The organism is Xenorhabdus vietnamensis (assembly GCF_002127535.1).
GTDB classification, from domain to species: Bacteria; Pseudomonadota; Gammaproteobacteria; order Enterobacterales; family Enterobacteriaceae; genus Xenorhabdus; species Xenorhabdus vietnamensis.
The window spans coordinates 115,344-156,365 of the sequence record NZ_MUBJ01000010.1; the positions used below are offsets into that span (position 1 = coordinate 115,344).

Consider the following 41,022-nt stretch of genomic DNA (forward strand, 5'->3'; position numbering starts at 1 on the left):
TCATGAGAACGACGCATACCACGTTTAGAACGAGTTGGTTTATTCTGTTGTACGGCCATTGACCTTACTCCTTAAGTACTTTTCTTTAAGCTGGCTAATACGGCAAATGGGTTTGGTTTTTCTGCTTCAGGAGGCAGTTCACCAAACACCATATCCGCGTCGGACACTTCACAGTGTTCAGAATCATGTACCGGAACCACCGGCAGAGATAGAATTATTTCATCTTCAATCATTGCCAGCAAATCTATTTCGCCAAATTCGTTAACGTCTATTGGCTCATACTCTTCCGGTAATGCCTCAGCCTGTTCATCATTGACGACCGGGCTAAAACAATACGTTGTGTGAACATGATGACTGAAATTACTGCCACAACGCTGGCAGGCAAGCGTAACATCCACATCGGAATGCCCTTTTACAACTGCCAGACGCTGATTATCAATTTCAAATGATAATGAGCTATCTACATCACCATCCACACTGACCACTGTTCCCGCAATACGAGAAACTTGCCCAGCAGAATAACTACCATGGTAGTCCAATCTCTTCTGGGCTGCTCGAAGTGCATCGATGGTCAGGGGTAATTTTACCTTTTGCATAAGGCGCGCATATTATCTTTGTAATGAGACATAGTCAAAGAAAAAGGCCACACATATGCGCCTTTCCGTCAAATATTCGCTTATTAAGCGGCGTATAGTTTAAAATGACTGCGAATATTTCTCTACGTATTTTATGGAAAAATGATGCTTCCGATTGTTTTATCGTCAACTTCTGTATATCGCCGCCTATTATTGGAAAAATTGGGATTACCTTTTATCTGTGCATCCCCCAATATTGATGAAAGCCCACTAGAAAATGAAAGTCCAAAACAATTGGTAACACGGCTATCGCATGCAAAAGCCAGTGCATTAAAATGGGAATATCCCAAGCACCTAATTATAGCGTCAGATCAGGTTTGTATTTTAGATAGCAAAATTACAGGCAAACCACATAATTTTGAAAATGCTTTGCTACAACTAAGAACAGCCAGTGGGAAATGTGTTACTTTTTATACTGGCATTACGTTACTCAATAGTAAAACAGGGATCGTTGATACGCGTTGTGAGCTATTCCGCGTCTATTTCAGAAACCTTACAGATACAGAAATTATCTATTATTTAAACAAAGAAAAGCCCTACAATTGTGCGGGTAGTTTCAAAAGTGAAGGCTTAGGGATTACGTTATTTGAAAAGCTTGATGGCAAAGATCCGAACACACTTATCGGCTTACCATTAATAACTTTGACTGAAATGCTTATCCGTCAGGGGATAAATCCACTGACGGTATATTCTTAATGATTATTAAGTCGTAGTGTTTTTAAACACTTCCGCAAGCTATCATCCATTGGAGCTTCGAAACGCAACGTTTCTCCCGTGGATGGATGGGTAAATTTTAATGAGCTGGCATGCAAGAACAATCGGTTAAGCCCTGTTTCTGCAAGCTGCGCATCAAATTCTCTATCACCATAACGATCATCAAATGCAATAGGGTGACCAGCATGTAAAGTATGCACACGGATCTGGTGGGTTCGCCCTGTTACTGGGCTAGCTCGTACCAATGTCGCAAACACATATCGTTCTTCAATTTTGAAACGTGTTTCAGATGGCTTGCCTTCTTTACTGACTTTAACCACCCTTTCTCCGCTTTGCAGGATATTTTTCAACAAAGGTGCTTCTATTACTTTATTATGGGACTGCCATTGCCCACGCACTAGTGCCAGATAGTCTTTCTGCATCTGCTTCAAGCGTAATTGCTCATGTAATACCCGCAATGCAGAACGCTTTTTTGCAATCAACAGAATACCCGATGTATCGCGATCGAGCCTATGTACCAATTCAAGGAAGCGTGCTTCAGGACGCAAGGCTCGTAATCCTTCTATCACGCCAAAACTCAAGCCACTGCCGCCATGTACCGCAATCCCCGAAGGTTTGTTTATGACTAAAATATGGTCATCCTCATACAAAATACATTCTGCCAAGGCTGCAACCTTATCCAGCTTGGCAGATACAGGGGGGTCTTGCCTTTCTGCTACTCTAACTGGTGGAATTCTGATGACATCACCTGCTGTCAATTTATATTCAGGCTTAATTCTTCCTTTGTTGACTCGAACTTCACCTTTACGCAAGATCCGATAGATCATGCTCTTAGGTACACCTTTTAAGCGAGCCAGCAAAAAGTTATCAATTCGCTGACCGGCCTCATCGTCATCAATAGTGACAAACTGTACAACTTGATTATTTGTTTTCATGAACAAGATTCTAATAATCCAACAAACAGAGCGCTACTCATTTTTAAATATGTCTAAATAATATCCATTTTTTCTACTTCATTATTTCAAGAGTCTTAGGATAAAGACTAAAGATTAACAACTTATCACTATTTCCTAATAAAAAACCCGCAAAGCGATAAAGTCACCTTGCTATCAACCCAATAGCAATGGAATAATGCTTTCTGGCCACAGTTTACTAAACTATGAATGGTAAGATTGAAATTGTTTGTTATCTGTTTGATCGAACAAAAACGCAGCAAATGCATAAGACGTAATGTTTAATCAAATAATTTATGGGCTGCGGGTGGCAGCTTACTGGATTGGGCAAAATCTGTATCTAATTTATTACAGCATCCCAATAGTGTACTGAGTTTAAATGAAATTCAGACTCATCGACAAATAGGCGCCTCTATACAAACGATAGCCGTGAGGCTGACGGTTTTGTAAAAGACACGAGGCCATCGGTAGCCAGTATTTCTCCCCTTTTTTACTCGCAGCTCTATATTAATGTAAAATAATGAGTAAGTTAGAATGAAAAGAATGTTAATAAACGCAACCCAGCAGGAAGAGTTGCGTGTTGCCCTTGTTGATGGGCAACGTCTTTATGATTTGGATATTGAAAGTCCGGGACACGAGCAGAAAAAGGCAAATATATATAAAGGTAAAATTACTCGAATTGAACCTAGCCTAGAAGCCGCTTTTGTTGATTACGGTGCAGAACGTCATGGTTTCCTGCCCATTAAAGAAATTGCTCGCGAATATTTCCCAAGTAATTATCACTCACATGGTCGCCCTAACATTAAGGATATCCTTAAAGAAGGTCAGGAAGTCATCGTCCAGGTTGATAAAGAGGAACGAGGCAACAAAGGCGCTGCTTTGACAACTTTTATCAGCTTGGCTGGCAGCTACCTAGTTCTTATGCCAAATAACCCAAGAGCAGGTGGCATTTCTCGTCGTATTGAGGGAGATGACCGCATCGAATTAAAAGAAGCGCTCTCTTCTCTTGAGGTTCCAGAAGGCATGGGGCTTATTGTTCGTACCGCAGGCGTAGGCAAATCTGCCGAAGCTTTACAAGGAGATTTAAACTTCCGCCTGAGACATTGGGAAGCAATCAAAAAAGCAGCAGACAACCATTCCGCTCCATTTCTGATTCATCAGGAAAGCAATGTTATCGTACGTGCATTTCGTGATTATCTGCGCCCAGACATTGGGGAAATCTTAATTGATAATCCTAAAATTCTTGATTTAGCACGCCAGCACATCACAGCACTGGGACGTCCTGATTTTGCCAGTAAAATCAAGTTGTACAGTGGTGAAGTCCCTCTATTCAGCCATTATCAAATAGAGTCGCAAATTGAATCCGCCTTCCAGCGTGAAGTTCGGTTACCTTCCGGCGGCTCAGTAGTCATTGATACTACCGAAGCCTTGACAGCCATAGATATCAACTCATCCCGTTCAACTCGTGGTGGCGATATCGAAGAAACAGCATTTAATACCAACTTGGAAGCCGCTGATGAAATTGCACGCCAATTACGTCTGCGTGACCTCGGTGGTCTTATTGTTATCGATTTCATTGACATGACTCCGGTGCGCCACCAACGTGAAGTTGAGAACCGATTGCGTGATGCTGTACGCCAAGATCGCGCCCGTATTCAAATCGGTCGAATTTCCCGCTTTGGCTTATTGGAGATGTCACGTCAGCGTTTAAGCCCATCTCTTGGTGAATCCAGCCACCATGTCTGCCCTCGTTGTAGTGGTACCGGAACAATTCGAGATAATGAATCACTGTCTCTCTCTATTCTCCGCTTAATCGAAGAAGAAGCGCTGAAAGAAAATACACATCAGGTTCATGCCATTGTTCCTGTGCAGATTGCTTCCTACTTACTGAATGAAAAACGCAAGGCAGTCAGCGCCATTGAACATCGTCAAGGCGGTGTTGGGGTTGTCATTGTTCCAAACGATCAAATGCAAACCCCGCATTTTTCTGTTTTACGTGTACGTAAAGGCGAAGAAATTTCAACTTTGAGCTATTTGCTTCCACAGTTGCATGAAGTGGAAATGACAAATGTTCAGGATGATGGCCCGCATGAACGCAAACGTCCAGAGCAACCTGCTATTTCAACTTTTGATCTGCCAGCAGAAACAACTGCATCGGCAACAGCAAAAGAAAAAACAAAAGAGAAAAAAGCTGTAGTCAATAATCAGAAACAAACTGAAAAACCAAGCTTGTTCAGTCGATTCTTAAGCGCCCTGAAAAAAATGTTCAGTGGTGAAGAAGAAAAACAGCCCCAGGAAAAGAACAAAAAATATTCTGGTAATGATAATCGCCGTTCATCAGATCGTCGCAACTCACGTCGTCAGAATCAACGTCGCGAACGTAATGAAAATGAAGTGCGCAATAACCGTGAGCGTGATGAACAGCGCAAGGGCCGTAATGCCCAGCAGAAAAATAATGTTCAAGATAACGCTGTAATAGATAATGAAGCTCGTGAAGCGCAACAGCAGCAACGCCGGGAACAACGAGCTGAACGTCAGCGTCGTCGTCAAGAAGAAAAACGTCAGCAACAATTGGAAGCTAACGCTCAGCAGGCAACAAATCAATCCGATATCGTCGAAGAAGAAGTTGAAGAGCGGCAACCAGTCATGCCTCGCCGTCAACGCCGCCAGCTTGAACAAAAAGTACGTATTACTGACGAAGCAAAACAAGAAACTAATGTTGCTACCTTACCAATCGTGATACCGGAACCTGTTTCAGCAAACAGCAACAAAGAGACAAAAGCGTCTGTGCCAGCCGTTATTGACTCGAATGCTGAAGCCGCTAACCAACCTGAAATGTCACAAAATACGGTTGCACAAGATGCAGATTCACAAAATTCAGCATCACAAGGCTCAGTTTTACAAGCTGTTGTACCACAAAACAATGATCAGCAAGACAACACAATGCCACGTCGCTCCCGCCGTTCCCCACGCCACTTGCGTGTCAGCGGTCAACGTCGCCGTCGCTACCGTGATGAACGTAATCTAACTCAATCACCAGTTCCATTGAAAATGGCGGTAGTATCTCCAGAATTGGCATCAGGCAAAGTGTGGGTTCATTATCCTGTTACACCTATAGCCACTGCTGAATCTGAAATTGCAGCTTCTGTCAATGTAATTATCGAAACGGTTGAAGAAGAAACAGCGCCAGTGCAACAGGAAAAAGTTATTCTGATGCCTTCAATCGCAGAATCAGCATCAAATGCAGTAGTGCCTCACATTGAAGTAACTGAGCAGAAAGTAGCTGAGCAACAGGGAAGCACCAATCATGATAATGCTAAATCTACTACCAATGACGTTACTCCCATCGTAACGCCAGTAGAGCTGGAATCAGCAAGGTCTAAGGTTTCGGAATCAGAAAACGTGGAGCCTGTCATCAAACATGATGAAAAACATCAGTCAAAAGTTTCAGGTGATGCAGAAACATATATCCTAGTATCACATGATTCTGAAGAAATACGCCACACTGCAGATCCTATTATTGTGACGTCTCCTATAGCCGAACAGGAACATCATGAAGAACAACCAGCTGTCGCAACGGAAATATGCTCTAAGACAGAGGAAGTTAAAACGGAAGAGACAAAAGTTGTTGAGTCTTCGATTATCGTGGAAAAAAATTATCACGCTTACTCCCCAATGACGAAGGCGCCAGCACCAGATATAGTGACCAAACCTGTTATTATTATCACTGAATGGCAACGCCCTCCTTATCCATATAAAGGCAAAGGCGGTGCAGGTGGACATTCAGCAACAAACGTTGCAACTTCTGCCATGTTTAAACCACAGTCATTCGAATAATTAGATGTTGTGATTGATTGTAAATCCAAGTGGCTCCCCGTATCGGGAGCCATTTTTTTATCTTATCCATTACAAAAAATTAATTAGTTTCATTTCATTCAATCGTCGATTCCCATAAACTTGGATAGTTATCATTATCATGTAAGATAATTAATTCTATGGAGAACTTCCCGTCTATGAAACCTTGGCTGATTTTTGGTGCTGGAAAAGGCGTTGGACGCCATTTGGTCACTATTGCACTAAAGCAAAACCGCCCTGTCACCGCTTTAATTCGTAATGCACAACAAGCAGTGGAACTAAGTGCATTAGGCGTTAACGTAATACATGGCGATGCTTGTGACAGAAAAAGCATAGAAAAAGCGATTGTGCATGCGGAAGAAAATATTGTTGTTTTCTCAACCATTGGGGGAGGAAATGCTGATCATCATGGGAACATTGCAATAATAGATGCATTGGAACAAGCTCAAATTTCACGCATGTTATTAGTGACATCCATTGGATGTGGCGAAAGTTGGCAGACATTGTCCGCACGGGCTAAATCACTGTTCGGGCAATCAGTCAGACACAAATCATTGGCTGAAAGTTACCTGCAAACCAGCGCTCTGGATTTTACAATCATCCGTCCTGGAGGCCTTACAGATAAATCAGGAACTGGACATTGCAAACGTTACCAAGAAGAAATCCATGGCATGGTAAGCCGAGAGGATGTAGCAAAGCAATTGGCACAAATGGCTGAAGATGAACAAACTTACTACCAAATTTATGCCTTAGTTGATCCAGAACTCAAACCTCACTGGAACTAAATTTTACTGACATAAAAAGATCACCAAGCCATCAGACGTGGTGATCTTTTGAATAACGACATTTTGAACAACTAAAACTTACTTAACACCACCATCCATCGCTTTAAGTTTTTTAGATAATTCACGACGCTCTTTAGATAGCTCGGCATTTTTGATGATATATTCATCAACACGCTCTTCATAATCACTGCGCATATGAGCAATAATTCCCTGAATATCTTCAATCGACATTCCCGGCTTTATGTAATCACTCAGATTATCGAGCAGAAGTACACGTTTTTGGTTATCTCGAACCTTTTTCTCATTGTCTACAATTTCGCGCTGTAATTTGTTTTTGCGACGAAATATACGCACAAACTCCAGTACATTGTGGAATGTTGGTTTATTTGTGTTGTCCATTTTTCATACCTTTTCAATCAGACCGATAATTTCTTATTGCTAACTATACCCTATGAATTTCAAGTTGCAGAGCGACGGCAAAGGCACAAATCCCCGGGAGCATAGACAATTTAATGTTTATAGCTACAGTGACCGTGGAAAGTAAGCGCAGCCAACAAAGCTGCAACTTGAAGACGACGGATATACACAATACAATTTCAAACAACACATAGACAAGCCAGTTTCGACAATTTAATTTTCCTTGAACACACAGGCAAACTGAAAATAATGCATTTGGTAACCCCTTCTGCGCAACTTCAAGGGATTTTACCTATAGTCCGGCTTGCTCACGTAACATGACATACTCTTGTGGTGTTGGACGTGTTTTTATGATTTCTACCATCCACCCCGTTTTATTAGAAAATTTTCTCATTCAAAATATGGAGCATACAAGATTGAGATTACATACTGAAATGTGTTGAATCAATAACCAACGAAAACAACATAGCATACTATCATGGACGCAATTCACCACAACCTTTATTGCCCCATAGCATAGCCATTCACACTCAATCATTCAGATTCAGCATAATATGGTTTACCATGTCATTTAGTACTATTGAGAATCATCATTTTTGATACGTATTTCGTAAATAAATTTGGTGCCCCCCTTGGCCTAGATTCAACCAGACAATTAATATACCTAGCGATAAAATCAGATAAATGTGACACCAATAGAAATATAATATTTTAATTATTAATACCTAAATTGGCGATAACGGAGAGTACACAATCTTGAATACCAGTAAAGAAAACCAAAGTTTCTATTTTCATGACTATGAAACTTTTGGTAAGCATCCGGCCCTCGATCGTCCCGCACAATTTGCTGGAATTCGCACTGACAGTGATTTCAATATCATTGAAGAGCCTTTAGTGGTGTATTGTGCTCCTGCTGACGATTATCTTCCCGAGCCTGAAGCTGTCATGATCACAGGAATTACACCACAATTGGCATTGACAAAAGGTGTCAATGAAGCTGAATTTGCCCGGCAAATCCATGAAGCATTCAGTAAACCCAATACATGTATTCTTGGATTTAATAATATTCGTTTCGACGATGAGGTCAGCCGTAATATCTTCTATCGTAATTTTTACGATCCTTATGCTTATAGCTGGCAAAAAGGTAATTCCCGATGGGATTTACTCGATGTATTACGCGCCTGCTATGCCCTGCGTCCGGAAGGTATTGTCTGGCCGGAAAATGAGGATGGATTGCCTAGCTTCAAATTGGAACATCTGACAAAAGCCAACGGAATTGAGCATACTCATGCCCATGATGCCATGTCCGATGTTTATGCCACTATCGCAATGGCAAAACTGGTGAAAAAAAACCAACCTAAATTGTTCGATTACTTTTTCCAATTAAGAAATAAACAGAAAGTCAGCAATCAGATTGATATCCCACAAATGAAACCTCTGGTTCATGTATCAGGCATGTTCGGAACTCTACGCAGCAATATTAGTCTGATCGCCCCTTTAGCATGGCATCCAAATAACCGTAATGCAGTCATCATGTGCGATCTGGCAGGTGATATCTCTCCACTTCTGGAACTCAGCGCAAATGAATTACGCGAACGTCTGTATACACGACGGGATGAATTACAGCCAGATCAAAGCCCGGTGCCAATTAAATTAGTGCATATCAATAAATGCCCAATTATTGCACCAGAAAATACCTTACGGCCACAAGATGCAGAACGAGTAGGATTAGACCGCAAACAATGTGAGAAAAATCTGGCTATCTTGCGCGCCAACTCACAAATCAGAGAGAAAGTCGTTGAATTGTTTTCTCATCCAGAAATATTTCCAGAGTCTGATAATGTCGATACTAAACTATACAGCGGCTTTTTCAGTGATGCCGACAAAACTGCAATGGAAATTATCAGAGAAACTCCGCCCCAAAACTTACCGGCCTTGGATTTAACGTTCCAAGATACACGTATTAAACCGTTGTTATTCCGCTATCGTGCAAGAAATTATCCAGCAACACTGGATTATGACGAGCAACAACGCTGGCTACGTCATCGTCAAGATACGTTAACACAGGAAAATATCAGCCAATATCTTGCAACTATTGAAGGATTTTTTGTTGAATATCAGTCTGATGAAGAAAAATGCCGTCAGTTAAAAGCACTGGTTGATTATGTAGTTCAAATCGCTGGATAAAACTTCTATATAAATTCTCTATGCCCAATGGCTTTCGAGTTGTGTCTGAACGATAAAGAAAATATTTATTTAAAAAAGAAAAAGACAAAACATTATGTGTGTCTTTTTCTTTTTTCATTCCATCATAAAGATAAGCTAATCATGTTGATGTTCAGTAACTTGGCAACCGCATTCTCTCCCCCAATTTTTCAACTTGGAGGTTTTACCAATCCCCGGATTTAAAGTATTAGTTGGATCAGTTAATTGATAGAAACGCTTAAGCAGTGGTTTAGCTTTATATAAGTGACCAACGTTATGTTCGGCAGGATATTCCGCGCCTCGTTGATTCAAAATTTCCAACATTCTTGTTTTCAATGCATGAACATCTATACCTTTTTTAACAATATAGTCCTGATGGAATACATGACACATAAAATGTCCATAATATAGCCGATGAACTAACGCTTCATTGATTTCGGCGGGCAAAGTTTCAAACCATTCACGATCATTACGGCGCAAAGCGATATCCAATGCCAAAATATCTTCTACTTCATTACTGTGAACAGCTTGGTAACGAATAGCTGCCCCTGCGGCTGCAAAACGATGTAAGAATGCTTTCGCCCCCTCTTCTGGGGAACAAGCAAAATACTCGCCATCAGCTTGTTTAAAATAATTTTCCAGCCACTCACTCGCCTCTTTTATACCTTCACCCGACATTTTCAGCATCAAGTGATGCTCGAAGCGGTTTCGATATTCTTTCAGGCGAATGGGTAAATGAGAGGGTAACAAACGGCTCAGCCCCTGCATAACACGATCTGTCAGATGTGATGGCAAAAATGGCACTTTGCCTAATGTAGCATCAACTCGTCCTTTCAAGTTGAAAAACATTGGCATTTTATCTGTGCCCAGTTTATCAATCATAACGAAGGTGTCTTTCCCATATATTTCTGCAATATCAAATATATCCCGATGCATGTATTCCCCAGCGACTGGCAAGTACTGAAAATTAGATAAAATATAACGCCGCAATTCTGTCAATACTTCCGGTTGGTTGGTGCCGATATAAAAAACCTGCGAAGTTGACTCTGCCGGAAAAGTATCAAGACGAACCGCAAAAACAATTAATTTCCCTGCACAACCCGAGGCTTCAAATAACCTGCGCTCATCAGCATTAAACCTTGATGGCGTATCTGCATTTATATCTCGGACGCGCTGTGAATATTCATGATCAGAACCAGCACTGCCACCATGCTGGATATCTTCAGCGCGGTAACTTTGCTCTTCCAAACAAATCAAAATATCTTCGGGTTGATCACCCAAGGATATTCCCAAATGGTTAATTAGTTCAGCCTCTCCTTTTTCATTAACTCGGCCATAAAGCGCCATTTCAGTGTAAGCTGGCCCACGTTGAACTAAAGAACCCCCTGAATTATTACAAATTCCACCAACAACGGATGCACCAATACAAGACGAACCAATAACTGAGTGTGGTTCACGTCCCAATGGTTTCAATACCTTCTCTAAATGCCATAATGTACTGCCGGGGAATGCAATGACTTGATTCGTTGACTGAAGAATCTGAATTTTATCCATTCGTAAAGTGCTGATAATGACAATATCGCGATCATAATCATTGCCACTCGGTGTGGATCCTTCCGTTAACCCAGTATTGGCTGCCTGCATCAAAATAATTTTGTCGGCTTCAACACAGGCTTTGAATACTTTCCACTGTTCCAATAATGATTCAGGAAATACAACTGCAAGGGCATTTCCTTGTCCAGAACGAAAACCTTTGCGGTAACGTTCCGTTTTTCTGGGTTCAGTAAGAATATGAGAGAGTCCAACAATATTTGTGAGAGTGGCGATTAATCGCTGATTTTGAGGATTTTTAGCATCATTCATAATAATTCTCTTACCTTATTATTAGAGCCGGACAAACCAGATCTTAATGAAATCAGGCATGGCTAATTTGCTATTTATTATATGATGTCTTTTGATGATATTTGTGTAATTTATACTCTTTTTTTCATTTCAAATAAGAAACAGCACCCCAAGGTACTGTTTCAGAAGGAAAATACTTATCTATTTTTCAATTTCAAACCACTGCTTTTTAGCAACAACCGAATCGTTCTCTGACTATGATTCAGTAAATTGTGGCATTGGTTGACGGAAGCTACGAGTCAGGAAAAACATGTAAAGAAGACCAATGCTCCCCCAAATCAAACCTAATTCCATAGAGTTTACTTCCAAATTCATCCACAAGACACCCACTGTCGCAGCACCAAGAAGTGGTAAGATCAAGAAGTTCAAGGTGTCTTTCAATGTATTATTACGGCGTTCACGAATATAGAATTGAGAAATCACCGATAAGTTCACAAACGTAAATGCAACCAATGCACCAAAATTAATCAGAGCCGTTGCAGTCACCAGATTCAACCAACCTGCGGATAAAGCAATAATGCCAACCAATATCACGTTGATTGATGGAGTACGCCATTTAGGGTGAACATAAGCAAATACTTTTTCAGGCAATACACCATCACGCCCCATTACATAGAGTAGACGAGATACACCTGCGTGTGCTGCCATACCAGAAGCCATCACGGTTACACAGGAAAACACCAAAATAATTGATTGAAATAGTGCCCCTGCAACATACAGCATAATTTCTGGTTGAGATTCATTAGGGTTTTTAAACTGAGAAATATCAGGGAAATAGAGCTGTAAGAAATAAGACACTGCAATGAAGATAACACCACCAATTAATGCGGTCAGGAAAATAGCTTTTGGAATAACCTTTTCTGCATTAGGTGTTTCTTCAGATAAAGAGCTAATACCATCAAACCCGAGGAAAGAGAAACAAAGTATCGTCGCTCCAGTTATCATTGGAATCAATTTTGCTTCTTCCGACGTAAACGGTCGCATACTGAGCAAAGTGCCAGCACCTTCTCCGTTATGTACGCCAGACATTAAGAAACCGACAAATGCCACCATGACAGCAATTTGCACAACCACAATCAGGCCATTAAGGTTCGCTACAACATTAATGCCACTCAGGTTGAACACTGTCATCAATACAGCCAAACCAACCACAAAGATCCAAGGATCAATGCCTGGGAAAATGGCTTGAAGATAAATTTTTGCCAGCAGGATATTGATCATCGGCATAAGCAGATAATCCAGTAAAGACGACCAACCTACCATAAACCCAAGATGGGGATTCATTGATTTTTGTACGTATGTGTAGGCGGAACCTGCTGATGGAAAACGTTTTACTAATTTTCCATAACTTAAAGCTGTAAATAAAATTGCGGTCAGTGCGATAGCATAAGATGTCGCAACATGTCCATCCGTCAGTTTAGAAACTATGCCAAAAGTATCAAAGATAGTCATTGGCTGCATGTATGCAAGACCCATCATAACTACTTGAAACAAAGTCAATGTTCTTCTCAATTGAACGCGATTGCTGGCACTGGCTTGGTTAGTGCCGAGAGGGATTGAATTATGCGACATGAGCGAAACCTCCCATAACTTCGATTTGGGTACTGATACAACTACTTAATCGATAGTTACTGGGTAGACTTCGCATCTGTCTATAGACAGAAAAGAAAGAAGAATTAGAGGATGGTGAACTGACAGAGGGCCATGCCCCGTAGTCATCGTTGCAGCAACGAGCGCCAATTGGCACAAGTGCAAAAGAGAATAGTTGCTCCATATTTGCATTCCTCAGTACAGCAACCCAGTTTCAATTATGGTTGCTTATGGTCAGTATCGATCCGGAACAGAATCCGGCCTCTTGGTGTTGTAAAAAATAACTCAAAGCAAAAAAAATAACTGGTGCATATTTACGCACCAGTTATTTTTAGTGCACGCATTTTGCACTTCAAGTCCAGAAATAGCAAGCGCCATGACACTAAAAATTCATTATTTTTTACGACACTACAAGGCCTTATAAAATAAGCTCTTACTGAGTTTGTGCTCAAGCCTAACGCCTTCATATCCGTTGATTGGCCTTTGGTTGTTTTTTAGCACAGAGGAGAACTATTTACCATTTAATTATGCGTATTTTTATAGCAAAAAATCATCCTATCATCGAAAAATTGATAACGGGATGACTCTATATCATGTCTAAATGTTATGCATATGACTAATATTAATAAAAAACAAAATATTAATTAAAAGTCATAATTAATGCCGATATTGTAACGGCGACCATCTAAGACTGCTCCGTGGATTTCTTGAGTAACACGTTTATCAAAGAGGTTGTAAACGCCTCCCATTAAGCGGAGGTTTTTTGTCAGGTTATAAGACATCCCAAAATCGACAAAGGCGTAAGAAGGTGTACCATTTTGCTTATTTTTACGATATTGGTAATCTTTTGTTTTCCCTCTGAAATTAGTACGAACCCACGTATCCATCTCTGGTAATGGTTGCCAATTCAAAGTTGCATTCGCCATATGTGTCGGCATTTTATTTAATGGCAATCCTTTGAATTTCCCACTCTTTTGCTCAGATTCGGAATAAGTGTAGTTTGCCAATAATGACCAGTTTTCTACAATATTCCATTGCACTGTAGTCTCAATTCCCCGTAGATTAGCTTTATCTACATTGATTCTTTCATTAATAAAATCATAATTTAACCCACCAATTGGTGAACATATTGTTGGAGGAGTAGCTTTGTTATCACATTTAGTAAATTCAGTGATTTTATTTTTGAAGTCTGTATTAAAAACAGTAATACCAATATTAAAGTTTTCTTGGTTATTCCAAATTACGCCAATTTCTTCACTAACACTTTTTTCTGGTTTTAAGTTGGGGTTTCCTAAAATCATTCCATTTAGCTCACCACCTCCTGTTACCTGCCCCCAATTAGGCGAAACTTGGCGCAAATTAGGCGAACGATAACCAGTAGATACACCACCTTTGATTGTCCAATATTCATCAACATGCCATACACCATACAAACGAGGAGTCCAATTTGCTCCGAAGTTTTCGTCTTTATCTAATCGAATTCCTCCCGTTAGAGCAAAATCATTAGTCATTTGCCATTCATCTTCCGCAAATAGAGCCCAACTCCAACGGGTTAACTTATTTATATCTTTTGCTGAAGGCAATTGGTTACTAGTACTGTCTTTCAACATTTCATAACGGTACTGTCCACCTACACTTAGTGTATGATCACCCAACGTTAATACAGTCTGGTTATTAAATACTGTGTCATCATATTTCATTTTACGTTCTGGATTATGAGATTCATCTCGCTGGATATAAGAAGTCATTAAGCCAAAATCATAAACACCTGTATGAGTAATTGAATAATTATTACGCTTATAGCGACTTATATCATCTGATTTACGGCTCTTACCAGCCGTTGCGTCACGATCTTGTTCATAACGTCCAATTTCAAAGTCGAAACTATTTTGTTCATCAGGCGTTAAAGAGAAAGTCGCTGCACCGTTACGCATTTCTTGTTCTCTAAATCCACCATTAAATTTATCTTCGTTACGGTGAGAAAACAGTCCATTAACTTTTAATCCCAACAATCCATCAATCAATGGCCCTGCTGCATAAGCGCTGGTTTGATAGCTGTTACCAGAATTTTTACTCTCGGTCAGAGTAGTATCTGCACGCAAGCTGACATGCCACTCTTTCTGTACCTTACGGGTAATAATATTGATTACTCCCCCCATAGCATCCGAGCCATAAAGGGAGGACATTGGGCCACGTACAATTTCCACTCGCTCAATGGACGCCAATGGAGGTAGCCATCCCTGTTCAATACCTGAGCCATCACTATTTGGACGAGTGCTACGTGTATCCATACGCTTACCGTCAACTAAGATCATGGTATATTGTGATGACATACCACGAATACTGATATCACTGCTACTACCACCACCAGTAACAACCACGCCCGGCACATCTTTTAATGCATCCGTTACATCACGGTAGGCTTTAGTTTCCAGTTGCTCACGGCTGACAACTGAAATAGAAGCTGGTGCATCTTCAATCTTTTGCTGGAATCCCGCCGCTGTAGTGACAATAATTTTATCTTCACTATTATTAGCAGCCAAAACAGTGCTGGATGAAATCGCAGCAATAATACTTAGTACAATTTTTTTCTTTGCAAAAACAGCCATTCCCGATTCTCCAAAAGGTAGAATAGAATTATTTAAATTAATATGGGTAACCAACACGCGTCCATAGTCAGGGATAATTAATTACCCCTGTCAGTGTTATATTTATTAGATTAATTACACTTTATTTTTATTAAAGCGATTTATAACTTTTATTATTCTAACTTACTAATTCTGTCACTAAACCATCAATTAATACTTGTGGTACTCCCTGAGAACAATGTTCAATTCGGCCTTTGATACCATAAACTTCTGCCAAACTACCCGGAGTAATAACTTGTTCAGGTGTACCTTCGGAAATTAATTTACCTTTCTTTAGCATTAATACATGGTCACCATGACGCAATGCGATATTAATATCGTGAACAACAACAATCGTAATAATATTACGACGACGCGTTTCACGTGCAACTAAATCCATTACATGATATTGGTAATTTAAATCCAAAGCACTTAATGGTTCATCTAATAATAATAATGTCGGACGGCGGATTAATGATTGAGCCAACCCAACCAACTGTTTCTGACCACCAGATAGTTGGTCCAGATAACTAAGCGCCAAATGCTCAATACCAAGTTGGCGTAGCAGTTCCATGACTTCTTGTTCACATTGGCTACTACTCACACTACCTGATGCTCGTTGAGCAACGATGACCGATTCCAATACATGAAGATGCACACCCGCCGGTAATGATTGAGGTAAATAAACCACCTTTTGAGCGCGTTGGGCAAAATTCATCTTCATCAGATCCTGCCCATCCAACAGCAGTTCACCGCTGGCTTTATTCAATCCCGCCAGCGAACGTAGAAGTGTGGATTTACCACAACCATTCGGCCCTAATAATACGGTAATTTGACCACGCGGCAATACATTGAAGTCTAGATTGTTAATTACCGGATGCTTCGGATACCCTGTCGTCAATCGATTAATTTTCAATCCCTGACTCATACATTCCCCCTATGGCGTAAAACAATGCTCAGGAAGAAAGGCACACCGACCAACGATGTTACGATCCCAACCGGTATGATAACGCCCGGAATCAGGTTTTTAGAGGCGATGGAAGCCATTGATAAAACCAATGCACCAATCAACGCACTCGCAGGCAGGAAAAAACGGTGATCTTCGCCAAACATCATTCTGGCGATATGAGGAGCAACCAATCCAATAAAAGCAATTGGGCCAACAAATGCAACTGCCAATGCTGTCAGGATACTGATACGTAACAATGTTCCCAAACGAAGGCGGCTGATATTGATACCAAAGCTGATCGCGCGATCTTCTCCCAGACGCAACGCGGTCAACTTCCAAGAATTACTCATTGATATAGGCATCATGACTGAGAAAACTAACATCATAACACCCAATTTTTCCCATGTTGCTCTGCCTAAGCTACCCATTGTCCAAAAAACCAACCCTTGTAAGGTATCTTCCGTAGCGATAAATTGCATCATTGAAACTAACGCATTGAAGGTAAACACCATCGCAATTCCGAACAATACAACGCCGGAGGTTGCAACTCTTGTCCAACGGGTAATACCATCAAGCATCAGGGCAGCCAATAATGCGAAGAGAAAAGCATTTGCGGAAATAAACCACTGATCTGGGATTCCCGGAATACCAATTCCAAGCACAATGGCCAATGCCGCACCAAAAGAAGCGGCATTGGAAACCCCCAAAGTAAATGGACTAGCTAGTGGGTTATTCAGGATTGTCTGCATTTCAGCGCCAGCCAATCCAAGCGATAGGCCGATCACTACCGCCATCAGGGTATAGGGTAATCGAATATCCCAAACAATCACCCGTGTTGCTGCGTTAACACTTTCTGGTGAAACCAGTGTTTGCCAGAGGGTTTGCAGTGATAACCCTGATGGTCCCATTGTAAAATCCAATACAACAGAGGTGCCAATCACCAAAACGATGAATAATATCCATGCAATACGTCGGCGCAGGATAAGACGATAATGTTCTTTTATATCGCAATCATTTAATTGCTGTTTCACCATTGGCATAGGCTCGGTAGTGACACTCATTTTTTATTACCTATTACTGCTTATTTCTCACTGACCCAATATGTTCCTACTGGCTCAATAGCCAAGAATTTATCATGAAGCTCTTGCAACGTATGTTGCGGATCTAAGTCGGCAAATTTTTCAGGGTAGAACCATTTAGCAAAAACCTGAGTAACAACAACGTTGTAAGGAGAGTTGTAATAGTGATGCCAGATAGCATGACTACGCCCTTCCTTTACAGCAGTTAGGTTATTGATGCCTGTACGTTCAGTAATTGTTTTCAGACCAGCACGGGCAATATCGGCAGAAGTCTTGGCACCCATTCGAATCCCCTCACCTTTCTCATCTGGATCTTGTGCGCCACTTGCGATGTATATATAAGGGTCTTCAGCAATGACTTTTTCCAGATTCATTGTACCCAATGGAGAAGGCAGTACTTCTTTAGCAATATTCTTGCCTCCAGCCAAATCAATGAAATTCCCCATATTGCCATTACCTGCCGTACCACAGCAATCTTCACTGGAGCCTGCTCTTAGTTCGATAAATACTGAAGGTTTTTCAGCATCTGGTATGCGAGAAGTAATATCGGTTACCAGTTTTTGATTTTTTTCGTAAAAATCAGCGTAAGCATTAGCCTGTTCTTCACGATGCAGAATTTTACCCAGCATACGAATGCTAGGTAATGTATTTTTCAAAGGATCATTGCGGAAATCGACAAAAACAACAGGTACACCTGCTTTTTCCAACTGTTTCACCAATTCACTGTTTTTCCCAGGACCATGCCCAGACAGGCCAAAAATAGCGACATCAGGGTTGAGTGTAAGCACTTTTTCAGAGCTGACACTATCAGCGCTAGTATTACCAATCAGGGGAATATTATCGATTTCAGGAAATTTAGCTTTATAAATAGCGTAAGTTTGTGGGTCCAGTTTGCGGAAATCACCTTGCCAACCAGCGATACGAGCCAGAGGTTTATCCCCTTCCAATATTGCAACAGAATGGAATAGGCGACCTTCTCCCAACAAGATACGATTGACTGTCTCAGGCACCTCAACAGTACGTCCAGCAACATCAGTGACTGTTTCAGCCCAAGATGCAAAACTTGCCATCATGGCAGAACCTGCCATTAGACTGATACTCATACTTTTCACGACTGCTCGAAATACAAACTTCACTTTAGTTAGCCTCTTCATACAACAATTGTGGCGCTAACAATAAAGCAAATAAGAATACTTATCAATGCGATTAAAGCTGTATATCCGAAATTTACTCTCCATATTTTTCCCTAATCGCATGAAAAATAAAAACTGCCAATTCCATCACAGAACAGGCAGTTTTTTTGTAAAAAAAATCAATAATATTTTAATCAAAAAGCATCAATTTTGTGATGTTTGTTAACAAATTATTCCTTATCAGTATATTTGAATACTGGAAATTCCATCTCATTGTACTTAACAAAACGAGTCTTCTTTTTCAGCTTGAAACTAAACCAAATGAGCAGGAATAACGGGAGGCCAATGTAAGTTGCCGTCACTCCGTACCAATCGATCTTATCTTGTAAAAACGCCTGATAATTTTGGCCCAAGGTGATAACCAAACATAAAATAAAGGCAAAAATAGGCCCGATAGGGAAGAAACCTGAACGATATGGCAGAGCATTCACATCAAGGCCTTGAGCAACATAGCCTTTACGAAAGCGATAATGGCTGATTGCAATTCCGAGCCACGCAATAAATCCAGTCATGCCTGAAGTATTCAATAACCACATATAAACGGTCTGATTGCCAAACATGGAACTGAGAAAACATAATCCTGCCACCACAGTCGTGGCATAAAGTGCATTACGTGGAACACCACTTTTAGACAGATGACTAAAAATTTTTGGTGCCTTACCTTCTTTTGCCAACGTGAATAGCATACGGGTAGAAGCATACATTCCCGAATTTCCCGCAGACAATACAGCGGTCAATATCACTGCATTCATTATCGCAGCCGCTGACAATAAGCCAGCATTTTCAAACACTAGAGTAAATGGGCTAACACTGATATCTTTCACGCCATTGCGCAATAAACTAGGATCAGTATAAGGAATAATCAGGCTGATGATTAAAATAGCAAGCACATAAAACAATAAGATACGCCAGAATACCTTACGTACAGCACGAGGGATATTTTTCGCTGGATCTTTCGATTCTCCTGCGGTAATGCCTATTAGTTCTGTCCCTTGAAAAGAGAAGCCGACAATCATCGCCACCCCAATCATGGCTGAAAAACCACCCGCAAAAGGTGCGTCAGCAATCACCCAATTATTCCAACCTGCACCTTCGGCACCTTTCAGGATGCCAACGATCATTAAAATACCGACAACGATGAACACAACAATAGTGGAGACTTTAATCAAGGAGAACCAATATTCTGCTTCACCAAATCCTTTGACGGAAATGAAGTTCAACAGGAAAACCAAACTAAGGAACAATGCGCTCCATACCCAGCCAGGAACATCATTAAACCAATATCCCATAACCAATTGCGCCGCTACAAGGTCAACCGCAATTGTCACTGCCCAGTTATACCAGTAGTTCCATCCCAATGCGAAGCCAAAACCTTCGTCAACATATTTGGAACCATAAGTTGAAAACGATCCCGAAACAGGCATGTATGCTGCTAATTCGCCCAAACTGGTCATCAAAAAGTAGACCATTAAACCAATTAATGCATAGGAAAGTAAGGCACCCGCAGGACCAGCCTGAGAAATTGTTGCGCCAGAAGCAACAAATAATCCCGTGCCAATTGATCCACCGATGGCAATCATTGCCATGTGTCGTGCTTTTAATTCACGGCGCAGGGTTTTTGGAGCCTGATCCCGTGGCATACATTCTTCTCGAGACATTCTGTTCCTATATTATTTAAAAAAATTTAAGGCGGGATTGTAACAAATCCTCGTCGCCAGAATAGCGGCGATTCGTGGTTATAAGATACCTTCATAATCCATAGCCAATTATTAGCTACACGATTATGTCCTCAATATTAGTTACAATAACTCAATAGCTTTCGTAACGCATTGGACATGTGTTTCTGGCGATGGTAAATCAGGTACAAGGTGCGATTGAGACTCAGCCCAGGGATGACCAGTTCAGATAATGTGCCATTTTTCAGTTGCTCTTGAACGACTCGCCGTGAAAGGCAGCTGATCCCCATCCCATACTGGACGGCATGTTTGATGGCTTCCGAATTACCCAATTCCATTGCGATATTGAACCTGGGCATTTGTGAGAACAAAAGATGATCCAAAACTTCCCGTGTTCCTGAACCTTTTTCTCTCAATATCCAAGGCGCTTTAATTAGTTCCTCCACAGTCAGATCACGTTGCAATAACGGGCTTTTAGGCGATGAAAAAACAATCAACTCATCTTCCATCCATGGTTGTGTGATCAATTCAGGATCATGACACAACCCTTCAATCAATCCCAAATCAACACGAAATTCAACAACTGCCTTTATCACATCTTCAGTATTGTTGATATTCAATTCCAATGGTGTCTCAGGATAATCCTGACGATATCTCGCCAGCATTTCAGGCAACATATAATTGCCAATCGTGCTACTGGCTGCTAACCGCAATGCTCCCAATTCAAGTTTGAAAAGCTGCTCTATTTCACCAACCTGTTCAAGTAATGCCAATGCCTTAGGATAGAGTAAACGCCCATGTTCATTGGTAACCAGACGTTTTCCGACTCTATCAAACAGTTGTACTCCCAACTGACCTTCAAGATCTGTTAGTGAAGCACTAACCGCAGATTGCGATAATGCTAACTGCTGAGAAGCCTGTGTTGTTGAACCACTTTTCAGAACTTCTGCAAAAATCTCCAGTTGTCTCAGAGTGATACGCATATGGCCTCACGAGAAGCAAAATAAAAGATAGAAAGGTAGTCTTGATTTTAGACAGTATTACGCAACTTAACAAAAAGTACCCTTAATTAACCTATTTTAATGGTTATATATATAAAAATTATCAATTTTATTGATTTAAAAATCTTCTATATGCTTATTCCCAAAATGAATAAGTAATAGAGCCGTCGCTTATGTCTAAAAATCCAATTAGGCCTGAAAATCAAGTAGGGAAATTTATCGAAACTCACCAACATGCTGCATTAAAATTAATTCCCGGTGTAATATTGACGACAGCACTGACGGCACTCGCTATCTATATTGGTACTATTCCTTGGTTTATAAATATGGGATTGGGTGTCCTGACACTTGCCATCCTGTTGGGGATCATTATCGGCAATACAGTCTATCCTTTCTTAAAACCCACCTGTGATAATGGCACCCATTTTTCCAAACACTACCTTCTGCGAGCAGGTATCATTTTTTATGGGTTCCGCCTAACTTTCCAACAAATCACAGATGTTGGTACAACTGGAATATTGATTGATGTCATCATTCTTTCTTCAACATTTTTTATGGCATTGTGGATTGGGCACACTTTTTTGCGACTGGATAGCCAAACTGTGATCCTAATTGGCGCAGGAAGCAGTATCTGTGGAGCCGCGGCGATTATGGCAACAGAACCTGTTGTTAAAGCACCAGCCAGCAAAGTTGCTGTAGCCGTCTCTACAGTAGTCATTTTTGGCACACTCGCAATCTTTATTTATCCGTGGTTTTATCAACTCAATGCCCATTATCAATGGATTAATTTCTCTCTGGAAACATTTGGCATCTTTTCTGGCTCAACTGTTCATGAAGTAGCCCAAGTTGTCGCTATTGGGCATACATTAGGAAGCGATGCAGAAAATGCCGCCGTTATCAGTAAAATGATCCGTGTTATGCTATTGGCTCCTTTTCTATTGCTGCTTTCCGGCTACCTCAGTCGCATTGAAGCTAAAAATTTCAATGGCCATCAAGAAAAACCGTCAATCACTATTCCATGGTTTGCTGTGTTTTTTGTTGTCACTGCGGGTTTTAATTCTTTCCATTTATTACCTGAATCCCTTGTTAATCACATCATTACCGCTGATACCATTATGCTGGCAATGGCAATGGTTGCTTTAGGGCTAACCACCCATATCAGTGCCATTCGTCAAGCTGGAATTAAACCTATTTTATTAGCACTCATTTTATTTGTGTGGCTAGTAGCAGGAGGGTTAATCATCAACCAAGGTGTCCAACATTTATTACTCTAATTCAGAACAAAGATATATCTAACACCAAATTAAATTGACTTTTTCTGCCAAAATTTTATCAGCAGGGCGAACGATGCCATAATGACAAAAACACAGGAGAAAATGATATGAAATTTGTTGGAGCCCATGTAAGCGCCTCAGGTGGTGTTGATCAAGCAGTGATCCGTGCGCATGAATTAAAAGCAACAGCATTTGCCCTATTCACAAAAAATCAACGCCAATGGCATGCGCCACCACTATCAACAGATGTCATTGATAAATTTAAAGCGAATTGTGAACGTTATGGTTATGGCAGCCGACAAATTCTTCCTCATGACAGCTATTTAATCAATCTTGGCCATCCTGAAGCAGACAATCTGGAAAAATCCCGCGCAGCGTTCCTTGATGAAATGCAACGCTGTGAACAGTTAGGTATCGACTTGCTGAACTTCCATCCAGGCAGCTATCTCAATAAAATTGACATTGATAAGTGCCTCGCCCGTATTGCGGAATCTATTAATATTACTTTAGATAAAACACAAGGTGTTACCGCGGTCATCGAAAACACAGCCGGACAAGGCACCAACCTTGGTTTTAAATTCGAACAACTAGCGGCAATTATTGACGGCATTGAAGACAAAACCCGTGTTGGAGTCTGTATTGATACCTGCCACGCTTTCGCGGCTGGTTATGATTTACGTACTAACAAAGATTGTAATGAAACTTTCAAGGCATTCGATGAAGTTGTTGGATTCAGGTATCTTAAAGCAATGCATCTGAATGATGCCAAGAGCGAATTTTCCAGCCGTGTTGACCGTCATCACAGTCTTGGTGAAGGCAATATAGGTAAAACACCTTTCAGCTATATCATGAAAGATGACCGTTTCAATGATATTCCTTTAATTCTTGAAACGATCAATCCAGATATTTGGGATCAAGAAATTGCTTGGCTAAAATCTCAGCAAAATTAATCACCTGACTGCTATTAACTCGATCTTTGACATCATTGACGCAAGTTCCGTGCGACTTTTAATCCCAACATTCGACTGGCTAACCGTGAGTGCAGAAACTGCGGTTGCCAGACGCAATGTGTGTTCACTGGATTCTCTCATCAGCAAACCATAAACCAATCCGCCGACCATAGAATCCCCTGCCCCAACCGTACTGACTACCTCACAATGTGGCGGTTTTGCCAACCATGCACCAGAGGCATTCACCCATAATGCTCCTTGTTCTCCCAGCGAAATGACAACATGGGCAATCCCTCGACTGCGCAGTTCATGGGCCGCATCAATAACATTGTTCAAATCCGGCAATGGCTTACCAGCCCAAATCTCCAATTCATATCGATTGGGTTTTACTAGCCAAGGTGATGCTTTAAGGCCCGCTGAAAGAGCTTCACGGCTACTGTCGAAAATAACACAGGGGCATGACTGCCGTAGTTGCATCATCCAATCTGCAAACGATCCAGCTGCAATTCCTTCGGGTAAACTACCGCTGACTACAACCATATCGAACTGCCCCAACCATGTGAGAGAGTCACTGACAAATCGTTCCCATTCTTCTTGCGTCACATGGAAACCTGAAAAATTAAAATCCGTCACTTCACCATGTCTTTCAGTCAACTTGACATTAATGCGCGTTCGTCCTGAGACTAAATGGAAACGATTTGCCATACTGTTTTCGTCAAAGAACTGTTGAAACCCTTCCTGATTCTCCCTCCCCAGAAAACCGCTGACAGTCACATCAATGCCTAAATCACGCAGCACCTTCGCAACATTGTTTCCTTTACCAGCAGCATGAAGCCCTGCCGTCTGTACACGGTTAACATTTCCCTTAACAATATCTGGGCATAAACCAACTAGATCATAAGCTGGGTTTAAGGTAATTGTGGCAACTCGACGGCTCATCTTGCCCGGTATCCCCTGTATAAACAGTCATAAGTAACATTAAGATTTCTCTTTTATTTATAACATCAAAATTGAATCGTTTCAGTTAAAATTACGGCTTGCTTGATCATTGTGTTACTGAAATCTAAAAGTAAAAATATATGGCGGAATAATTTTTTATCAGATGGCTAAATCTATCTGAATCAACATAAACAGATACGACCCGGAGGAATATATCAGTGTCAGTTATTGTCGGAGTTGGTGTCATTATCATTAATGATAGGGGTGAAATTCTACTGGGAAAACGTACCAGCCAGCATGCACCGTACTGGTCAATCTTTGGTGGTCATGTCGATCCCGGTGAAACCTTTGAAGAATGTGCTATTCGGGAAATTCAAGAAGAGATTGGCCTAACAATCCAAAACCCCAAAGTTTATGGTATTTGCAATAATATCGAAACATATCGCGAAGAAGGAAAGCACACCGTTTCAGTTTGTCTGCTGGCACAATATGCCGGAGGTGAACCCAAATTAATGGAGCCAGAGAAATGCGAACAATTAATTTGGTGTGATCCTGACAACCTACCCGAACCTCATTTTGAGGCCAGCCGCAATGCCATCAAACTGTGGCAAAAAGCGCTATTCTACTCAGCAACTTAATATCTGTTTTGCAGGCGGGCTCTTTCAGATAACCTGCCTCGCCTTTGTATGCAAAATGCAACAAATGCAATCTAGTTATTTTCCATAATTATTTGTTTACACATATGTTTTATTAATGTATCGTCGCGCTAGTACAAGGTAACACCATTCATCAGGGAGTCTATATGACCATTGAGGTAACGCAAAATTTGAAACGCCCCTCCATATTTGGTGGTGCTATGATTATTGCCGGTACTGCTGTCGGCGCAGGTATGTTTTCCATCCCGATTGTCACTTCAGGTGTCTGGTTTACAGGATCAATCATTTTGCTGGTGTACACCTGCGTATGTATGTATTTCTCTGGTCTGATGATTTTGGAAGCCAATATGAATTATCCTGCTGGTTCGAGCTTCCATACAGTCGCTAAAGATTTGCTGGGCAAAAGCTGGAGCTCTCTTAACGGCTTATCCATCACCTTCGTTCTGTATATCCTGACCTATGCTTATATTTCAGCAGGTAGCTCAATTCTTTCTCACAATATCGAGAATATTATTCCACTGCCTCAATCAATATCCGGCTTGTGTTTCGCCTTTATTGTTGCCTTTATTGTTTGGTTATCGACTAAAGCAGTAGATCGCTTAAGTACTATTTTGATAGGCGGAATGGTAATTACTTTTATCATGTCCGTTGGTGGTATGTTTACCGAAGTAAAGCCTACCATCTTATTTGATCAGGCCAATACTCATCCAAACTATTTACCCTATGCTTTAATCGCTTTGCCTTATTTACTGGCCTCATTCGGCTATCACGGTAATATTCCGGGGCTAGTCAAGTATTACCATAAAGACAGTAAAGCTGTCACAAGCAGCTTACTATATGGAACATTAATAACATTAGCGATTTACATTTTATGGCAGTACGTCATTCAGGGAAATATTCCGCGTGAAGCCTTCAAGCAAATTATTGCTGATGGTGGTAATATTGGCAATTTGCTGCAACAAATGGATATTACGTCTGATAACACAAAAATCACCCAGTTCTTGAATGCTTTTTCATATATGGCCTTGGCAAGTTCATTCTTAGGTGTATCATTAGGATTGTTTGACTATCTGGCAGACTTTTTTAAATTCAACGACTCTCGAAAAGGTCGATTTAAAACAGCACTGATTACTTTTGTTCCGCCCACTGTATTGGCACTAGTCTTTCCAAACGGTTTCCTATATGCAATCGGCTTTGCTGGTCTGGCAGCAACCATTTGGGCAGTTATTGTTCCTGCTTTAATGGCCCGAGCCAGCCGTAAACGCTATCCAACATCTAGCTATCAGGCACCTGGTGGTAATTTTTTGATCATCTTTGTTATCCTGTTTGGTTTGATCAATGCATTAGCACATACTCTATCTTTGTTTAATTTGTTGCCAGTTTATCGTTAATGTTTTTTACTCGCCCCAGTATTTTACTGGGGCATTCATTCATCTCTTGCCTAATCGGCCGACTGCGAGTAATTTTGTCGCCACTTAAATATTTCATTCCACTATTTCCTTGTTCTTATAGAAGGTATCTATGGCTAAAGCCAATGAAATTAAACGTGGCGCTGCAATCAGCCACAATGGAAAGCTATTATTAGTTAAAGACATCGATATTCAGTCACCCAGCGCACGCGGTGCCAGCACTCTGTATAAGATGCGCTTTACTGATATTCGTACTGGTCAGAAAGTGGAAGAACGTTTCAAAGGTGATGATATTCTTGACACCATCACATTAACACGCCGTGGTGTAAGTTTTTCCTATATTGATGGTGATGAATATATCTTTATGGATAACGAAGATTTCACCCCTTATCACTTCAAAAAAGATCAAATCGAAGAAGAATTGCTCTTTATTCCTGAAGAAGGTTTACCAGGAATGCAAGTTCTGACAATGGATGGGCAATTATTAGCTCTTGAATTGCCTCAGACTGTTGATATGGTCATTGAAGAAACATCACCGGGTATTAAGGGTGCATCAGCGAGTGCCCGCACTAAACCGGCTAAAGTGAGTACAGGATTGACTATTCAGGTTCCAGAGTATCTAAGTTCAGGCGAAAAAATTCGCATTCATATTGCAGAACGTCGCTATATGGGGCGTTGCGACTAATTTTTATCCTTAAATATAAGTTGCTCTTTTAGCAAGGCTAACGCCTAATGCAAAGAGTAACTCATCATCTATTGAGTTAAAAATAATCCACATTAATAATTGCCACACGTTTCTGATTGTCAGTCCACTTCACGCTGGAAACACCTATGTTGCCAGGAAGCTTGACATTACCTTTCGTTTTATGAGTTGAAATGATTTGTTTAATAGTGAGATTTTTCCCTAATCGATAGCAAGAAATATTAGCTTGAGTGTTTGATATAACAACTTGACATCCGGGGTCAACAATAGCACCAGAAAACCGAATTACTCCTCCTTTAGATTCGGCATATCCATAAGAAAGCCATGAAACCAACAAACAACTAATTAACAATTTAAGATAATTTTGCATGGTCACCTCACTTTCGTTTTTCCATTAACTAAAACTCAGCTACCTTTTATTCCTTCATCTCCATAATAACTATTTCACATGAAAAAAATACGACATTGACATCTTTTATTGATAAATATCAAAAGTGATTTCTTAACTAAAAATAAAAACATCATTTTTATTGACTAATTAGTAATGATGTTATTAGCAATTATTATTTTGAACTCAATCACAGATAAATTTATTAGTTTGTTTTTATATTATTTAAAAAAAATAAAAAAGATATTTTTATACTTACATATAACATTTAATGATAAGTTATAGTAATAATGCCTAACTCTTTCTTCTCTCCTACCCATTTTATTTCTTCTTTTCCGATACGTTTTTGAATAGATAATGGAGAGTTACTATCCTTTTGATATTCTAAAGTTTTATTTTTCTTTAACTGTTCACCATTATACCAACAGAGCATTTCAGTATGATTTTCATCCCAACTAATTTGGCATGGAGGTTCAACAATAGCACCATGAAAATAAATAGTTCCAGAATTTGAGGTTGACGAAAAATCCGCCATTACAGGATAAGATAAGGACATAAACAAAAAAGTCGTCATTTTTCGTAACATAAGCATTCAACCTCCATTACAGGCATTATTATCTTTTTTCAATTTCAGCCCTACGCCAATTTAAAAATCAGATAATAGTGTAACGCTCAGCTATCTATATAACGATATAACGGTAAATGAAATACTTTATTTATACTTTTCATTAATTCAAACTACAATTCGATATAATATCCTAATAAGTTAGGATATGAGAAAATCAATTTACAGTTATTTAATAATAGTCAGATACCAACTTTGCATCAAATATATATTTTCGGTGCCGTTATGGGGATTTAGCTATTTTTCCGATATCATGAAATTATTTGCATATTTAACAACAAAAAAGTTCATCAATGAACTATACAAACATATTGATATAATTACACTTTACTTACAATACTTGATGGTGATTACGCTTTCTTATAAATTTTGTTATAGTTCCCTCCCTGTTAATTTGTCTACCAAAGTCCACTTTGCGTGTTAAATAGGTATCCCATGACTCGTAGTCACCCAATCGCTATACTTCTTCCCAATATTCTTGGTATTGCCCTGTTTTTCTCATGGTACTTGCCTGAGAACCACGGCTTTTGGTTCCATATTGATTCCTCTATCTTTTATTTTTTTAATGAAAAATTATTGCCAGATTCAAAATTTTCCCTATTTGTAGCTATAGCGAATATTAGGGCATTTGATTCTATATCACTTCTATGCATGGGTCTGCTGTACTACAGTACATTTCGCAAACAAGATTATGCTGGCAAGCGCCGACTTTTCATGATTGGTCTAGTGATGCTCATTTCGGCCGTTATCATTAATCAAATAGGACATCAAATCCCCGTCAGCCGACCAAGCCCGACACTGACATTTGAAAATGTTAATCGCATAAACGAAATAACAAATTGGCATACAAAAGATGCGTCCAAAGACAGCTTCCCTGGCGATCACGGATTAATGCTTTTAATTTTTAGTAGCTTTATCCTGCGCTATATCTCCCGTGGTACATTCTTCATTGCTCTACTGATTATGGTCACTTTTGCTCTTCCACGCATTATGGCCGGTGCTCATTGGTTTACAGACATTGCTGTAGGTTCTTTGTCCCTGACACTGATTGGCATGAGTTGGGTATTGCTAACTCCATTAAGTGACATTATGGCAACATGGTTAGATAAGAAATTACCGCATATCAGACGCAGTAGTTAATATCATTATCTTGAGGAGATAACAGGTATCTCCTCAAGATCACACGATATTCACCAAAGCAGTATAAAATAATAACAATCCATTCTAACTCCTTAGTTATTAATCTATTTTTTTGTAAAGAACTCTTTTTATCTCTCGCTTTTTACTAATGATTTCAGTAATCTTCCATGCGTCCGATTTATTAAAATGATACGTTTTGTAAAGATGCTAATAAAATGTGTTGCTTCGCACACTTTATGGACAGAAAATTTGTTAATTCGCCATATTCTGACTAGGCTTTAAAACGTTTAGTGTTTTCATGCTGGCTATAAGTCACATTAAGGACTGCAAGGGAAAATCAATATAATGCTCAAATCTCACTCAATACTGAGATACATCATGCGGCTGATACCCGCAATTCTGGCGGCAGTGGTACTCACCGCATGTAGTTCACCAGATTCTAAGCTACGCAATAAACAAACTGAGATTCATGCAGTAAAAACTCAAAAGCATTATTTACTTCAAGCATCTCAGGATGAATTTGAAACGCTGATTAACAGCTTAGATGTTAAGTCTAAAATACTTAATCAGTACGCTGATTGGAAAGGTGTCGTCTATCGATTTGGTGGAAACAGCAAGCGTGGCATCGATTGTTCAGCTTTTGTGCAACGGACTTTTCATGATCAGTTTGGTCTAGAGTTGCCACGTTCCACATTAGAACAGCAGAATCTAGGACAAACCATTAGCCGCTCTAAATTGCAGGTTGGTGATTTGGTACTGTTTAAGACTGGGGTTCGTATGCGTCATGTCGGTATCTACATTGGCAATAATCAATTTGTCCATGCTTCAACTAGCAACGGGGTTATCGTTTCCAAATTGACCGATACTTACTGGAATAAACGTTTCTACAGTGCAAGACGAGTGCTATCAGATGATATAAAAGCCTCAATATAACAGCCTCATTTCCCTTGCAGACATTAAAAAAACGCTTCTATTTAAGAAGCGTTTTTTATCATTTTTTATCAATGGGCAAAATTATAATGGATACAGCGCAGTTATATTTTCTGCAATTGCAGCACCTAGCGTCTTTAAACGGCATATCACTGCACTCTCATCTTCCTTAGCAAAAAACAAACATGGCTCCCCTTCCCACTCAATCACAGCACTTAGTATCTGCATATCAGTAATAGACTGATGTATAGCTTGCAAAATCTCCCGTGCTTTTTCACCTTCATGGCTTAATAATTTCAGCCCCATCAAGTTATTTCTTAAATCTATTTCCTCCGCCGACACAATCTCAACTTTTGTACCAACAGAGCCAGATGACCACCGATAACTTTGCGGCAGTCTGTGTACTACCGAAAGTTGGATATTATTCACGCATCATTCCTATCAGAAACAACATTAAAACATCTAACCACCAGTTGTAAGTTATCGATTCGTCAAAACCAAATAACCACCCAACAAAAAAGTAAACAATAAGTTAAAATAAAAATCGAATTATCTCACCTACCTCATCTATTACCTCAAAAAAGTGAGATCAAACTCGCATTTTGTATATATTTATACTGTTTAAGTAAATAATTCAACTTATTTTTATGCAAAACAGCAACCTTTCATTCAAGATTTATTTACATATTTGTTTTTTTCAAACATCGCTGAATACCAATAAAAACATAATCTTTTTATTTACAACGGGTTAAATAATGACAATTCTATAACTTTCCACAATCATAGAGTCATTATAACAAGTTAACAAAAAAGCAACATTTCAATATTGATTAGATATGATAAAATTAACAAATCATTACATTTGTTGGGTGATTGTTCTATATTTTCTGTTTATTCGATACGAAAATAATAACATTTGATAATAAAAAAAGGCCACCTCATACTGACAGATAGCCTTTAAAAACATTTGATACATGATCCTAATTACTTTTAGATCGCTGCTATTTTTGACTATTTATAATATTGATTATTTATGCGACTTGCCACGTGCATATATAATAAGCAACATTGCCAATATTACGCATAAGGCCATTGAACCCACCATCGGCCATGCACTTTTCTCTGGAAATAAAGACAAAATAGTGCCTACTAATGCTGCAATACTAAAACGGATAGTTCCTGCCAACGAAGAAACCGTCCCCGCCATATGAGGATAATCATCCAACACAACAGCCATAGTGTTAGACGTAATCATGGAAATTCCGCTGATATAAATAGCAACTCCCATAACCAGAGAAATAAATCCCAGATCAAATATGGTGCTGAACAGTAACCATAATCCCATGACAAATTGAACGAGCAATCCAATATGCAACATTTTCAATGGGCCATATTTGCGAACACACTGGCTATTAATGGTTGCCATGATGAACAGAAAAATAATATTCAACCCAAAATAGTAACCAAAGTGCTGCTCAGACACACCGTTTAACTTAATGTAAACAAATGCACCAACACTAAGAAAAGAGAACATTCCAGCAAAGGAAAAACCGCTGGCTAAGATATAACATAACACTTGGCGTTGTCGGAACAGCATAACAAACTGTCTCAAAGTAGTTTGTAAGTGAAATCTCTGCCTTTTTTCTTTAGGCAACGTTTCTTTGATGAAGAAAGCAATCAGAGCTATAGCAATTACCGCAACAATAGCAATTGACCAAAAAATAGCATGCCAACTGAACCACTCCATCAGCAACCCACCTAACATGGGAGCCAGTAAAGGTGCAATGATCATCACCAATGTCACAAAAGACATGCTGCGAGAAAATTCCTCTTTTGTGAATTTATCACGCATAAGAGCATTAATTACAACACTGGCAGCCGCAGCAGAAAACCCATGCAAGAAACGCATGGAAATAAAGGTATCAATATCTTGCGCTAAAGCACATGCAACAGAAGAGATAGCAAAAACAATGACACCACCCAAAATGACCGGTTTACGTCCCAAGCTATCCGACATTGGCCCATAAATCATTTGTCCAATGGCAAAACCAAAAATATAACTACTCAGTGTCATCTGTACCAGACCATCATTGACACCAAAATTTTTAGCGATCGTTGGCATACTCGGCAAATACATATCAATTGCCAATGGCATTAACATGGAAAGCAAACCAAGGATCAATACTAGTCCCAAATAGGACGAACGCTGTTGTTGCACGCAGTAACTCCGAATCAGTTGAAGGATAATAATTAAAGTGTTGGCATTTGTATGCTATTGATTTCACTATCAGTCAGTGCTCGATACTCTCCTGATTCCAATTCAGGATCGAGGTAAATTTCGCCAATTCGCTCCCGATGAAGCGCTACAACATGATTTCCGACTGCGGCAAACATCCGTTTTACTTGGTGATAACGCCCTTCACTGATGGTCAAGCGAACAAGTTGAGGCTCGATAATTTCCAGTTGTGCAGGTTTTGTCAGCGTTTTTTCTCCATTTAATTGAACACCTGCCTCGAATTTTTGCTTAATATCCTCAGCAATTGGATGTTCCAATTTAACAAGATAGGTTTTTTCACAATGATGTTTGGGAGATGTAATACGGTGTGACCACTGGCCATCATCAGTCAACAACACCAATCCTGTAGTGTCGATATCCAAACGCCCTGCAGAGTGCAATTGATGAGCAACAGGCTCATCAATAAAATATAAAATTGTCGGGTTTAACGGATCATCTGTCGAACACACATATCCCTGAGGTTTATTCAACATGAAATAACGCGGGCCATTTAATTGCTGCAATATCGTGCCATCGTAAACGACTTGCTGATCGGACTTCAATTTATAGGCTCCCGTTTTGATGATTTCGTCATCAACAGTAACTAGCCCTGCCCGCAACTCCCGGCCCACATCGTTGCGGCTAATACCTAATTGTTGTGATAAAAATTTATCCAATCGCATGAATAGATGTACCTGACAAAAATAAATACATATGAACATATCCTTGATATTGCGAACAATTTCAAGGCTACTACTGGGATACAAGATTAAACAGATAATTTATAAAAAAATCATCACGGCAGTAACTATAGCAACAATAAGTTACACGTTATAGCCCATTTTTCCCCTAGAAAAATAATGACAAATTATTTCTCAACAGCAGGGTTAAATGAAAAATGTTATTCTCTACCAATTATCTTTTACCTGATGTTTGTGACAGTAACATAAAAATGGCTCTTACTTTACGTCCTTATCAACAAGAAGCAGTAGATGCAACCATTCACTACTTTCGCCAACACAAAGATCCTGCCGTTATTGTTTTGCCAACGGGGGCAGGTAAAAGTCTTGTCATCGCTGAACTGGCAAAATTAGCTCATGGCCGCGTTTTGGTACTGGCACATGTCAAAGAACTCGTTGCACAAAACCACAGCAAATATTGTACTTATGGACTGAATGCCGATATTTTTTCTGCTGGGTTGAATCAAAAACAAAGCGAAGGAAAAGTCGTTTTTGGCAGCATCCAATCCATTGCCCGCAATTTGGATTGCTTTGATCACCATTTTTCACTGCTAATCATTGATGAATGCCATCGCATCAATGATGATGAAAACAGTCAATACCAACAAATCATCCAGCAGCTCCGGAAAAACAACCCCCAAATCCGCATATTGGGTTTAACTGCAACACCTTATCGTCTTGGTTCTGGTTGGATATATCAATATCATTATCATGGCATGATCCGCGGTAATGAACGCAGTTTTTTTCGCGATTGTATTTATGAACTCCCATTACGTTATATGATTAAGCATCATTTTCTGGTTTCTCCAGAAAGGTTAGATATGCCCGTAATACAATATGATTTCAGTCAGATACGTACCAGCCAACAAGGGATTTTCAACGAAGTAGAGTTAAACCGAGAGATCAAGCGCCAAAAACGCATCACCCCTCATATCATTAAACAAGTCGTTGAATATGCACAAGATCGAAAAGGTGTGATGATTTTCGCTGCTACGGTCGAACATGCTAAAGAAATTTTCCAATTGCTGCCTACAGAACAGACCGCATTAATCAGCGCAGATACCCCTGCATCTGAACGAGACTTCTTAATTACGGCATTTAAAGAACAGCGGCTACGCTATATGGTCAACGTTGCAGTACTTACAACAGGATTTGACGCACCCCATGTCGATTTAATCGCTATATTACGCCCGACAGAATCTATCAGCCTCTATCAACAAATCGTCGGACGCGGTTTACGTTTATTTCCTGACAAAAAAGATTGTCTGATCCTGGACTATGCTGGCAATCCCCACGATCTTTACACCCCAGAAATAGGTAGCAATAAACCCAATTCGCAAAACCAGCCCGTACAGGTATTTTGTCCCATCTGCCAGTTTGCCAATACTTTTTGGGGTACATGCACAGCAGATGGAGACATCATTGAGCATTTTGGACGACGCTGCCAAGGCTGGGAAGAAGACAAAAATGGAAAGCGTCAACAATGTGATTTTCGTTTTCGCTTCAAATCATGTCCTCATTGTGGTGCAGAAAACGATATTGCTGCCCGGCGCTGTCACCGTTGTGAAGAAATACTCGTCGATCCCGATGATATGCTGAAAGCAGCGTTGAAACTTAAAGATGCTCTGGTGTTGCGTTGTGGCGGAATGCAACTAACACCGGGTCACGACAACAAAGGGGAATGGCTGAAAATCACTTATTACGATGAAGATGGTGCAGATGTATCAGAACTATTCCGTTTATCCACCCCGGCCCAAAAGAAAGTGTTTGAACTACAATTTCTTCGCCAACACCAGCGCGCACCAGGAACCATTTTTCGTTGGAAAACAGCGGCAGATATTGCTAATCAACTTCCTTCCTTACGCCACCCTGATTTTGTTGTCGCTCGTAAAAAAGGACAATTTTGGCAGATTCGAGAAAAGGTTTTTGATTATCAAGGGCGATTTAGACAGGCTAGTGATTTGTATTAAATATGTCAAACAACCTGCCCACTAATCTATTAACTGACCGGAAAGCATATTTATATTTGCTGTCATATCTGTTTTTCGTTAGAATCCCGCCCGCTTAGCGTAATACATAATGTTAAGCCAAGTATCGAACCTGCTGCAGGGTCGCCTGTAGCAGGATTTATTTTCTTCTTTTACAGAGAAAAAATAATGTTAACTATTAATGCAGTAGTACGTAAAGAGCAGGGCAAGGGTGCGAGCCGCCGCCTGCGTAGAGCTAACAAGTTTCCAGCAATCATCTACGGTGGTAACCAAGAGCCAGTTTCTATCGAACTGGATCACGATGCAGTTATCAATCATGAAAGCAAACCAGAATTCTACGAAGTTATGACTCTGGTTGTTGATGGTAAAGAAACTAAAGTTAAAGTGCAGGCAGTACAGCGTCATCCGTTTAAACCTAAACTGACGCACATCGATTTCCTGCGTGCTTAATTAGCCACAGTCGAGCTTTTATCGGGACGCCGAGTAAATAACGCCGCAAATGCGGCGTTATTTATTTCTACAACTTAATTTTTTCTCCGTTATCAGTTCAGCGATTTCCACCACTATTATTTCCACCACTATGGCGTTGCAATTGATCACGTAAATTCGGCGGAGTACCTTTAATCGTCAACGTATCCGTTGCTGGATCCCAAAAAATTCTCTCTCCCATCAGCATGGAATCAAAATTGATGGTTAACCCTCCTCCACTGCCCGCAAATTTTGTCAATTGGCGCAGCGTTCCGCGATCCGCAGGAAAACTCTCTTCCAATTTATAACCCTGTTCTTGAGAAAATTGCTGGAAATTTTGCTCTCCCAATGGAGGTAACTCTTGGGATAGTTCTTGCAGCTTAATTTCCTCGCCAGCTTGTAACTGCTCATGACAGTAACTATAAACTTGCTGACGATACGCCTGACGTTCATTTTTATCCAACTGTGCCGACTCACAATAATCGTCCACAGCCTGCAATAAACCTTTATTTTGAACTTTAGCATTCATGCCTTCGCTGGCAGCAAGGAAATCCATAAAAAAGTCAGAGACCTTCCGTCCTACCCGACCTTTTAGGAAAGTCAAGTAACGACTGGATTCAGGATTGGTTTCCCATTCAGTCAGATCGATTCTTGCAACAATATCAGCATGGGGAATATCAAGATATTGCGTTGTGTTTACATCAAGCTCATCATTAACGGACATGCTGTTGCAACTATTAAGGACCGCAATCAGCAAATATTCCACGGCAAGGTATCGATATTGACAAAACAACACCGTGCCCCCTTCTGCGAACGGGTACTTCTCCAATTCATCCTTCAGACGAACAGTCGCAGCCCGACTAAAACCGAGAAAATCCTCATCTCCATTACGTAGATGCCGGAGAGATCCTGCCAGTTCACTTTCCTCATTAAACAAACCGTAAGCTTTACTTTTCGCGCTATATACACGATGCAACTCTGCCATCATCTCTGCAACCACTTGATTAGTATCCAGCAAAGAATCACGTAAAATCATTTCCAACGTTTGTTCACCACGTTTAATCAACCGGTGTAACGCGATCTGGGTAATTTCCAGACTCATTATTTATACTCCTTTTGCAGCTTTGACCATAGAGGCCTTGCGATTAGCGGCGTATTCAAACATCGTTACCTTTCTGCTGCAACCAAAAACCTAAATGGTGAAAAGTACTCGCCATTTAATTGTCAGCATGCAACATATCAGAGATTAAAATGATGCAACACCTTCAAGATTGGCAACAACTCCGGCACCAAAGAATTAATTTGTCATAAAAAAGCAGAAAATCGCCCCTCTATACGGTAAGATATAGGGCTTTGTACATTCAGGATATTTGATTTATGCCACAGTCATCTCGCTATAGCGATGAAAAATTTGAACATTTATTAACTGAATTAGTAAGTGTTTTCGAGAAAAACCATACTCCAACTGACCTGACTTTGATGGTTTTGGGTAATATGGTAACGAATTTGATCAATACGAGCATTGCACCTGAACAGCGCAAACATATTGCAGACTCGTTTGTACACGCGTTACAGTCTTCAATCAACGAAGACAAAGCGCATTAATCTTAATTAACACCTTGACGTAAAGAAAATATGGTGACTAGCTGTCAGCATTACCGCGAAAAAGTTTCTCAGATGATCAGTTGGGGACACTGGTTCGCACTGTTCAATATTATGTTCAGTCTGGTGCTGGGCAGTCGCTATTTATTTACATCTGACTGGCCGGGTACACTGTTTGGGCGCATCTATGCGCTGGTCAGTTGGCTCGGTCATTTCAGTTTTATTGTTTTTGCTATCTACTTACTTATTTTATTTCCGCTGACATTTATCGTCTTTTCACAGCGATTAATGAGGTTTCTTTCAGCCGCATTGGCAACAGCAGGCTTAACACTGCTGATATTAGATTCGTCCATTTATGCCCATTTTCACCTGCATTTAACCTCATTGGTTTGGAATTCAGTCACCAATCCAGAACAAGGCGAATTAGCAAGGGAATGGCAACTAATATTCATCTGTATTCCAGTAATTTTCCTGATACAGATGCTTTTTGGCACATGGAGCTGGCAAAAATTACGCAGCCTAAGTCGTCAACGATTTGGTAAGCCACTGGTAATAGTATTTATTACTGCTTTTATCGCTTCACACCTTATGTATATCTGGGCGGATGCCAATTTCTACCGTTCGATTACCATGCAGCGTTCAAACTTACCAATTTCTTATCCAATGACCGCCCGCAAGTTCCTCGAAAAACATGGTTTACTGGATCATCAAGAATTCCAGCGCCGCATTGACCAACAAGGTAATCCCGCAGCCTTGAGTGTCAATTACCCACTGAATAACTTATCTTATCGGGATGCAGGACGCGGCTACAACTTACTTTTACTCGTCGTGGATGAGCTAGATAATCAAAACATCGCCAAGGATATGCCGGTTCTGAAACACTTCGCGCAGAATAATATCCAATTCACTCAACATTTCAGCACTGGCATTCAAAAAGACACGGCATTGTTTGGTCTATTCTATGGTATATCATCGGGTTATCTAGACGGAATCCTTAACGCTAGGAAATCATCTGTGCTTGTTGATGCTCTGACACATCAAGGATATCAATTTGGTCTCTTCTCTTCTGATGGATTTCAGACACCACTTTATCGCCAAGCCATACTGACCGACTATTCATTGCCAGAAGCTAAAAAACAAAACGATAATTCAACTGTGACACAATGGAACCAATGGCTGGATCTGCGCAACACTTCTACCCCATGGTTCTCATTTCTGGACATTAACGGTTTCAATCCCTCATCCAAGAAATTTGACAAAAAAGTACTGGATACTGAAATCAGCCATATTTTAAATGCTTTGAAAAACAAAGGAATCTTGAACAAAACGATCATTGTGATCACAGCCAAACAGAGTAAAAAAACATCTGTCAGCAGCGCAAAATGGTTTACTGGTGACAAATTTAACCGTGACCAGATTCATATTCCCCTGATAATTCAGTGGCCGGATACACCTGCACAAACTATCGATAAATTGACCAACCATCAAGATATTATGACAACCTTAATGCGTCGTTTATTACACGTCACTAATTCTCCATCAGATTATTCACAGGGTGAAGATCTCTTTAATGCTCAAAGAGAAAACCCATGGTTGATTACTGGTGATAATGGTTCACTAATTGTCACAATGGCTAAAAATACTGTCTATCTTTCCAAAGATGGTAAATATCATCTATATGATTTAGATGGCAACGAAATTCAGGACATTAAACCAAATTTTGCTCAATTATTACAAATTTTAACTGAAGCCAAACGATTTTTAGCAAACTAATCGCTTAAGAATCAATCACTCACTAAATTAGGGGCTTGCTTTGAAAATAAAAAACGGTAGTATAGAAAAAGTCGTCGGCATGTAGCGCAGCCTGGTAGCGCACCGTCATGGGGTGTCGGGGGTCGTAGGTTCAAATCCTATCATGCCGACCAAATTTCCCTAGAAAAACCAACCAATTGTGGTTGGTTTTTTTATGCCTCAAATTTGCTTGGTGTAAAACCCACTCTAATGTCTTCATTTTTACCCTATCGTTTTGGTCTAAACTTCAAACACAAAATCTCACTAATTCATAAATTTCATCAATGATATATTGAAGTGGCAAACCCTCACCCAGCCTGGTTCTGTCGCATTAACAGAGATCTCTGGAGCAAAAGTATCTTGATTTATTTTTATGCTGTTAGCTGATAGAAATAGGCCGCCGGTGAAATTGGATATTCGGGTTCTTGCGGGTATTGTCCTTTGCGCAACATACAGACCAGTTCAATCCCGGCCAACAGGGTCTGTGCCCGTCTGAAATTCTTGAATCCCAGCATAGGACGTGTTCGCCGTTTGACGTTGCGGTGATCCTGTTCAATCAGATTATTGAGATACTGATTTTGCCGGATATTGATCTGCTTATCCTTCGGTATTCCCTGATTTAACTCGTCTAGCGCGGCTTTGTTGGCGCCACTCTTATCCAGGGTCACTCCCTCAGGTTGTCCGTGCTGACGTAAGGCTTTCTTAAAGAAACGCAACGCGGCTGACTTATCCCGATAAGCCGTCAACAGAAAGTCGACAGTATTCCCATCCGAGTCGACCGCACGGTAGAGGTAACGCCATTGCCCTTTGATTTTGATAGAGGTTTCATCCATTCGCCCCCGACGTCCAACAGCGGGTTTGCTACGCCGGTAGCCTTTAACAATCAGTGGGATCAGGCGGTGAGCCCAGCGAGAGAGCGTGGAATGATCAACGGCAATCCCCCGCTCCGCCATCATTTCTTCCAGATTACGCAGGCTCAGGGCGTAGGCCAGATACCAACGAACACACTGAGCGATGATATCAACAGGGTAATGCCGACGTTTGAACGCTTTTCGGATAAGGGACATCGCTCTGGACTCGCTCAAAAACAGAGGAGCTTACCTGATGATCGCTTAATGCGACAGAACCGTACTTTCACTCATAACCTTTGTGGGATCGTGATCGTTAGGGAACATGACTTCACAATCACCACTCAGTACATGCAGTGATTTGAACAGAGTAACAGCCTGGCAACTTAACGGCACAATATGCTCGGTTTTCATTTTCATGCCCCGTTCAGAGAATTTCACACCTTCAATCGCTTTTCTTATGGCGGGAATTTTCCAGACTGCATTTTCAAGGTCAAGTTCTTCCCAACGGGCAAATCGCAGTTCACTGGAACGAACAAAGGTCAATAGCGTCAATTCTACTGCAATGCGAGTGATTAAGCGTCCGTGATAGTGCGAAATACGGGTGAGAAATTATGGTAAACGTTCGTGAGGTAGGGCAGGATGATGTTTAGATTTAACAGTGGAAAGTGCGCCTGCCATATCATTAGCGGGATTGAATTCAAGAATATCATTC

General features: G+C 40.4%; 36 protein-coding genes, 1 tRNA gene and 1 pseudogene (1 of these 38 cut by a window edge). 16 read left to right on the forward strand and 22 right to left on the reverse strand.

From position 1 onward, the window contains the following. Together rpmF and yceD are read right to left on the reverse strand one after the other, a co-directional pair. Positions 1-59: the beginning of a 50S ribosomal protein L32 gene (rpmF, locus tag Xvie_RS10870; RefSeq protein ID WP_004247080.1), read on the reverse strand. 112 nt of this gene lie to the left of the window's left edge; only the first 59 of its 171 coding nucleotides appear in the window; it begins with the start codon at positions 57-59; the stop codon falls past the left edge of the window. 12 nt (positions 60-71) lie between these two features. Next, entirely contained in the window at positions 72-596 is a 525-nt protein-coding gene (gene yceD, locus Xvie_RS10875; RefSeq protein WP_086109340.1) for a 23S rRNA accumulation protein YceD, read from the reverse strand. A gap of 144 nt (positions 597-740) precedes the next feature. On the opposite strand from yceD, the gene Xvie_RS10880 reads away from it, so the two are divergent. Continuing rightward, positions 741-1,331, forward strand: a complete 591-nt coding sequence (locus tag Xvie_RS10880) for a Maf family protein (protein ID WP_086109341.1) — start codon at positions 741-743, stop codon at positions 1,329-1,331. Here the strand turns inward: Xvie_RS10880 and rluC are convergent. After that, positions 1,328-2,284 (reverse strand): 23S rRNA pseudouridine(955/2504/2580) synthase RluC, encoded by a 957-nt coding sequence (rluC, locus tag Xvie_RS10885; RefSeq protein WP_086109342.1) that lies wholly within the window; start codon positions 2,282-2,284, stop codon positions 1,328-1,330. The two genes, Xvie_RS10880 and rluC, sit on opposite strands and share 4 nt — an antisense overlap. A gap of 552 nt (positions 2,285-2,836) precedes the next feature. On the opposite strand from rluC, the gene rne reads away from it, so the two are divergent. Continuing rightward, the gene (gene rne / locus Xvie_RS10890) at positions 2,837-6,139 is read left to right on the forward strand and encodes a ribonuclease E (RefSeq protein WP_086109343.1); all 3,303 of its coding nucleotides are present in this window, start codon (positions 2,837-2,839) and stop codon (positions 6,137-6,139) included. A gap of 176 nt (positions 6,140-6,315) precedes the next feature. After that, the gene (locus tag Xvie_RS10895) at positions 6,316-6,942 is read left to right on the forward strand and encodes an SDR family oxidoreductase (RefSeq protein WP_086109344.1); all 627 of its coding nucleotides are present in this window, start codon (positions 6,316-6,318) and stop codon (positions 6,940-6,942) included. Positions 6,943-7,020: 78 nt separating this feature from the next. On the opposite strand, the gene tmaR is transcribed toward Xvie_RS10895, so the two are convergent. Beyond that, the gene (gene tmaR, locus Xvie_RS10900) at positions 7,021-7,341 is read right to left on the reverse strand and encodes a PTS system regulator TmaR (RefSeq protein ID WP_086109345.1); all 321 of its coding nucleotides are present in this window, start codon (positions 7,339-7,341) and stop codon (positions 7,021-7,023) included. 774 nt (positions 7,342-8,115) lie between these two features. On the opposite strand from tmaR, the gene sbcB reads away from it, so the two are divergent. After that, positions 8,116-9,546 carry an exodeoxyribonuclease I gene (gene sbcB, locus Xvie_RS10905; RefSeq protein WP_086109346.1) on the forward strand — a complete coding sequence of 477 codons (1,431 nt, stop codon included), beginning with the start codon at positions 8,116-8,118 and terminating at the stop codon, positions 9,544-9,546. 135 nt (positions 9,547-9,681) lie between these two features. On the opposite strand, the gene dld is transcribed toward sbcB, so the two are convergent. From dld to yieE, 9 genes are all read right to left on the reverse strand, one after another. Further along, positions 9,682-11,427, reverse strand: coding sequence for a D-lactate dehydrogenase (gene dld / locus Xvie_RS10910; RefSeq protein ID WP_086109347.1), 1,746 nt, complete (start codon positions 11,425-11,427; stop codon positions 9,682-9,684). 234 nt (positions 11,428-11,661) lie between these two features. Continuing rightward, a complete protein-coding gene (locus Xvie_RS10915) occupies positions 11,662-13,038 on the reverse strand; it encodes an APC family permease (protein WP_086109348.1) in 1,377 nt (458 codons plus the stop codon). Continuing rightward, entirely contained in the window at positions 13,028-13,240 is a 213-nt protein-coding gene (locus Xvie_RS10920; protein ID WP_086109349.1) for a hypothetical protein, read from the reverse strand. Before Xvie_RS10920 ends, Xvie_RS10915 begins: the two co-directional genes overlap by 11 nt. Positions 13,241-13,700: 460 nt before the next feature. Next, positions 13,701-15,665, reverse strand: a complete 1,965-nt coding sequence (locus Xvie_RS10925) for a ligand-gated channel protein (RefSeq protein WP_086109350.1) — start codon at positions 15,663-15,665, stop codon at positions 13,701-13,703. Between the two features lie 157 nt (positions 15,666-15,822). Next, positions 15,823-16,611, reverse strand: a complete 789-nt coding sequence (locus Xvie_RS10930) for an ABC transporter ATP-binding protein (protein ID WP_086109351.1) — start codon at positions 16,609-16,611, stop codon at positions 15,823-15,825. Then, complete coding sequence (locus Xvie_RS10935; protein WP_086109352.1) at positions 16,608-17,693, reverse strand: FecCD family ABC transporter permease; 1,086 nt, start codon at positions 17,691-17,693, stop codon at positions 16,608-16,610. Before Xvie_RS10935 ends, Xvie_RS10930 begins: the two co-directional genes overlap by 4 nt. Before the next feature lie 20 nt (positions 17,694-17,713). Beyond that, on the reverse strand, positions 17,714-18,814 hold the full coding sequence (locus tag Xvie_RS10940) for an ABC transporter substrate-binding protein (protein ID WP_422645925.1): 1,101 nt from the start codon (positions 18,812-18,814) through the stop codon (positions 17,714-17,716). Positions 18,815-19,074: 260 nt separating this feature from the next. Continuing rightward, positions 19,075-20,562, reverse strand: a complete 1,488-nt coding sequence (locus Xvie_RS10945; RefSeq protein WP_086109354.1) for an amino acid permease — start codon at positions 20,560-20,562, stop codon at positions 19,075-19,077. Between the two features lie 137 nt (positions 20,563-20,699). After that, positions 20,700-21,563 (reverse strand): DNA-binding transcriptional regulator YeiE, encoded by an 864-nt coding sequence (yieE, locus tag Xvie_RS10950; protein WP_086109355.1) that lies wholly within the window; start codon positions 21,561-21,563, stop codon positions 20,700-20,702. Positions 21,564-21,754: 191 nt separating this feature from the next. Between yieE and Xvie_RS10955 the strand changes: the two genes are divergently transcribed. Together Xvie_RS10955 and nfo are read left to right on the forward strand one after the other, a co-directional pair. Beyond that, positions 21,755-22,855 (forward strand): YeiH family protein, encoded by a 1,101-nt coding sequence (locus Xvie_RS10955; RefSeq protein WP_086109356.1) that lies wholly within the window; start codon positions 21,755-21,757, stop codon positions 22,853-22,855. 107 nt (positions 22,856-22,962) lie between these two features. Continuing rightward, positions 22,963-23,805: a deoxyribonuclease IV gene (gene nfo, locus Xvie_RS10960; RefSeq protein ID WP_086109357.1), complete on the forward strand. Its 843-nt coding sequence runs from the start codon at positions 22,963-22,965 to the stop codon at positions 23,803-23,805. Here nfo and fruK read toward each other — a convergent pair whose 3' ends face one another. Next, on the reverse strand, positions 23,806-24,744 hold the full coding sequence (gene fruK / locus Xvie_RS10965) for a 1-phosphofructokinase (RefSeq protein WP_086109358.1): 939 nt from the start codon (positions 24,742-24,744) through the stop codon (positions 23,806-23,808). Positions 24,745-24,962: 218 nt separating this feature from the next. On the opposite strand from fruK, the gene Xvie_RS10970 reads away from it, so the two are divergent. The 3 genes from Xvie_RS10970 to yeiP all read left to right on the forward strand — a co-directional run bounded on the left by Xvie_RS10970 (position 24,963) and on the right by yeiP (position 27,494). Beyond that, complete coding sequence (locus tag Xvie_RS10970) at positions 24,963-25,382, forward strand: nucleotide triphosphate diphosphatase NUDT15 (protein WP_086109359.1); 420 nt, start codon at positions 24,963-24,965, stop codon at positions 25,380-25,382. Between the two features lie 164 nt (positions 25,383-25,546). Beyond that, positions 25,547-26,791, forward strand: coding sequence for a tryptophan permease (gene mtr / locus Xvie_RS10975; RefSeq protein ID WP_086109360.1), 1,245 nt, complete (start codon positions 25,547-25,549; stop codon positions 26,789-26,791). Positions 26,792-26,921: 130 nt separating this feature from the next. Next, the gene (gene yeiP / locus Xvie_RS10980) at positions 26,922-27,494 is read left to right on the forward strand and encodes an elongation factor P-like protein YeiP (protein ID WP_086109361.1); all 573 of its coding nucleotides are present in this window, start codon (positions 26,922-26,924) and stop codon (positions 27,492-27,494) included. Between the two features lie 76 nt (positions 27,495-27,570). Here the strand turns inward: yeiP and Xvie_RS10985 are convergent, their stop codons facing one another. Together Xvie_RS10985 and Xvie_RS10990 are read right to left on the reverse strand one after the other, a co-directional pair. Further along, positions 27,571-27,882, reverse strand: a complete 312-nt coding sequence (locus tag Xvie_RS10985) for a hypothetical protein (RefSeq protein ID WP_086109362.1) — start codon at positions 27,880-27,882, stop codon at positions 27,571-27,573. A gap of 286 nt (positions 27,883-28,168) precedes the next feature. Beyond that, entirely contained in the window at positions 28,169-28,492 is a 324-nt protein-coding gene (locus Xvie_RS10990) for a type 1 fimbrial protein (protein ID WP_244175580.1), read from the reverse strand. Between the two features lie 468 nt (positions 28,493-28,960). Between Xvie_RS10990 and Xvie_RS10995 the strand changes: the two genes are divergently transcribed. Both Xvie_RS10995 and mepS read left to right on the forward strand, forming a co-directional pair. After that, on the forward strand, positions 28,961-29,665 hold the full coding sequence (locus tag Xvie_RS10995) for a phosphatase PAP2 family protein (RefSeq protein ID WP_086109363.1): 705 nt from the start codon (positions 28,961-28,963) through the stop codon (positions 29,663-29,665). A 345-nt stretch (positions 29,666-30,010) separates the two neighbouring features. Next, entirely contained in the window at positions 30,011-30,598 is a 588-nt protein-coding gene (gene mepS / locus Xvie_RS11000; protein WP_086109364.1) for a bifunctional murein DD-endopeptidase/murein LD-carboxypeptidase, read from the forward strand. 81 nt (positions 30,599-30,679) lie between these two features. Here mepS and Xvie_RS11005 read toward each other — a convergent pair whose 3' ends face one another. The 3 genes from Xvie_RS11005 to rsuA form a co-directional block, all read right to left on the reverse strand. After that, positions 30,680-31,024 (reverse strand): YejG family protein, encoded by a 345-nt coding sequence (locus Xvie_RS11005; protein ID WP_086109365.1) that lies wholly within the window; start codon positions 31,022-31,024, stop codon positions 30,680-30,682. 598 nt (positions 31,025-31,622) lie between these two features. Then, positions 31,623-32,813 carry a Bcr/CflA family multidrug efflux MFS transporter gene (locus Xvie_RS11010; protein ID WP_086109366.1) on the reverse strand — a complete coding sequence of 397 codons (1,191 nt, stop codon included), beginning with the start codon at positions 32,811-32,813 and terminating at the stop codon, positions 31,623-31,625. A gap of 32 nt (positions 32,814-32,845) precedes the next feature. Then, positions 32,846-33,553, reverse strand: a complete 708-nt coding sequence (rsuA, locus tag Xvie_RS11015) for a 16S rRNA pseudouridine(516) synthase RsuA (RefSeq protein WP_086109367.1) — start codon at positions 33,551-33,553, stop codon at positions 32,846-32,848. A 269-nt stretch (positions 33,554-33,822) separates the two neighbouring features. On the opposite strand from rsuA, the gene radD reads away from it, so the two are divergent. Together radD and rplY are read left to right on the forward strand one after the other, a co-directional pair. Continuing rightward, entirely contained in the window at positions 33,823-35,580 is a 1,758-nt protein-coding gene (radD, locus tag Xvie_RS11020; protein WP_086109381.1) for a DNA repair helicase RadD, read from the forward strand. A 186-nt stretch (positions 35,581-35,766) separates the two neighbouring features. Further along, entirely contained in the window at positions 35,767-36,048 is a 282-nt protein-coding gene (rplY, locus tag Xvie_RS11025; RefSeq protein WP_086109368.1) for a 50S ribosomal protein L25, read from the forward strand. Between the two features lie 97 nt (positions 36,049-36,145). Here the strand turns inward: rplY and yejK are convergent, their stop codons facing one another. Continuing rightward, complete coding sequence (gene yejK, locus Xvie_RS11030) at positions 36,146-37,168, reverse strand: nucleoid-associated protein YejK (protein WP_086109369.1); 1,023 nt, start codon at positions 37,166-37,168, stop codon at positions 36,146-36,148. A 275-nt stretch (positions 37,169-37,443) separates the two neighbouring features. On the opposite strand from yejK, the gene Xvie_RS11035 reads away from it, so the two are divergent. The 3 genes from Xvie_RS11035 to Xvie_RS11045 all read left to right on the forward strand — a co-directional run bounded on the left by Xvie_RS11035 (position 37,444) and on the right by Xvie_RS11045 (position 39,593). Next, the gene (locus tag Xvie_RS11035; RefSeq protein WP_086109370.1) at positions 37,444-37,671 is read left to right on the forward strand and encodes a YejL family protein; all 228 of its coding nucleotides are present in this window, start codon (positions 37,444-37,446) and stop codon (positions 37,669-37,671) included. Positions 37,672-37,701: 30 nt separating this feature from the next. Continuing rightward, a complete protein-coding gene (gene yejM, locus Xvie_RS11040; RefSeq protein WP_086109371.1) occupies positions 37,702-39,441 on the forward strand; it encodes an LPS biosynthesis-modulating metalloenzyme YejM in 1,740 nt (579 codons plus the stop codon). A gap of 75 nt (positions 39,442-39,516) precedes the next feature. Further along, a tRNA-Pro gene (locus Xvie_RS11045) sits at positions 39,517-39,593 on the forward strand. 237 nt (positions 39,594-39,830) lie between these two features. On the opposite strand, the gene Xvie_RS11050 is transcribed toward Xvie_RS11045, so the two are convergent. Further along, the gene (locus Xvie_RS11050; protein ID WP_086109372.1) at positions 39,831-40,526 is read right to left on the reverse strand and encodes an IS6 family transposase; all 696 of its coding nucleotides are present in this window, start codon (positions 40,524-40,526) and stop codon (positions 39,831-39,833) included. Positions 40,527-40,583: 57 nt separating this feature from the next. Continuing rightward, positions 40,584-41,022 (reverse strand): annotated as a pseudogene (locus Xvie_RS11055) (tyrosine-type recombinase/integrase); the annotation flags it as partial.

What these genes read in the sequence shown, in the direction of transcription:
- radD (WP_086109381.1), top strand. Translation starts at nt 33,823, where the DNA reads ATGGCTCTTACTTTACGTCCTTATCAACAAGAAGCAGTAGATGCAACC.
- yceD (WP_086109340.1), bottom strand. Translation starts at nt 596, where the DNA reads ATGCAAAAGGTAAAATTACCCCTGACCATCGATGCACTTCGAGCAGCC.
- mtr (WP_086109360.1), top strand. Translation starts at nt 25,547, where the DNA reads ATGACCATTGAGGTAACGCAAAATTTGAAACGCCCCTCCATATTTGGT.
- Xvie_RS10990 (WP_244175580.1), bottom strand. Translation starts at nt 28,492, where the DNA reads ATGCTTATGTTACGAAAAATGACGACTTTTTTGTTTATGTCCTTATCT.
- mepS (WP_086109364.1), top strand. Translation starts at nt 30,011, where the DNA reads ATGCTCAAATCTCACTCAATACTGAGATACATCATGCGGCTGATACCC.
- fruK (WP_086109358.1), bottom strand. Translation starts at nt 24,744, where the DNA reads ATGAGCCGTCGAGTTGCCACAATTACCTTAAACCCAGCTTATGATCTA.
- Xvie_RS10955 (WP_086109356.1), top strand. Translation starts at nt 21,755, where the DNA reads ATGTCTAAAAATCCAATTAGGCCTGAAAATCAAGTAGGGAAATTTATC.
- rplY (WP_086109368.1), top strand. Translation starts at nt 35,767, where the DNA reads ATGTTAACTATTAATGCAGTAGTACGTAAAGAGCAGGGCAAGGGTGCG.
- rluC (WP_086109342.1), bottom strand. Translation starts at nt 2,284, where the DNA reads ATGAAAACAAATAATCAAGTTGTACAGTTTGTCACTATTGATGACGAT.
- dld (WP_086109347.1), bottom strand. Translation starts at nt 11,427, where the DNA reads ATGAATGATGCTAAAAATCCTCAAAATCAGCGATTAATCGCCACTCTC.
- Xvie_RS10925 (WP_086109350.1), bottom strand. Translation starts at nt 15,665, where the DNA reads ATGGCTGTTTTTGCAAAGAAAAAAATTGTACTAAGTATTATTGCTGCG.
- Xvie_RS10880 (WP_086109341.1), top strand. Translation starts at nt 741, where the DNA reads ATGCTTCCGATTGTTTTATCGTCAACTTCTGTATATCGCCGCCTATTA.
- Xvie_RS10935 (WP_086109352.1), bottom strand. Translation starts at nt 17,693, where the DNA reads ATGAGTGTCACTACCGAGCCTATGCCAATGGTGAAACAGCAATTAAAT.
- yejK (WP_086109369.1), bottom strand. Translation starts at nt 37,168, where the DNA reads ATGAGTCTGGAAATTACCCAGATCGCGTTACACCGGTTGATTAAACGT.
- nfo (WP_086109357.1), top strand. Translation starts at nt 22,963, where the DNA reads ATGAAATTTGTTGGAGCCCATGTAAGCGCCTCAGGTGGTGTTGATCAA.
- Xvie_RS10930 (WP_086109351.1), bottom strand. Translation starts at nt 16,611, where the DNA reads ATGAGTCAGGGATTGAAAATTAATCGATTGACGACAGGGTATCCGAAG.
- Xvie_RS11050 (WP_086109372.1), bottom strand. Translation starts at nt 40,526, where the DNA reads ATGTCCCTTATCCGAAAAGCGTTCAAACGTCGGCATTACCCTGTTGAT.
- rsuA (WP_086109367.1), bottom strand. Translation starts at nt 33,553, where the DNA reads ATGCGATTGGATAAATTTTTATCACAACAATTAGGTATTAGCCGCAAC.
- Xvie_RS10920 (WP_086109349.1), bottom strand. Translation starts at nt 13,240, where the DNA reads ATGGAGCAACTATTCTCTTTTGCACTTGTGCCAATTGGCGCTCGTTGC.
- Xvie_RS11035 (WP_086109370.1), top strand. Translation starts at nt 37,444, where the DNA reads ATGCCACAGTCATCTCGCTATAGCGATGAAAAATTTGAACATTTATTA.
- rne (WP_086109343.1), top strand. Translation starts at nt 2,837, where the DNA reads ATGAAAAGAATGTTAATAAACGCAACCCAGCAGGAAGAGTTGCGTGTT.
- Xvie_RS10945 (WP_086109354.1), bottom strand. Translation starts at nt 20,562, where the DNA reads ATGTCTCGAGAAGAATGTATGCCACGGGATCAGGCTCCAAAAACCCTG.
- Xvie_RS10895 (WP_086109344.1), top strand. Translation starts at nt 6,316, where the DNA reads ATGAAACCTTGGCTGATTTTTGGTGCTGGAAAAGGCGTTGGACGCCAT.
- Xvie_RS10985 (WP_086109362.1), bottom strand. Translation starts at nt 27,882, where the DNA reads ATGCAAAATTATCTTAAATTGTTAATTAGTTGTTTGTTGGTTTCATGG.
- yeiP (WP_086109361.1), top strand. Translation starts at nt 26,922, where the DNA reads ATGGCTAAAGCCAATGAAATTAAACGTGGCGCTGCAATCAGCCACAAT.
- Xvie_RS10940 (WP_422645925.1), bottom strand. Translation starts at nt 18,814, where the DNA reads ATGAGTATCAGTCTAATGGCAGGTTCTGCCATGATGGCAAGTTTTGCA.
- Xvie_RS10995 (WP_086109363.1), top strand. Translation starts at nt 28,961, where the DNA reads ATGACTCGTAGTCACCCAATCGCTATACTTCTTCCCAATATTCTTGGT.
- yieE (WP_086109355.1), bottom strand. Translation starts at nt 21,563, where the DNA reads ATGCGTATCACTCTGAGACAACTGGAGATTTTTGCAGAAGTTCTGAAA.
- yejM (WP_086109371.1), top strand. Translation starts at nt 37,702, where the DNA reads ATGGTGACTAGCTGTCAGCATTACCGCGAAAAAGTTTCTCAGATGATC.
- Xvie_RS10915 (WP_086109348.1), bottom strand. Translation starts at nt 13,038, where the DNA reads ATGTCGCATAATTCAATCCCTCTCGGCACTAACCAAGCCAGTGCCAGC.
- tmaR (WP_086109345.1), bottom strand. Translation starts at nt 7,341, where the DNA reads ATGGACAACACAAATAAACCAACATTCCACAATGTACTGGAGTTTGTG.